The 57,671-nt window shown below is 38.4% G+C and carries 40 protein-coding genes, 2 tRNA genes and 3 rRNA genes (1 of these 45 running past the window's edge); 7 read left to right on the top strand and 38 right to left on the bottom strand.

Annotation, left to right across the window (positions count from 1 at the left end; all coding sequences use genetic code 11):
- The 6 genes from prmA to ODE14_RS00200 all read right to left on the bottom strand — a co-directional run.
- Nucleotides 1–509, bottom strand: partial view of a 50S ribosomal protein L11 methyltransferase gene (gene prmA, locus ODE14_RS00225; protein WP_263602511.1) — the 5' portion only. 319 nt of this gene lie to the left of the window's left edge; the window shows 509 of its 828 coding nt (coding positions 1–509); it begins with the start codon at nucleotides 507–509; its stop codon lies off the left edge, out of view.
- A 332-nt stretch (nucleotides 510–841) separates the two neighbouring features.
- Nucleotides 842–1,555: a 3-ketoacyl-ACP reductase gene (locus ODE14_RS00220; RefSeq protein ID WP_263602510.1), complete on the bottom strand. Its 714-nt coding sequence runs from the start codon at nucleotides 1,553–1,555 to the stop codon at nucleotides 842–844.
- A gap of 219 nt (nucleotides 1,556–1,774) precedes the next feature.
- Nucleotides 1,775–3,358, bottom strand: a complete 1,584-nt coding sequence (locus ODE14_RS00215; RefSeq protein ID WP_263602509.1) for a calcineurin-like phosphoesterase C-terminal domain-containing protein — start codon at nucleotides 3,356–3,358, stop codon at nucleotides 1,775–1,777.
- An 88-nt stretch (nucleotides 3,359–3,446) separates the two neighbouring features.
- Nucleotides 3,447–4,901 (bottom strand): SusD/RagB family nutrient-binding outer membrane lipoprotein, encoded by a 1,455-nt coding sequence (locus ODE14_RS00210; protein WP_263602508.1) that lies wholly within the window; start codon nucleotides 4,899–4,901, stop codon nucleotides 3,447–3,449.
- Between the two features lie 11 nt (nucleotides 4,902–4,912).
- On the bottom strand, nucleotides 4,913–7,888 hold the full coding sequence (locus ODE14_RS00205) for a SusC/RagA family TonB-linked outer membrane protein (RefSeq protein WP_263602507.1): 2,976 nt from the start codon (nucleotides 7,886–7,888) through the stop codon (nucleotides 4,913–4,915).
- A gap of 324 nt (nucleotides 7,889–8,212) precedes the next feature.
- Complete coding sequence (locus ODE14_RS00200) at nucleotides 8,213–8,953, bottom strand: glycerophosphodiester phosphodiesterase family protein (RefSeq protein ID WP_263602506.1); 741 nt, start codon at nucleotides 8,951–8,953, stop codon at nucleotides 8,213–8,215.
- A gap of 187 nt (nucleotides 8,954–9,140) precedes the next feature.
- Here ODE14_RS00200 and ligA point away from each other — a divergent pair, with 187 nt between their 5' ends.
- The 3 genes from ligA (at nucleotide 9,141) to ODE14_RS00185 (ending at nucleotide 14,442) form a co-directional block, all read left to right on the top strand.
- On the top strand, nucleotides 9,141–11,156 hold the full coding sequence (gene ligA / locus ODE14_RS00195; RefSeq protein WP_263602505.1) for an NAD-dependent DNA ligase LigA: 2,016 nt from the start codon (nucleotides 9,141–9,143) through the stop codon (nucleotides 11,154–11,156).
- Between the two features lie 105 nt (nucleotides 11,157–11,261).
- Complete coding sequence (locus tag ODE14_RS00190) at nucleotides 11,262–11,906, top strand: MgtC/SapB family protein (protein WP_263602504.1); 645 nt, start codon at nucleotides 11,262–11,264, stop codon at nucleotides 11,904–11,906.
- Between the two features lie 397 nt (nucleotides 11,907–12,303).
- Nucleotides 12,304–14,442 (top strand): S46 family peptidase, encoded by a 2,139-nt coding sequence (locus ODE14_RS00185; protein ID WP_263602503.1) that lies wholly within the window; start codon nucleotides 12,304–12,306, stop codon nucleotides 14,440–14,442.
- Between the two features lie 179 nt (nucleotides 14,443–14,621).
- On the opposite strand, the gene ODE14_RS00180 is transcribed toward ODE14_RS00185, so the two are convergent.
- From ODE14_RS00180 to ODE14_RS00170, 3 genes are all read right to left on the bottom strand, one after another.
- Nucleotides 14,622–15,188 (bottom strand): REP-associated tyrosine transposase, encoded by a 567-nt coding sequence (locus ODE14_RS00180; RefSeq protein WP_263602502.1) that lies wholly within the window; start codon nucleotides 15,186–15,188, stop codon nucleotides 14,622–14,624.
- A gap of 99 nt (nucleotides 15,189–15,287) precedes the next feature.
- A complete protein-coding gene (locus tag ODE14_RS00175) occupies nucleotides 15,288–18,152 on the bottom strand; it encodes a M16 family metallopeptidase (RefSeq protein ID WP_263602501.1) in 2,865 nt (954 codons plus the stop codon).
- A 207-nt stretch (nucleotides 18,153–18,359) separates the two neighbouring features.
- Nucleotides 18,360–18,560, bottom strand: a complete 201-nt coding sequence (locus ODE14_RS00170; RefSeq protein ID WP_263602500.1) for a hypothetical protein — start codon at nucleotides 18,558–18,560, stop codon at nucleotides 18,360–18,362.
- 129 nt (nucleotides 18,561–18,689) lie between these two features.
- Between ODE14_RS00170 and polA the strand changes: the two genes are divergently transcribed.
- Nucleotides 18,690–21,527, top strand: a complete 2,838-nt coding sequence (gene polA / locus ODE14_RS00165; protein WP_263603813.1) for a DNA polymerase I — start codon at nucleotides 18,690–18,692, stop codon at nucleotides 21,525–21,527.
- A gap of 112 nt (nucleotides 21,528–21,639) precedes the next feature.
- Here the strand turns inward: polA and ODE14_RS00160 are convergent, their stop codons facing one another.
- The 23 genes from ODE14_RS00160 to tssO all read right to left on the bottom strand — a co-directional run bounded on the left by ODE14_RS00160 (nucleotide 21,640) and on the right by tssO (nucleotide 46,973).
- Nucleotides 21,640–22,284 carry a hypothetical protein gene (locus tag ODE14_RS00160; RefSeq protein WP_263602499.1) on the bottom strand — a complete coding sequence of 215 codons (645 nt, stop codon included), beginning with the start codon at nucleotides 22,282–22,284 and terminating at the stop codon, nucleotides 21,640–21,642.
- An 8-nt stretch (nucleotides 22,285–22,292) separates the two neighbouring features.
- Complete coding sequence (locus tag ODE14_RS00155; protein WP_263602498.1) at nucleotides 22,293–22,949, bottom strand: hypothetical protein; 657 nt, start codon at nucleotides 22,947–22,949, stop codon at nucleotides 22,293–22,295.
- A gap of 59 nt (nucleotides 22,950–23,008) precedes the next feature.
- A complete protein-coding gene (locus tag ODE14_RS00150; protein WP_263602497.1) occupies nucleotides 23,009–23,566 on the bottom strand; it encodes a hypothetical protein in 558 nt (185 codons plus the stop codon).
- A gap of 6 nt (nucleotides 23,567–23,572) precedes the next feature.
- Entirely contained in the window at nucleotides 23,573–23,971 is a 399-nt protein-coding gene (locus tag ODE14_RS00145; protein WP_248394479.1) for an immunity 22 family protein, read from the bottom strand.
- 40 nt (nucleotides 23,972–24,011) lie between these two features.
- On the bottom strand, nucleotides 24,012–24,761 hold the full coding sequence (locus ODE14_RS00140) for a DUF6000 family protein (RefSeq protein WP_263602496.1): 750 nt from the start codon (nucleotides 24,759–24,761) through the stop codon (nucleotides 24,012–24,014).
- A gap of 413 nt (nucleotides 24,762–25,174) precedes the next feature.
- Nucleotides 25,175–25,732 (bottom strand): YdeI/OmpD-associated family protein, encoded by a 558-nt coding sequence (locus tag ODE14_RS00135; RefSeq protein WP_263602495.1) that lies wholly within the window; start codon nucleotides 25,730–25,732, stop codon nucleotides 25,175–25,177.
- A 148-nt stretch (nucleotides 25,733–25,880) separates the two neighbouring features.
- Nucleotides 25,881–26,231, bottom strand: a complete 351-nt coding sequence (locus tag ODE14_RS00130; RefSeq protein ID WP_169232548.1) for an immunity 51 family protein — start codon at nucleotides 26,229–26,231, stop codon at nucleotides 25,881–25,883.
- Between the two features lie 181 nt (nucleotides 26,232–26,412).
- On the bottom strand, nucleotides 26,413–26,823 hold the full coding sequence (gene tssD / locus ODE14_RS00125) for a type VI secretion system tube protein TssD (protein WP_248394481.1): 411 nt from the start codon (nucleotides 26,821–26,823) through the stop codon (nucleotides 26,413–26,415).
- A gap of 374 nt (nucleotides 26,824–27,197) precedes the next feature.
- Nucleotides 27,198–28,274: a DUF2931 family protein gene (locus ODE14_RS00120; protein WP_263602494.1), complete on the bottom strand. Its 1,077-nt coding sequence runs from the start codon at nucleotides 28,272–28,274 to the stop codon at nucleotides 27,198–27,200.
- A complete protein-coding gene (locus ODE14_RS00115) occupies nucleotides 28,267–29,901 on the bottom strand; it encodes a T6SS phospholipase effector Tle1-like catalytic domain-containing protein (protein WP_263602493.1) in 1,635 nt (544 codons plus the stop codon). The genes ODE14_RS00120 and ODE14_RS00115 overlap by 8 nt, the downstream gene beginning before the upstream one ends.
- A gap of 2 nt (nucleotides 29,902–29,903) precedes the next feature.
- A complete protein-coding gene (locus tag ODE14_RS00110) occupies nucleotides 29,904–31,841 on the bottom strand; it encodes a type VI secretion system Vgr family protein (RefSeq protein ID WP_263602492.1) in 1,938 nt (645 codons plus the stop codon).
- Nucleotides 31,842–31,883: 42 nt separating this feature from the next.
- Nucleotides 31,884–32,756 (bottom strand): lytic transglycosylase domain-containing protein, encoded by an 873-nt coding sequence (locus tag ODE14_RS00105; RefSeq protein WP_263602491.1) that lies wholly within the window; start codon nucleotides 32,754–32,756, stop codon nucleotides 31,884–31,886.
- A gap of 45 nt (nucleotides 32,757–32,801) precedes the next feature.
- A complete protein-coding gene (locus tag ODE14_RS00100) occupies nucleotides 32,802–35,297 on the bottom strand; it encodes an ATP-dependent Clp protease ATP-binding subunit (RefSeq protein ID WP_263602490.1) in 2,496 nt (831 codons plus the stop codon).
- Between the two features lie 271 nt (nucleotides 35,298–35,568).
- On the bottom strand, nucleotides 35,569–35,973 hold the full coding sequence (gene tssD / locus ODE14_RS00095) for a type VI secretion system tube protein TssD (protein ID WP_029296853.1): 405 nt from the start codon (nucleotides 35,971–35,973) through the stop codon (nucleotides 35,569–35,571).
- Between the two features lie 187 nt (nucleotides 35,974–36,160).
- Nucleotides 36,161–37,123, bottom strand: a complete 963-nt coding sequence (locus ODE14_RS00090; RefSeq protein ID WP_263602489.1) for a hypothetical protein — start codon at nucleotides 37,121–37,123, stop codon at nucleotides 36,161–36,163.
- Between the two features lie 93 nt (nucleotides 37,124–37,216).
- Complete coding sequence (locus tag ODE14_RS00085) at nucleotides 37,217–37,747, bottom strand: hypothetical protein (protein WP_263602488.1); 531 nt, start codon at nucleotides 37,745–37,747, stop codon at nucleotides 37,217–37,219.
- 299 nt (nucleotides 37,748–38,046) lie between these two features.
- The gene (locus ODE14_RS00080) at nucleotides 38,047–38,709 is read right to left on the bottom strand and encodes a hypothetical protein (protein WP_263602487.1); all 663 of its coding nucleotides are present in this window, start codon (nucleotides 38,707–38,709) and stop codon (nucleotides 38,047–38,049) included.
- Between the two features lie 16 nt (nucleotides 38,710–38,725).
- Nucleotides 38,726–41,869 (bottom strand): peptidoglycan DD-metalloendopeptidase family protein, encoded by a 3,144-nt coding sequence (locus tag ODE14_RS00075; protein WP_263602486.1) that lies wholly within the window; start codon nucleotides 41,867–41,869, stop codon nucleotides 38,726–38,728.
- 24 nt (nucleotides 41,870–41,893) lie between these two features.
- Nucleotides 41,894–42,397, bottom strand: coding sequence for a DUF4280 domain-containing protein (locus ODE14_RS00070; RefSeq protein ID WP_248394494.1), 504 nt, complete (start codon nucleotides 42,395–42,397; stop codon nucleotides 41,894–41,896).
- Between the two features lie 95 nt (nucleotides 42,398–42,492).
- Entirely contained in the window at nucleotides 42,493–44,892 is a 2,400-nt protein-coding gene (gene tssR, locus ODE14_RS00065) for a type VI secretion system protein TssR domain-containing protein (protein ID WP_263602485.1), read from the bottom strand.
- A gap of 46 nt (nucleotides 44,893–44,938) precedes the next feature.
- Complete coding sequence (locus ODE14_RS00060; RefSeq protein WP_248394498.1) at nucleotides 44,939–45,844, bottom strand: PKD domain-containing protein; 906 nt, start codon at nucleotides 45,842–45,844, stop codon at nucleotides 44,939–44,941.
- A 53-nt stretch (nucleotides 45,845–45,897) separates the two neighbouring features.
- Nucleotides 45,898–46,425: a type VI secretion system transmembrane protein TssO gene (locus ODE14_RS00055; protein WP_248394500.1), complete on the bottom strand. Its 528-nt coding sequence runs from the start codon at nucleotides 46,423–46,425 to the stop codon at nucleotides 45,898–45,900.
- A gap of 11 nt (nucleotides 46,426–46,436) precedes the next feature.
- The gene (tssO, locus tag ODE14_RS00050; RefSeq protein ID WP_248394501.1) at nucleotides 46,437–46,973 is read right to left on the bottom strand and encodes a type VI secretion system TssO; all 537 of its coding nucleotides are present in this window, start codon (nucleotides 46,971–46,973) and stop codon (nucleotides 46,437–46,439) included.
- A 177-nt stretch (nucleotides 46,974–47,150) separates the two neighbouring features.
- Between tssO and ODE14_RS00045 the strand changes: the two genes are divergently transcribed.
- From ODE14_RS00045 to ODE14_RS00035, 3 genes are all read left to right on the top strand, one after another.
- Entirely contained in the window at nucleotides 47,151–47,822 is a 672-nt protein-coding gene (locus ODE14_RS00045; RefSeq protein WP_248394502.1) for a response regulator transcription factor, read from the top strand.
- Between the two features lie 140 nt (nucleotides 47,823–47,962).
- Nucleotides 47,963–48,253, top strand: a complete 291-nt coding sequence (locus ODE14_RS00040) for an HU family DNA-binding protein (protein ID WP_027388329.1) — start codon at nucleotides 47,963–47,965, stop codon at nucleotides 48,251–48,253.
- Between the two features lie 365 nt (nucleotides 48,254–48,618).
- On the top strand, nucleotides 48,619–50,178 hold the full coding sequence (locus ODE14_RS00035; protein WP_248394503.1) for a ribonuclease E/G: 1,560 nt from the start codon (nucleotides 48,619–48,621) through the stop codon (nucleotides 50,176–50,178).
- 154 nt (nucleotides 50,179–50,332) lie between these two features.
- Here ODE14_RS00035 and ODE14_RS00030 read toward each other — a convergent pair whose 3' ends face one another.
- The 6 genes from ODE14_RS00030 to ODE14_RS00005 form a co-directional block, all read right to left on the bottom strand.
- Nucleotides 50,333–51,418: an IS481 family transposase gene (locus tag ODE14_RS00030; protein ID WP_263602484.1), complete on the bottom strand. Its 1,086-nt coding sequence runs from the start codon at nucleotides 51,416–51,418 to the stop codon at nucleotides 50,333–50,335.
- A 559-nt stretch (nucleotides 51,419–51,977) separates the two neighbouring features.
- Nucleotides 51,978–52,085: ribosomal RNA gene (gene rrf / locus ODE14_RS00025) — 5S ribosomal RNA — on the bottom strand.
- Between the two features lie 198 nt (nucleotides 52,086–52,283).
- Nucleotides 52,284–55,045: ribosomal RNA gene (locus ODE14_RS00020) — 23S ribosomal RNA — on the bottom strand.
- A gap of 158 nt (nucleotides 55,046–55,203) precedes the next feature.
- Nucleotides 55,204–55,277 (bottom strand) — tRNA-Ala (locus ODE14_RS00015).
- Nucleotides 55,278–55,358: 81 nt separating this feature from the next.
- Nucleotides 55,359–55,432, bottom strand: a tRNA-Ile gene (locus ODE14_RS00010).
- Between the two features lie 301 nt (nucleotides 55,433–55,733).
- A 16S ribosomal RNA gene (locus ODE14_RS00005) occupies nucleotides 55,734–57,251 on the bottom strand.
- The 16S, 23S and 5S rRNA genes sit together here with 2 tRNA genes alongside, the layout of an rRNA operon.
- Nucleotides 57,252–57,671 lie beyond the last annotated feature (420 nt).

Below are 57,671 nucleotides of genomic sequence, written 5' to 3'. Positions count from 1 at the left end.
ATAGCTTTTGTATCTCCTGCTCCGATCTGTTTTGCATAAATAGCCAGAACCGAAGTTCCGCATCCCATATCCAGAACTTTCTTATCCTTGAAATCCATATCCATCATCTGCTGAATCATGAGATGTGTTGTTGGATGATGCCCTGTTCCGAAAGACATTTTCGGCTGGATTACAATTTCATGCATTCCCGGGACTGATTCGTGAAATTCTGCACGGATCAGCACTTTATCATCAATATTGATAGGCTCAAAGTTTTTCTCCCATTCTTCATTCCAGTTGATATTCGGCATTTCTTTGAAGGTATACTCGATTTTTACCTCCTCATTCTGAAAAAGCGGAAGCGTTTTTAAATCTTCTTCTTTAAATAAATCTTTTTGAATATATCCCAAAATACCGTCTATTTCTTCTGTGAAGCTGTCGAAACCGATTTCAATAAGCTCTGCCATTAATATTTCGTTCCAAGGCTGAAGCGGAGAAATTTTGAAATTAAATTCTAAATAATTTTGCATGTGAATAATTTGTTGCAAAAATAAAGAATTAACAGTAAAATCTTCGCTGTTAGTATTAGCAATGTCACACTGAGCCTTTCGAAGTGTTTTTAACGCAAAGAGCACAAAGTTTTCTTTAAAATTATTGAACATATTTTTCGTTCGCAAAGACGTTTCACTCAGCAAAGATTGATCATTTGTCATTGCGAGGAGAAGCCATTTTTTTGAGATTGCTTCGTTGTTTCTCTCCTCACAATGACAATTATGCATAAAAAAAGCGAACCTAAGTCCGCTCTTGTTGATTATGTTTCATGTCTAAAAACATTAGACTCTGAACATTAAACTTAAACCGTTTAAGGATTTGTAGAGAAAATTGAGGCATTTGCAATCAATGCTCTTCTGTTCATTTTTAAAATATCTCTTACCCATTCTGCAAAATCTTCCGGCTGAAGCACTTTTTCAGGGTTTCCGTCCGTAAGACCTCCCTGAATCGACATATCCGAAGCAATCGTACTTGGCGTAAGGGTGATTACTCTGATATTCTGTTTTCTCCATTCTGCCATCATGGACTGTGAAAGGGAAACAACCGCTGCTTTTGAAGCTGCATAAGCTGACATATTTGGTCCGCCTTTTAAACCCGCAGTTGATGCGACGTTAATAATATCGCCCTCTCCTTTCAACTTCATAAAAGGATGTACTGCTTTTGCTGCATAATACACTCCGAAAAGATTGGTTTTAATAACCTGTTCCCAGGTTTCGGAAGGCATATCTTCAATGGAACCGAAGTCACCGATTCCTGCATTGTTGATCAGGATATCGATTCCTCCCAACTGTTCTGCCAATGATTCGATACCTGCTTTTACATGAATTTCGTTGTCGATGCTGAAGACAGCATATCCCGCGTTTACTCCAAATTTACGGATTTCATCGACCGTCATTTTCAGGTTTTCTTCGTTTCTTCCTGTAATTCCGATATGTACTCCTTCTGCGGCCAAAGCAAGTGCAACTGCTTTACCCAGACCTCTTCCTCCACCGGTAATGATGGCATTTTTTCCGTTGATATTCATTTTTTTTAGAATTTATTTTATTCGCTGATACAAATTTACGAAAGATGATTTGGAAAGAGAACTATAAAGTCTTATTGTGATCATTGATATAATGAATGTTTCATATTAAATTTTATAAGATATAAACTTTGAAGATTAGATTAAGGTTAAGATTATTTAAAAAAATAAAACCGACCCAAAGCGGGCCGGTTTCTTTGAAAGTATAGTAATAAATGAAAATTAAGGTATAAGAATCTGATTTTGAACTTCAAATTCTTCTGAAGCTGAGAACTGATTTCCATACATATCCTTAGCTCTTACCTCAACTTTATGTTTTCCCAGCGAGAGTTTTTTAGAAAAATCTCCCGTCCAGATATGTTTTGATATTTCAGGGTTTGAAGGCCTTCTTCCCGGGAAAAGATTCTTCGTAGTATCCCATTTGAAAACCGACATCGCAAAACTTGGATCCACCGTTTCGTCGTACTGCATTTCTTCCCACCTTTCTCCGTCTATTCTGTATTCCACTTTATCTTTTTTGCTTCCCATAAAGAAATTGGCCAATACTTTTGCGGATGTTTTTGAAGGAAAAGGAATGACTTTAGGAACATATAAATTGATCTGATAATCTTCCGGCTTACCTGCAGTTTTATATTTAACCTTGTATTCATTATCGTTAAAGCTGATGAAAGAATAGCCTTTCGCCGTTCCGTCTCTCATGGTAGAAGTCGGCAGTCCGAGATCGTCTGATGTACCGGACCACCAGTCGCCGCAGGTAGTTCCTACATTATATTCGTGGAGGTCTTTAGAACCATTCCATCCTGCTTCCTTTCCATAGAAAAGCTGTTGCTGAATATGAGTATGAGCCGATAAAATCAACGCATTTTTAAATGGTGCTAAAAAGTCAAACAATTTCTGACGATCAGAATTCCTGAAGTTATCTTCATTTTTATGTTCTAACGGAATATGGAAAGAAACAACGATAAGTTTGTTTTTATCCACAAGTTTAAGATCATTTTCGATTAATTTCATCTGATCTTCACGGAAGCCACCCCAGTATCCTTTTCCATCTCTAGGATCCGGATACAGGATATCATCCAGGATAATGAAGTGAACATTTCCGTAGTTAAATGAGTAATTCGCCGGTCCGAAATTAGATTCGAAAGTTTCATCAGAAAGCAAATCTTCTTTGGCTTCATAATTCATATCATGGTTCCCCATCACGTTATACCAAGGTAATCCTACCTCCTTCATTACATCGGCATAAGGTTTCTGCAGACTGAGGTTATCTCCTACCAAATCTCCGAGACTGATTCCCAGAACCGCATTCTTCTTGGTATTTTTCACTTCGTTTACAATGGCTCTTTTAAAATAATCCAATTGCTTTTCAGTATAAGGCTGCGGATCTCCGAAAACCAGGATATCAAAATTTTTGCTTTCGTTTTGTTTGTTCAGTGCAAAATTGATCTCTTTCGGAAGTTCTCCTGTTGGCGCAGATCCTTTGTATTTAAAATCTGCAGGTGAACCTTTCGGTTTGTACTGATAATAATATTGGGGTAAGTTATTCCCGTTTACCGGCGTCATATATCCTGAAGGCTTGATTACAAAAACCGACTGCCCTTCCTGGATGGGAAGACTGTATCTTCCGTTTTTATCTGTAAGAATTACCTGGATTCCGTTTGAAACAGCTACTCCTTCAATCCCTTTTTCTCTGTTTTCTTTTTTCTGATTTCTGTTGCTGTCTTCATATACATATCCAGAAACAGAAGCCTGTGAAAAAGCCATTGCTGAAATAAGCAGACACGGCATTAAAAATTTTATATTCATTGTATTGATATTTAATTATGTTTTGGCTGAAGCCAATTTGACTATTTTTCTAGTAAGTAGGCTAAATCCCGATCTTTATTGATAAGTGTTAAGGTTTATTCCACCATACTTTTACGTTGATATTATCACCGCCCATCTGCTGAACTGCCGACTGGTAATTTGTAGTATTCAATATTCTCGGATTTGGCGGGTACATCAACCTTGAAGGCATAACGCCGTTATTAAGCAACCCTCCGTTGTTCGGAAGTACAGGGAAGCCTGTTCTTCTTTTTTCAAACCACTGTTGCTGATCTACAAAGAACAGGGCAACATATTTCTGCAGCATGATTCTTTCTAAAGTCCCATTGTAAGCTACATTTGTATTAGCAAAATAATTGGCAGGCACAGTTGCTCCCCACTGTTCAATCGCTGCTTTTACTCCATTCTCGTAATAGGTTTGTGCATTTCCGGGAATAATTCCTTTAAAAGCCAGTTCGGCAAGAGTAAACTGCAACTCAGCATACGGATATATCAAAATATTCAGCGGTGCTTTCGCGAGATTCTGGTTCATATTGGAAGGCTGATAATCGAAAGCTGTCCCGTAAGCATATCCTGACGGCGCACCTTTATACCCGATGTTTGCATTTCCGGGAATACTTTTAGCCTGTCCGAAAAACATGGCCATTCTGGGGTCATTGTTTGCTTTCAGGGTTTCAACAAAAAATGCTGAAGCTGCTCTACCTGTGGTAAAATCCTGCGGTCTGGTAATTGGAGGAAGAACCGGCGCAACGCCTGTCACATTTATTTTTGCCGTTTCATTATTATTTTGAAAAACGGGATATTTAACAGGATCACTGATAATTTCCTGAATCCTCTCATTGACATTTACCTCACCATTTTTGCTTAAAATCCTTGTTAACAGACGCAATGAAAGAGAATTACAGAATTTCTTCCAGTTTACAATTCCGTTGGCATCGCTTTCCGCCTTGTAGAAAATATCAGGACCGGTAAGCGGTTTTGTGGTAACGAAAAGTGAATTTGCCGTTTTTAGCTCGTCCAGCAGTTTTACATAAATATCTTTCTGCTTATCAAACTTTGGCTGTGAATTGCCCTCATCCTGGTTGGAAGCTTCGGAAAACGGAACATCACCATACGTATCCGTAAGATTAGAATAAATCCAGGCATTAAGAACCATTGCAATGGCAACGTAATTCGGATCATTATCTTTTTCAGCAGCCATTCTCATGTCTTTTACCTGTTTAAGCCATTTATAGCTATTGTTCCAGAAGCCTGCTCCCGTATTTTCGGTAATATTATATCTGCTGAGCGTATTTCCTTCATTCGGAAAGTCCAGGGAGACCTGCATCAGATCGAATGTAAAATCATTAGCTCTCATATAATTAACAGCTGCCATATTATATTCAACAGGAACGAGTAATTTTGAGGCTGCAGGTTCGCTGATCCTGCTGTTGTCTGTGTTTACTTCATCAAGGCTTCTGCTGCACGCTACCGGAACAGAACCGATGGCTGCAATTAATAATGTATTTACAAGTAATTTTTTCATGTTTTCAGATTTTAAAATTTAACATTAAGCTGAACACCTACCGTTCTTGCTGTCGGCAATTGTCCCATTTCTACACCCGGAGTGATCTGATTATCATTCAATGTTGCGGCTTCAGGATCAAACAGTGGGAATTTCGTCCACATCCACAGGTTTCTTCCGAAAACCGCGAGGGTAAGCTCGGTTATTTTGAGCTGATCGGTAACATTTTTAGAGAAGGTGTAAGCAATTCTTGCGTCTCTAAGTTTGATGAAAGAAGTATCGAAAGTATTCGTCTCAACATTGGCTCTTCTGTAATAATCGGCGTAATAAGACGACAATAAAATTGGTTTTGTATTCGGCGAGAATGATCCGTCTGCGTTCTGCACTACACCTTCACCCACAATCATTCCTCCCGGATTTTCCCTTCCGAATAAAGTGTGTTCCAACTTCCCTTGTTCTGTCATTTTGTGGTGCGACTGAGAATAAGCCATTCCTTTATACTGTCCGTCAAATGAGAAACTTACGGTAATTCCTTTATATCTGAATTCATTCTGGATTCCTGCCCTCCATTTCGGATAAGCATTTCCAATTTTCTTCATCTGTGTAGGTTTCGCGGTAAGACCATCCGTTGCATTATAAATAACCTGTCCGTCCGGAGCATACATGAGTCCGTAACCATACATATCTCCCAGTGAGCCGCCTACGAAAGCATTAAAGTAAACTACTCCGCCAACGCTTCCCATGGTATAAGGTTCCCCATTGAACTCTTCAGGCAGCGAAAGAATTTTGTTCCTGTTCATAGACCAGTTGGCATTAATGCTCCATGAGAATTTTTTATTTTTTACAGCAAAAGCATTCAGTGTCATTTCAAGACCTCTGTTTCTCACTTCACCGGCGTTGATTACTTTAGTGCTGTATCCTGTTTCCCATAAAGTAGGAATTCTGATAATCTGGTCTTTAGAATTGTTCTGATACGCTGTAATGGTATAATTAATTCTGTTTTTAAGAATTGTAAAATCCATCCCGCCTTCAATATTGGTGATCATATTCGGTCTCAGGTTTGGATTAGGGTATAAGGACGGAGACTCCACAGATCCTACGAAATCACTGTTGTTGTAGTATTTGATAAGCTGATAAGGATCCGTATCATTACCCACTTTAGACCAGGATGCTCTTAATTTCCAGTAATTAAAATGATCTGAAGACAGATTAAAAATATCTGAAAGAATAAACGATGTTGCGGCCGACGGATAGAAATAAGAACGGTTTTCTTTCGGCAGCGTACTGCTCCAGTCATTTCTCGCGGTAAGATCCAGGAATATTTTATTTTTATAGCTTAATGTTGCTAAAGCATAGGCACTGTTGACCTGCTTATCATTCGGTCTTGCGAATTTTGATATGTTTGAAATACCATTCGGCAGCGTATACACTCCAGGCTTCAGAAGACCTTCCGCGATATAATCATTCATTGTGTATTCCGTATAACGGATATTCCCACCGGCAGATGCACTAAAATCGAATTCACCGAATGAATTTCTGTATGTGAATAAAATATCATTATTCAAATCCATCAATCTTATATGCTGTTCCCTATACATTCCCTGAAGATAGTTGGCAGAACTCCAAGGTCTTTTTTGGGTACGAAGCTCGTTGTTCAGCTCCATTCCCGACCTCACCATTACGTCTAAGTTTTTAGTGATCTTATAGTTAAGATTTACATTTCCGGTAAGGAAATTTTTATCAACCCCATTCAGCATTTCATAAGCGATGAGGTACGGATTATCAATAAATGAGCTGAACGGATGGATCTGGTCAACCTGCTCTTTTCCACTTTTCCATATCGGTCTGTACCACGAAAGATCAACATTTGGATTCTGGAAAATCATGAAATAAGAAATCGACTGATTGCTGTAACCGGTAGCCGGAAGATTGTCACTTTTTGTTTTATTGTAATTTACTTTGATTCCGATTTTTAATTTTTCACTCAGTTTATGGTCCACCGAAAAAGCGGCGTTGAACCTGTCGAAACCGGTGTTCGGCATCATCCATTCATTTTTTAAATAGGTTAAAGATGATCTGAATGATGTATTCTCATTGGATGCTTCTACCGAAATGTTATTTGAAAAGGTAGTTCCTGTTTCCCAAAACCCTTTGATATTATCTTTGTAAGGCTGCCAGAGTTTTCTTTCACTGCTTTGTCCTTCCAGATCAGGATCATACTGGAAGTAATACTGTCCCGCAAACTTTGGCCCGAACGCGCTGCTGGTAGAACCGGTGTTGATTCCGTCTGCAGATGCTCCGTAAGAATAGAAAAAATTTCCCTGCGTATCTTTCTGAAGCGTTCCCTGTCCATATTCGTACTGGTAATCCGGCCATTTAAGCACCGTATCGTAACTAGAATATGAATTTAAACTTACCTGAACTTTTCCTTTTTTGCTTTTCCCGGATTTTGTAGTGATCATGATGGCACCACCGGCACCTCTTGAGCCGTATAAAGCAGATGCTGTAGATCCTTTGAGAACAGTAATAGACTCGATATCATCAGGATTAATGGTATTGATCCCGTTTCCGTAATCAATAGGTAAATCTGCCTTGGCTCCCGCACCGTATGCCGAGAATCCTGTTCCTGTAGTATTATTGTTCAGAGGAACACCGTCTACTACGATCAGGGCATTGTTCTGATCAGGGTTCATAGAAATATCTCCTCTTAATTTGATAATGGAACTTCCCAGCGGTCCGGCTCCGGCTGTCTGTATTTTAAGACCTGCCACTTTACCTTCAAGTGCCTGCGACCAGTTGTTGTTCTGAGTTTTTAATATTTCTTCAGATTTAATGGTCTCCGCAACATATCCTAAAGATCTGTCCTGTCTTTTGATTCCCAATGCTGTTACGACAACTTCATCAATACTTTTAATCGTATCCCTTTTTGCATTTTCCTGGGCCATCACATTTACACTGACCAAACCTAATAATGATAATAGCAGTACTTTTTGTGTCTCTTTACGCATATCCTTTTTGTTTGCGCAAAATTAGTCCTACAATATGGTTAAGGTTTTAACTTCATTTTAACATTTATTAAAGGATTATTAAACTCTATATTAATTTATGTTTAACGAATATCTATACCAGTATGGTTCACAACTGTTTAAATTCATTAAGGATTTTTAATACCTTTTTTAGAAGACATATCCCTACCTTTATTGGCTTTTTCGGTGAAAACAAAACACACCACACACGTACCACAAATAATAAATTATTGCGAAATAGTCCCCTCAGCAGAAAATAAAAAAGTCTGCCTCAGGAGACAGACTTATCATTAAATTTTAAGCTATTTATTTCAGCTGATCCGGAATATTGGTCGTAATAAATCCAATACCTTGTTTTTTCAGTTCGTCTGAAACGGCAATATCATTTACCGTCCAGGCATTGGTTATTAAACCTAATGCTTTTGCTTCGGAGATCCATGTTGGATTTTTCTGGAAAACACTGTAGTGATAGTCCAGCCCGTCTAGTCCTTCTTCTTTGATCTGCTGTGGAGAAAGCTCTCCTTTCAGATACTGAACTTTAAATTTCGGTTCCAGCTTTTTGATTTCTTTGCAGATATTCAGGCTGAAGGAGATAAATTCACACTGTGTATCCAGCTTCATATCTTTGATCATTTTAATAGTCTTTGCCGTGAGCTCATCTTCCTTTTCTTTTGTTTTATCCGGTTTTATTTCAACGATAAGCTTCAAGGCTTTATCTTTTTTTCCCTGCTTCAGATAATCTTTTAATGTAGGAAAAGGCTCACCGTTGGAAAGCTTTACTTTTTTGAGCTCTTTAAAATCCGTTTCAGAAATTTCCATTTTTGCATGATGCTCATCATGATTTACCACCAGCACACCGTCTTTCGTCATGCGTACATCGAATTCGGAACCATAAATTTTTAGGCTCTGTGCATTTTCAAGTGATTTCAGAGAATTTTCCGTGGTTGGCGTCTGTGTCTGCCAATATCCTCTGTGTGCGATAATCCGGGTTTGTGCCTTCATGAAAACGGTGCTTACAACTGCTAACCCTAAGATAACTTTTTTCATAATACAAATAATTATTCTTTATTGAAATTCCGCCAATCCTATCATTCAAAGAAAAAGCGGATAAATGAATGAACAAATTTAGAAAGACATTTGTGATAATGCTTTACATCGAATATAAAATTAATATTAATTCTAATCATCAAAATCTCCCCAATACTTATTATTTTTGCTGGAAAGACAGAATCTCATGCCTGACAATATCGAAACTATACAGCAAAGAATAGAAGATCTTAGAAAAGAACTTCACCAGCACAACGAAAACTATTATCTTCTTGACACGCCTACGATCACAGATTATGATTTCGATATGCTTCTTGAAGAGCTCAGAGATCTGGAAGCAAAATATCCTGAATTCTATGATGAAAACTCTCCTACGATGAGAGTAGGAGGCGGAATTACAAAAGTATTTCCAACCGTTCAGCATAAATACAGAATGTATTCTCTTGATAATTCTTATGATTTCGACGATTTGGAAGACTGGGAAAAAAGGATCATTAAAGCGATAGATGAACCTGTAGAATTTGTAGCCGAACTTAAATATGATGGAGCCTCTATTTCCATTTTGTATGAAAACGGCAAACTTGTTCAGGCTGTAACGCGGGGGGACGGCTTTCAAGGTGATGAGATTACAGCGAATGTCCGTACTATTTCTGATGTTCCGCTGAAACTGAAAGGTGATTTTCCTGCTCATTTTTTTATGCGCGGCGAAATTTATTTAACCCGAAAAAATTTCGATAAAATAAACAAACAGCGTGAAGAAGATGGCCTGGATCCATTCATGAACCCTAGAAATACAGCCAGCGGAAGTCTTAAAATGCAGGACAGCGGCGAGGTAAGAAAACGCGGACTATCATCAGTTTTATATCAATATATTTCCGAAGAAATTCCTGCAGAGTCTCATTGGGAACTTTTAGAAAAAGCAAAATCCTGGGGTTTCAAAACATCTCAACAGGCTAAACTTTGTAAAACACTTGCTGAGGTAAAAGAATTTATTACGTACTGGGACATCGAAAGACACAATCTTCCTTTTGAAATTGACGGAATCGTTTTAAAAGTCAATTCCTTAAAACAACAACGACAGCTTGGCTATACGGCAAAATCTCCACGTTGGGCGATGGCTTATAAATTCAAGGCCGAAAAAGTGGAAACCGAACTCCAGACCGTTACGTATCAGGTGGGAAGAACCGGCGCCATTACTCCCGTTGCCAATCTTAAGCCCGTATTGTTGGCAGGAACCATTGTTAAAAGAGCTTCTCTCCACAATGAAGATATCATTAAAAAGCTGGATCTGCATGAACATGATTTCGTGTATGTAGAAAAAGGAGGTGAAATTATTCCTAAAATCGTAGGCGTAAATAAAGAAAAAAGAACTGCCGAAAGCAAAGAAATAGAATACATCAGACATTGCCCGGAATGCGGAACGGAGCTGGTGAAAATTGAAGATCAGGCCATTCATTTCTGCCCGAATGAACTGCACTGTCCGCCACAGGTGGTAGGAAGAATGATCCATTATGTTTCCAGGAAAGCTTTAAATATTGATAATCTCGGCAGCGAAACCATTGAACAGCTATACAGAGAAAGACTCATTGAAAACCCTGCTGATTTTTATGTTTTGAAAAAAGAACAGCTGCTTCCATTGGAAAGAATGGCGGAAAAATCTGCACAGAATATCATCTCCGGAATCGAAAAATCCAAGGAAATTCCTTTTGAAAAAGTATTGTATGGAATCGGAATAAAACACGTGGGAGAAACGGTTGCCAAGAAGCTGGTTAAGAATTTCCCTTCCATAGAAGAGCTCAAAAATGCCACAGTGGAAGAGCTTTGCCAGGTAGAAGATATCGGAACCAAAATCGCAGTAAGCATTGTAGATTTCTTCGCTAATCCGGAAAATATCCTGATGATTGAAAGACTGAAATCGTATGGTGTTCAGCTTGAAAAAGGAGAAAGTACCAATGAAGTTTTATCGAATGTCCTGGACGGAAAAACCTTCCTTTTCACCGGAAAATTATCCTTATTCACAAGAGAAGCAGCGGAAGAAATGGTGGAAAAACACGGCGGAAAAAATATTTCAGCAGTTTCTAAAAACCTGAATTATCTGGTGGTAGGTGAAAAAGCCGGCAGCAAGCTGAAAAAAGCCCAGGATATCGGAACCATTGAAATTCTTGATGAACAGCAGTTTCTGGATCTTATAGAGAAAAAGTAAATTACCATGGCTGTCTTCGGACAGCTTTTTTTTATAAAATGATTTCATTCATATTCTGTAAAAAATATTTTATCTAATTTTATTCTGGTTATTAAATTATTACGCATGGAATTTCTAAAAGATCACTCTATCCAGAATGAATTGCTGCTGATTTTTATTTCAGTGGTCCTTGGAATAATGATTGGTGCAGAACGTGAATACCGTAATAAATCTGCCGGACTGCGCACTTTCATTCTGATTTGCTTCGGGTCCTGTCTCTTTACCATTCTTTCCATAAAAATCGGGGTGGATGATCCTGACCGTATTGCTGCCAATATCATTACAGGAATCGGCTTCCTGGGAGCCGGGGTTATTTTCAAAGGGGATAATAAAATAGACGGAATTACAACAGCCACTACAATATGGGCAACAGCTTCCATCGGGATGGCCGTTGGATCAGGATACGTTTATCTCGCAGTTTTGGGAACCGTTTTAATACTTCTGATACTCAGTTCGCTCACCAGTTTAGAAAAGCTGATCGACAGAGAACATAAGATCAGGGAATACAAAATTGCCGTCACTAACTATCATGACATACCGTATTGTGAAGAGCTTTTCAGAAAACATAACCTGAAATATTCCGTTTCAAAGCAGCAGTATACACAGGGAAATCTTTCTACCTCATGGATTATTACCGGAAAAAATATTAATCATGAAGCTTTAATGAAAAGCCTGATGGAGGATGATCACATTATCGCCTATCAGTTTTAGCAATAAACTGTTTCAAACTTTTTTATTTAACCACAAAGGAACAATAGCATTTTGACACATTAGATAAAGGATAAAGCCTCACGATTATTTTAGAAGATATTAGTTCTTCAAAATTTTTGACTTTTTATTCTTTCGAAAGCTTTAATTACTTCATGAAACATCTAATAGTATATCTTTTGACTCTTTTGTGGCTAAATTAGACTGCTTAAAAAAGTAGTATATTTTTTTCTCAATTTTAAATTTTTCAGTGAAAATTTTTATCTCAACATCATCAACATTGCACGGAATAGTTATTAGCAAAAATCTACAAATCACTCATTTTCAACAATAAAATAGACAATATACCGCAAAATTTCAAACTCATAATTTCTTCGTAAATTGGAGCAAAATTTTGATTATGACGAAAAAGATACTTTTATCCGTATTTCTTTTGCCGGCTGTAATGACATTTGCACAGCAATACGGAGGAATGTGGATCCCGACAGAGCTGAATGAAAAGGAAATGAAAGATCTGGGAATGAAAATCTCTGCAAAAGACATCTTCAACCCGCAGAAAGCAAGCATTAAAGATGCGGTAGTACAGTTCAACGGCGGGTGTACTGCAGAAATCATTTCTCCAAAAGGCCTTCTGCTTACCAATCATCATTGTGGATACGGACAGATTCAGGCGCATTCAACGGTTCAGAATGATTTATTATCAAACGGGTTCTGGGCTAAAAATACCGAAGGTGAACTTCCGAATCCCGGTGTAACCGTTGATTTTATAGTTGATATTAAAGAAATTACCGGTCAGATTTTACAGGGTACAGACCACCTTACAGAACCTGAACTCTCTAAACAGATTGCCAAAAATATTGAGATTTACAAAAACTCTCAGAAAACTGAGCCTTATCAGTCTATTTCCGTAAAATCAATGTATTACGGAAATAAATTTTATGCCTATACTATTGAAACGTATAAGGATATCCGTTTGGTAGGCGCACCGCCGCAAAGCATAGGGAAATTTGGTTCCGATACTGATAACTGGGTTTGGCCGAGACATACGGGAGATTTCTCAATGTTCAGGATTTATGCTGATAAAAACAATAAACCTGCGGAATATTCCAAAGATAATGTTCCTTATGTTCCCAAACATTACCTTCCGGTTTCCATTAAAGATAAAAATGAAAATGATTTCACTTTTGTTTTCGGATTCCCGGGAAGAACCACGGAGTATCTTCCGGCCATTGCCGTTGAAAAAATCATGAAGGAGATCGACCCGGCAAGAATTGCGGTGAGAGATGTCGCATTGAAAACATTAGATGAAAAAATGCGTACCGATGATGCCACTCGTATTCAGTATGCTTCAAAATATGCATCGGTAGCCAATTACTGGAAAAAATGGATCGGCGAAGTAGAAGGTTTGAAAAAATCGAATGCCGTAGAGAAAAAAATGAAGTATGAGGCTTCGTTGGCTGCTAAAAATCCTGAAATTAAAACAACCCTTGATCAACTCACCAAGCTCTATAACGATCAGGCTCCTTTTGCGTTAAACAATGCTTATTATTCTGAAACCATCAGAAATGCAGAAACGCTGATGCTTGCTAACCTTTATTACAGTTATATCTCTGCCGTGGAAGCAGGAAGAATGGATGAAAAAGGTACCGCAGCTTTAAAAAACAGATTAGCTTCTTTTTATAAGGATTACAATGCCGAACTTGATGCAAAAGTTACAGCAAAACTGCTTGCTTTGTATGCCAATAAAACAGATGCTCAGTTTTTACCTGCCGGATTCGAGAAGTATAAAAATGAAACTCAAAGCATTCAGGTTATTGAAGATGTCTCTAAAAATTCTATCATTACAGGAAGAAGTGATGTGAACGGTGCTTCTTTAAGCAAGGATATTGATAAAGCATTTTCCAATCAGGATAAATTAATCAAAACCCTTAAAAAAGACCCTGTTTTCCAGATTTATTTAGCACTTAGAGACACTTATATGACCAAAGCGGATCCTCAGTTTATGGCACTTCAGACGAAAATTGATGCGCTGCAGAAAACCTATATGGCTCAGCAGATGGCAACGGATAAAGACCGAAAATTCTTCCCGGATGCCAACTCTACCCTTCGGGTAACCTATGGAAAAGTAAAAGGTTCTTCACCAAGAGACGCCGTTTCTTATAATTATCAGACCCACTTAGCCGGCGTAATGGAAAAATATGTTCCGGGAGATTATGAGTTTGATGTGCCTAAAAAACTAATCGATCTTTATGATAAAAAAGATTTTGGACAATATAAAGATAAAACAGGAGATGTTCCCGTAGGATTTACTGCAACCAACCACACAACAGGAGGAAACTCAGGAAGCCCGGCGCTTGATGCCTACGGAAATCTTGTAGGATTAAACTTCGACCGACAGTGGGAAGGAACAATGAGTGATATTAACTATGATCCGCGTTTCAGCAGAAACATCATGGTGGATACGAAATATATTCTTTTCATCATTGATAAATTTGCCGATTCCAAATGGCTGATTAATGAAATGAAAGTTGTAAAATAGTTTTTAATAAAGTAATATCAAAGTCCCGAAAGTTTTTTCGGGATTTTTTGTTTGAAATAAATTATAAACATATATCAAAAATTTTTATATAAATCAAAAAACGTAAAATATTACAACCCTGCACTTTAGTCAAATAACACACCGCTGCCGCGCGATTGTATCGCGCGAAATAAATAAACCTAAATATTAAACATTCTGAAAACAACTATATCCTCCAGAAGCCCTTTCTCGTCGGCATAATCTATAGCACTACTGTATCGGTACTCTTTCGCATTTGTTACAAGTCCTGCTTTTACAGGATTTTTATGGGTATAATTAATCTTTTGCCAGATTACTCTGTTGCTCCATAACTCAATTGGATGATTATCATGTCTCCAAAATTGATACTGATTGACGTTAGATGTTTTTAAACCTTCTTTCAGGAAAAAGTTTAATAAGAATTTGTTTCTGGGCTCTTTTGCGTTTTCTTTTATTGCTGAAACAACGGCCTTGCTGGTAAACCTTTTGAAATCGCCTAATAAAAGCTCCGGTTTTTGGCCATTCACACTTCGGAAAACCAAATGTACATGATTGGGCATAATACACCAGGCATGTATTTCCATTCCTTTATTTTTCTGACAGAATCTTAAACTTTTCAACAGCAGCTCTATATATTCATCTTTTATAAAGACATTCAGCCAGCCGACAACAGCAAAGCTTACGAAATACAGCCCTTCGGGATTATGGAATTTGTAATTTCTACTCATCAATGTATGTTTTGATAAAGATAAAAATTTATAAAAGATAAATAAAAACAAAAAGCCACGCGATGGAATCGCGCGGCAGCTTATGATTATTTTTAAATTTTAATGTCCAAAAATATCCTTCAATGTTACTTCTTTAAAAGTTCCCATCTGAGAAACAGCGTTCATATTCAGGTTTTCTTTTTTCCCGATAATAGCTGTATTAAAATGGACCGATTTAATGTAATTATTATAAAATTCTTTAACATCTTCAAAAGTCAGTTTTTCAATCTGCTGATAAATATCTTTTCTGAAATCATGATAAATATTAAGTTTTTTGAGTCGTAACGTATTAAAGAAAATATTCGTTCTGGTAACTCTCGCGGAAGCAATCTGCTTTAAGGCTGCATTTCTGGCGTTTTCAAACTGTGCCGGAACTTCAGGAAGTTCATCCATCAGTTCGGTAAGAGTATCTACGGCAATCTGCAGTTTATCCGGCTGTGTCCCGATATACGTTGTGATATAATCAGGATGATGGAGTTCCGAATTGGCAGCGTAAGAAACATACGCAGAATAAGCAAGACTTTTACTTTCACGGATCTCCTGGAAAACAATCGAAGATAAACCTCTTCCGAAATATTCATTGAATACATTAATTTTTCCGAAATTTCCTGTATCCACCATTTGTCCTTTTCCGATTCTGCTCATTTCCATCTGTACCATGTCGTAGTTTGTGAAATAAACATTTCCCGTAGTTTCCGGCTCCGGATATTTTTTAGGTTCGGGAATAGCCAGGCTTTCCGTTTCGATATATTTTCCGATATATTCATTAAAACCTTCAAAGTTTCTTCCGTAAAAAAAGATCTGATATGGAAACCTGAATAAATTCTTCATTCTTTCCGTAAAAACTTCAACATTGGTGTTTTCAAGCTCTTCTTTTGAAATAATATCTGTAAACCTTGAAAACGAGCCGAGTTTGGTATAATTCGTTAAAGCCGTCATGATACGGGCTTTGTCTTTTTTTACTGCTGCACGGTTTTCAAGCACTGTTTCTACAAACTGGTTATAAATTTCCTGATCCGGCTGTACTTCTTTCATCCAGTGCTGGAGAAGCTCGATCCCTTTAGGAATATTTTCTTCAAGTCCCGCCAGTGAAATCGTAAGCTGATCATTAGCCGTTTTAAAATCATTGGTAATTCCGATCTTAAAAAATTCCTTCTTAAGATCATCCGGTGAAAATTTTTCCGTACCTAAATATTGAAGAACCTGAGTGGAAATACCAAGATCCCGGTCATGATCGCTCCCAAAAGGAAAAATAAAATGCACCTGGGCAATATCATTGCTTTTATTTTTTACAAAACTCAGTTTTTTATCTTTAATACTATCCGTGAGAATCTCTTTCTGATAATCGATAAACTCAGGTTGAATATCTTCCGTTTTTTCAGCTAAAATCTCCCGGAGGAATTCAGATTGAGCTTCACGGTTGATCTTTACCGGTGTGATTCCGGGATTTTCCACACGAATCAGCTTATCATTGGTTCCTTTTTCTTTTTTAACAATGACGTAGTTGTCTTTGAAAAATTGGTTGGCAAAATTTACTACCTCATCCTTTGTAATTGCTGCATATTCATCCATTTCATTCAGTTCCTGTTCCCAGGTTCTGCCTTTGATGTAGGTATCGTAAAGGTTGGTAGCCAAGCCGTCTGCTGTTTCCAGCCCCTTCATTCTCTGCACTTTAAAATCATTAATGATGGCCTGTAGCGTCCAGTCCGGGAAGTTTCCTTTTTTTACCAGTTCAACCTGTTCCAGCACAAGATTTTTTGCTTCATCCAATGTCTGTGTTTCTTTAGGAACCGCAACAATGGAGAAATATCCGTACTGCTTTAACCCTACTGAAAATGCCTGTCCCCAAAGCAGTTTCTGCGTCTGGTTGATATTCAGGTCTATCAATCCGGCCTCTCCCCTGTTGCTCAAAATATTGGCTACAATATCAGCAAGCATGGCTTCCTTTGTTCCGTAGCTTTCGGTTCTCCAGGCGAGCTGAACTCTTGGTGTGGTAGGACTTTTCACGGTTCTTTCTATAATTTCCGTGATAGGCTTTTCTGTAACAGCAGTTTTTTTAGGCAATTCCCGGTAAGGAATTGTTCCGAAATACTGATCTACAAGTTTAATAGTATCATCAAAATCAAGATCTCCTACCAAAACCATTGCATAGTTATTCGGGACGTAATATTCATCAAAATATTTATGAATCGCTTTCATGGAAGGATTTTTCAGATGCTCCGCCTTTCCCAGGGTGGTTTGCTGCCCGTTGGGATGATTGGGAAAAAGAGCGTCCATCAGTTCGTATTGAACCAGCCTGGAGTCATTATCCTGTGCCCTGTTGAATTCTTCATACACCGATTCAAGCTCAGTATGGAAAAGTCTCAACACCAGCTCCGAAAATCTTTCTTTTTCAATTTTCAGCCACTTTTCCAGTTCATTATTGGGAATATTATTTTTATAAACGGTTTCATCAAACCAGGTGTGGGCATTGGTTCCCGTAGCGCCTAATGAAGAAATTGCCTTGTCATATTCATTTGCAATAGCATATTGGCTTGCTTCCTGAGAAAGTTCATCTATCTTCCGGTAAATGGTTTTCTTCTTTTCCGGATCAGCCGTTGCTTTATGTTCTTCAAACAAATCCGAAATCCGGCTCAGCAACTCATTTTCTTTTTCCCAATCCTGTGTACCGAGTTTTGAAGTCCCTTTGAACATCATATGCTCAAGATAATGGGCAAGCCCGGTATTATCGGCCGGATCATTATTGCTTCCCGTGCGTACCGGAATATAAGTCTGGATTCTCGGAGCGTCAAAATTCTGGGCAATAAATATCTTCAGTCCGTTTTTTAAAGTATAAATTCTTACGTTATTTTCATCATTGGAAACGGTAATATATTCGTAATTTCCATCTTTATGAATCGTTTCACTGTATTTTTTATCTGTCATATCAATCATTTTCATTCTTACATCAGAATGCCATACAAATGTAAGGAATAGAAAATGAACTGTGTATGTTTTGTCACGATTAGCATACCTTACTAAAATTGTAAATTCCTGAATACTGTTTGTTCATTTGATTAAATTAAATGCCTAGGAGATTTAAAATAAAAATAAATTAAGTCTGATCTGAATATTTTTATTTCATCTTCGAGCCTAAAAGACTCCATGATGAGCAAAAAAGCTTGCCCACGAATCTAAAAGACTGAAAAACCAGTCTAAAAGGCTCATCGACGAAGCAAAAAGACTCAACGATGAGCCTAAAAGAGTCAAAAACCAGCCTAAAAGGCTCAATGACGAGGCAAAAACACTCAACGGTGAGCCTAAAAGGTTCAACAACCAGCCTTGGAGGTTCAAAATTGAAACAAAAAGGGTGGTTTTAAAACGATCATTGTTAAAAAATAACCCATAACACCTCCGGTTAATCCTTTCCACATTTCCCTATTAAAAGAACTCTTTTTCTTATATTTGTTTTTTATGGACAATATGGACGCAACACAAGATAAAAGATTATTCCTAATCGATGCTTATGCAATGATTTTCAGAGGATATTATGCTCTGATCAGAAATCCGAGACTCACCAGCAAAGGCCTGGATACTTCAGCCATTTTCGGATTTACCAATTCCCTGATTGAATTGATCAGAAGGGAAAAGCCTACTCATCTTGCGGTGGTTTTTGATGTGGGTGAAGCCAGCATTAGAACGGGAGATTTTTCAGAATATAAAGCCAACAGGAGTGAAACACCGGAAGCCATCCAAAATGCGATTCCATACATCCACAGAATTCTGCAGGCCATGCATATTCCTATCCTGGGTGTTCCCGGTTATGAAGCGGATGATGTGATCGGAACCATTGCATGTAAAGCTGAAAAAGAAGGCTATACAACATTTATGGTAACTCCGGACAAAGATTTTGCACAGCTGGTTACCGATAAAATTAAAATTTACAAACCCGGATTAAAGGGCGGAGATATCGAAATTTTAGGCGTAGACGAAGTGAAAGCCAAATATGAAATTGAAGATCCTAAACAAGTCATAGATTTCCTGGCGATGATGGGAGATTCAGTCGATAATATTCCGGGACTTGATGGTGTGGGTGAAAAAACTGCGATGAAATTCCTGAAAGAGTTCGGAAATATTGAAACTCTTTTAGCCAACACCGACAAATTAAAAGGTAAATTAAAAGAAAAAGTAGAGGCTTCCGCCGAGCGTGGAATTTTGTCTAAAAAACTGGCCACCATTATCTGCGATGCCCCTGTGGAATTCCATCAGGAACAATATGATCTGGAGACTCCGGATTTTGAAAAGGTAAAAGAAGTTTTTGACGAAATAGAATTCAGAAGGCTGTATGAAAATCTTTACCGAGCCTTTTCTCCGGCCGCCACAGGAACTGTTGTGGTTGCAGAAATAGACGTTACCATTGCCGAAACTCCGCAGCAAAAAGTGGCACAGGCAGTGGGACAGCTTGATCTGTTTGCCACGTATGAAGAGCTGGATCAGGCCACATCTACCAAATCTACCATCGAACAGAACGATCATCTGTATCAGTTTATCGATAATCCGAAAGCACAGAAAATCCTTGTCGACAATTTACTAAAACAACGGGTAGTCTGCTTTGATACCGAAACCACTTCTCTTAACGAACTTGAAGCCGAGCTGGTGGGGATGAGTTTCAGCTACAAAAAAGGTTTGGCCTATTATATTCCTCTTTCTGAAGATCAAGGTGAAGTATTGCAGACGCTTGAGATTTTCAGGCCGTTTTTCGAAAAGGAAGATCTGATCAAAGTAGCGCATAATTTAAAATTCGATTATAAAATCCTGAAAAGATATAATATCACCGTGAAGGGCGCAATGTTCGACACGATGATCGCACATTATCTCCTGAATCCTGACGGAAGACACGGAATGGATTATCTTTCTGAAATATACCTGGGGTATAAACCTGTTTCCATTGAAACCATTATCGGTAAAAAGGGAAAAAAACAGGGAAATTTCAGGGATGCAGATCTCAGGACACAGACCGATTATGCGGCAGAAGATGCCGATGTAACTTTCCAGCTGTATGAGCTTTTTGCTCCGCAGCTTAAAAAGGAAAATTTAGAAGATCTTTTTTTCAAGATAGAAATGCCGCTGATGGAGGTTTTGGCTAAAATGGAGCTGGCCGGAATTTCCCTTGATGAAAAATGGCTTGCCCAGGAAAGTGTAGATCTGGAAAACGATCTGAAGCAGCTGGAAGCCAAAATTTTTGAACTTTCAGGAGAAGAATTCAACGTCAACTCTCCGAAACAGCTGGGAGATATCCTTTTCGAAAAGCTGCAGCTGGACCCGAAAGCCAAGAAAACGAAAACCGGACAATATGCGACTTCGGAAGACATCCTGCAGAAGCTTGCGTCCAAACATGAGATTATTCAGCATATCCTTGAATACAGAACGTATCAGAAATTAAAATCAACTTACGTTGATGCATTACCGTCACAGATTGAAAAATCGGACAACCGCGTTCATACGAATTTCTCACAGACTACTGCAGCAACGGGCCGTCTGGCGAGTGTCAATCCGAACCTTCAGAACATTCCGATCAGAACGTTGAGAGGTCAGCAGATCCGTGGTGCTTTTGTGGCGGGAGAAGGTAAAAAAATTATTTCTGCCGATTATTCACAGATCGAGCTTCGTCTCATTGCTGAAATTTCCGGAGAAGATAATATGATTAAGGCTTTCCAGAACGGAGAAGATATTCACGCTTCGACAGCGGCAAGGCTGTTTAATATTCCGCTTGAAGAGGTTTCAAAAATCCAGAGAAGCCAGGCGAAGACCGTCAACTTCGGGATTTTGTACGGACAGGGCGCTTTCGCTCTTGCAGAGCAGACCGGATTGTCCAGAAGTGAGGCGAAACAGATGATCGATGCGTATTATGCTACTTATCCGAAACTGAAAGAGTATATGGCAGAGCAGGTGAAAAGAGCCCGTGAAATAGGTTATGTGGAAACCATTCTGGGAAGAAAGCGTCATTTGAAAGACATCAATTCGAATAATTTTGTGGTTCGCGGACACGCCGAGAGAAATGCCGTAAATGCCCCGATTCAGGGAAGTGCCGCCGATGTGGTGAAAATGGCGATGATTAAAATTCAGAAAGAACTTGAAAAAGAAAAATTAAAAACCAAAATGCTGCTGCAGGTACATGACGAATTGGTTTTTGAAGCTCCGGCCGATGAAATCGAAGTAGCCACCAACATCATTAAAATGGAAATGGAAAATGCGATTGAAACGCAGGTTCCATTGCTGGTGGAGGTAGGTGTTGGGAATAACTGGCTGGAAGCGCATTGATTTAACCATATAGATGCTTCGACAGGTTCAGCATGACAATGCTAATATTAACTAACTGTTTAAACGGTGAATTTTTAGTAATGTTATATTGAGCCAGTCGAAGCATTTTTCATTATCTGTTGTAAGAATGCGGCAGCTTTACTTTTTTTAAATTTTCAATTTCCTTATTCATTTTTTCTTCCCAACCTTTTCCATTTCTTTTATCAAGATAAGGCTTTACCGTTTCTTTATATTTTTGTTGTCCTTCACCATCAATTATATCAACAATACAACCTGTATTGAAATAGCTTATTCCGAATTTTTTCCGGATACTGTCCATCTTATTCTGCGTTTTGGTATCATATTCCGGAATAGAAAGTCCACCTGCAAACCGGTACATAATTTTATCTTTTTTGATATCTTCTTTTGCCTGCTGAATATATTCATTTTCAGATTCTTTAATGGCTTTTCGGGTTGATATGTAAGTAGCTGCATCAAAATATATAACATAGCTTAACAATATACCACAGAATACGGTAAATACTAAAAGAAATTTATTTTTCGGATTTAAATTTTTAATCCTCAAATGACTAATCAGCCAGGCAATCAAAGCAAATATAGCCAAAGCGATCAAAAGATATTGCGGCCTGCTTTCCGATATAATTGTCCGAACATCAGATTTTCCCGGATATATAAGAAGATAGCCACCTAAAGTATGTACTGCAATAAACAACAGTACAACAACAATATTAATTGTGAGCAGCTTTCTGGAAACCATGATTTAATTTATGATAAAGCTAAGGTAAAAAATGCGGCAAACATGATCCCGCTAATCAGCAAAATAAAAATGGCAAACTTCTTAATATCTTCCAGTTCTCTGCCATCTTTCAGAATAAGCTTTCTGAATCCTCCGGAAATGAGCGTCATTAAAGCAGTAAGAAAAAGCAAACCCAGTGCGGTGCAGATTCCAAATCCAAAAGGTCCACCGGATCTTTTCTGCAAGAAAAAAGGCAGAATATCATATAAAAGAAGAATATTCCAAAGGAGAATAAATACCACCGGAAAAAACGGCTTTAATGGAAATCCGCCCTGTCTCTGCTGACGGATGATCTGCTGATCTTTTTCAGTAAGAGGAAAATTGGCTTTCTCCAAAAATCCGGTCTGTTTAATCTGGCTGATCACAAATTCAGGATCTTTCATGGTCCAGAAAATCACGTTCTGATTATAATTTTCTACTCTGTGTAAAATTTTAATTCCCTGTCCGATAAGAGGAATAGCCATATAAGGTTTAATCGAAATAATATCCTGCGGCTGGAAAATAACATTTCCGGCAAGTGAGGCATCTATTTTGAGCGTATTTTCGTCAGCATAAAGGTTGGCAAAAGGATAACTTGCATTTACTCTTCCAATTCTCGCACCGCCTGTAAGTTTAAATTGTTTCATGGTTTAGTTTATTTTGTCATTCTGATAATGGCCAGATCATCGGTAGTTTTAATTCATAACTAATAAGGATAGTTCCATTTGATCCTATCGAGTTCTTTGTCAAGCGCATGTCGCAGAATTTCATTTTTTATCTGCCATTCAGTATAATTTGATAGCGTGAAGCTTTGATATATTTTTAAAAGTTTAATTAAATCTTCCTTAAACAGGCGAAAACCTTCATAGGGACCATCAAGATCATACATTGAATATTCTGAAAATCCGTAAAGCAGATACTGCTCATCTTTCGTAAGTCTTTCTTCATAAGAAATTTCACAGATTATCTTAAGCGCTTTTTTAAATTCCAAAGATTTTGTATTTAACAAATGATAAAGAATTCCGAGTATTGCCCTGCAAACAATTTCTATATCAGCATTTTGAGAATTCCTGTCTAATATGGTAATTAAATCATGAGTAGAATTTGTTGTGGAGATTTCAATAAACTCATATTCGGATCTTTTTTCTGAGGACAGAATTTCATCCGACCAACCTGTTATAAAATCATTTGTAATAATACCGTACTTTCTTAATTCGGCAAAAACTTTTAATAAATTTTTGTAATTTTTTATATTCTCTGCCATGAAATATTATGCACTAAATTCAATGCCGCCAACATACGTCAGAGAGAAAAAATCGTTCTCAACGGAAACGGGCTTCGGAACCTGTCCTTTATTAAGGAAGATGATGGCATTCACTTCAAATTTCAGATTGATCTCATTAAGCCTGTTCACCAATATCGGGAGCCACTGTTCGGCAAAAGAATACGCGGCAAATTTTTCATAGATGGTTTTGTTTCCATCTTCATAGCCGTACTCTACAAAATCATGATCAAGCCACACCACATTCTGTGAAGCGGCAAATTTTGAAATATGGATGTCATCAGATTCTTCAAGGAGATAATAGTTTTCATCTTCTTCCACAAAATCATAAAAATCTTCTTCACTGTTAAAATTTCCTACCCAAAAATCTAATGTATCTGTATGCATTGTTAATTTTCTTGTTTATGGCTTCAAAGTTAGGATATATTTAGTCAAAATAAGGTTTCAATTCCTGTAAAAATTTGATTTGTTCGGTAATGTGCTTAACGCTCAATTCAGGATTTATAATGACCTGATCCAAGCTTTTTAAATATTTTTCAGAACTTCCTTTGCCTTCTTGCTGTTCAATTATTTTAGCAATCTGAATATTTCTTACTTTGGAAATTTCACCTTGTTCAATCAGCATCTTGTTCCATAGTTTCAAGTATTTAGAAAGGTTATTTGTTTTATTGATAATGTCAAGATAAGCTACAGCTTCCAATACAGCTTGCTGATCAAAGTCAAGCTCAGGTTTTTGCAAATAATATTCTAAATATTGATGAAGATATTCTATTGTTTCAGGAGTATTATAATAAGCAAGAACCAGAGCATATAAATCTCCCGCATAGCACACTTCACTTTTGAGTAAATGAACACCAATAATGGGTATTTGACTTTCATAATTTTTCAATACAGACAGATAAGCTCCAACTGTTCTGGTTCTCCAATTAAAATCTCCTAAGAGCGCTAAAGTTACATCTTCGGTCAATTCATTTTTCAATTCCAGAAGATAATCTACCCACGAAAGGTCATGGGTATTTCTTATTTTCATATATAATGGAAGAACCCATTTATCGGTAAACTCTTTACTTAACTGAAAATTATTCTGATGACTTTCCAACTGGTTAAAAACAGAAGCATGCCTTATTATTGCTCCTGCTGAATGTAAATTTAATTCTTCCTGAAACTCGTTATTCATGTTAAAATAATGATTAGTCTTAATACAATTTAAATGATAAAATAAACATACTTAAAAAATAATACAGCATTGAAGCACTGAGAAATAAAGTACAGAATATTACATTAAAGCTAAAATATCCACGTATAATAGGAATATTTCCCAATATGGAATTGATTCCGTAAAGCATTAAAAAATATCCTGGAATTAAAAAATTCATCAATACCAAAAAGAAGCAGTTTTGTAATACTTCATCGTAGAAAAATCCGGAAGTTATTGCAATGATGTACAGACTTGAAATAATTGAAACAGCAAAAATTATGGTTACATATATCTTTAACTTCAATTGCTTATTTTCCCTCCTAAAAAACAGAAAATAATGGAAATTTGATATTCCCAATAAAATTGCTATAAAAATTAAAAATTCCTGCATCTTATAAAATTCTCTTTCCCGATTCACTTTCCTTAATCGTCTTTTCCAGTCTTGACAATCTGGTTTTTTCCTGTTTCGCCCGCATGATCCAGTGCAGCATTACTTTTTTATAAGAAGGCGCCTGATTGTTGAAAAATGCCCAGGCTTTTTTGTTGTCTTTAAATTGTTTTTCAAAGTCCGGACTCAATGCAGCGGTTTCATTTTCGTGAGAGTATATTCCTGATTTCTCCTCTTTTCTAAGCTGAAAAGCCTTTTTTCCAGCCTCTGTCATGAGACCTGCATTTGTAAGTTCTTCCATTTTCCTTATATTAACGGCACTCCAGATGCTTGTCGGTTTTCTCGGTGTAAAACGGATGCTGTAACTTTCTTCATCAACAGATCTCCGCACGCCGTCTATCCATCCGAAACATAAAGCCTGATCTACAGATTCCGGCCAAGTTATGGAAGGTTTCCCGGTTCCGACTTTGTAAAATCCGACCAGCAGTTCTTTTTCTGACTGATGGTTTTCTTCAAGCCATTTTCTGAATTTCTGCGGTGTAGAAAAAAAGGTTGGTTTCATGGTTTCAAACTTTCGTCTAAAATACTTATTTTTCTTTACAAAGGTCTTGAAGGATTTCGGGGGCGGGAGCAAAGCTCCCGCCCCCGAAATCCTCTATCATTTAATTTTTTGTGTATAATACAAAAGACCTCATCGAGGTCTTTGTTTTTTAATCTATTTCTGCTTTCAGGAAAAGATCCTGAATCTGTATTTCATCTTCACAGGTTTTTTTAAAGTCTGTTACAAATTCTTTTAAGCGTTCCGGATTGTTGGAATAGGCACAAAACATGTCGGCTTCCGGATCAAATTTAATTTCATCTGCAAGATCGGGCCTTTTTTCTTCTACAAAAACTTTCGCAAGTGAAGCCCAATCGTATCCATTGCCTTCGAAACCTTCATCTTTGCGCCACTCGAAAATTTCGGGTTTGTAGGTTCCTGCATTTAAACATACTGAAAAAGTCTTTTCTGAGGCTACCCAAAAAAAGGGTTTGATTGCCGTTTCAAAATTGTACGCTTCCATACTTTATTATTTTTAAATGATATTAAAGATAATAAATTTTGAACATGGATGCTATTTTATAACATTTATTAACTTTTGGGACCATTTTTATCTTCTTCAGAAAAGAAAAAACAGAATAGCTACTCCTACGAGCTGAGCTATTCTGTAACCAATTTTATTTTTACTAAGATGATTGTAGGTATTAGTTACCGCTGCTTGGCCAAAGACCCTCGTATTTAGAATTTCCGTAGTCGATTGTTTCGGCACTAACAATGAAACTGATCAGCATACTGTTTTCGTCTACAGCGTCAAAGTCTACTTCGTGCTGAATGACATATCCGTTCTCCCAGTTTAATGTGATAAGGGTACCTTCTTCGTGGGATTTATTAAATGTAATTTCACCTGTTGTAGGTTTGTATTTTCCGTTCAGTAAACTTTCCAGGATATCTGATTTTTCAGTGGCTTCTACTGTAACTTTAATTAATGCGTTTGATGGGTCTGAAGCTACTCTACCAGATACGTCCGTTGATCTTGACACACTGTAATTCAGCTTTAATAATTTTTGACCTTCTCCTCCGTTGAATTTTAAAATTCCTCTTGAATTTGTTGCCATGATTTGTAAATTTTAATCGTTAATAATATTTTGTGATTTGGTTGGTTTCGTTGATTTGTTAATTCAAAGATAGATCACAAATTTTAATTCCGAAAATTTTGTAATATTAATTTTATTTTTTGTCGTAATTCTACGATTTGATGTCGTAATTCTACTACAAATGAAATAAAAATTTACATAATAATCTATAAATCATATATTTAAAATTTAAATAAAATTAATACTTATAAAATATCATTATACAATAAAGGGAAATATTAAGATTTATTTAAGGTGATTTTAAAATTGTTTTAACATATAAAATAAAGATCCGGCAGTGATTAGCCTGCCGGATTTTATATCTTAGTTATTTGAGATTTTGAGCTTTCGAATTATCAATATGATTCTTTAAAAGTAAGATCACTTTGATAAATTCTTGTGCTGTCTACAGGAACCTTCTGTTCGTTGACCATGATTTCCATATTGCTGTTGTCCGGCGCTACTTTAATGTTAAGTTTAAAATCTTTTCCTGCTTTCTCCAGCAACTCGTTTGCGTTTTCCCAGTTTAAAAAAACACGGCCTTCATAAGCCTGTCCTTTCCCGGTTTCCCAAAAGAAAGTGATCTCTTTCGGAACAGCCCTTTCTTTCATTGGTGGTTTCATTACCCACGGACGGAGCATAATTTCTCTTTCTCCATTATAATATTCCGATTGTATTTTAAATAAACGAAACCCTTTATTTTCTGAGGTGATATAAGGAGTCCATAAATATCTTTTCTGATAATTTTTCCATTCTTTGGGTGATGCGTCGGGGATAAACATATTTTTTTTGATCTCTTCCCGGGTCTGCGAAATTTTTGAAAACAGCTTATCTGCGTATTTTTTATCGTCTTTTACCACCTCAGCCTGAAATTCACCCAGCTGCACGGAAACATATCCGAATTTAAGCCAGACAACAACCATCCCTTTCGGAGCAAATCCAAATACAAGTGTTCCGAATTTATAGTAAGCCATTCCTGCTTGATTATATTTTTCGTAATAATCAGATTCCTGTTTAATATTGATAAACTCTTTCATCGGTTCATCTGAAGAGTCTGATTCATTGTTGGCATAAGCGCGATCAACAAGTTCCGTTACCTTATCTTTCGGGAAATCTGCTTTAAGATGATAAAAAGTGTCTTCATATCTGGAAAAGTACACAATATCTGCTCCAACAGGCGTTCCCGACTGCTCTGTAAAGCCTTTCCCCGAATCTCCCCATGTTCCGGATGAGCTTCCGTACGGCAAACCGGCAGGAACCCCTTCCAATGTTATAATCTTGTCTTCCACAGGAGTGATAAGATAGTTGTTCCACGGGTGTGAAATCTGTACGTCATATGTTGGCATAGGCATATCATCTTTTTTCTTCATATCCTGACAGTTCATAAGCTGGAGCATTCCCAGAGCAATAATAAGAGTTTTCCATTTATCCATTTAATATATATCTTTTGCGTTCTGCTGCTGTTTTCGGTCCCGAAAATCTAGGTCCCATACCGAATGAATCTTTATTGGCAGACCAATGTAAATACACATTCCTCAGTTTTTTAATATCTATTCCGGAATTCAGGTAAGAATAACTTCCTGCGCGGCTTATATATTCACCTGCCGAAGGATGTTTTCCTGCATTATATTCTTTCACATACTGATTCCTCAGATTATTACAGGAAGCGATATATTTTGCAGTGAGCTTGTTGCTGACATCTGCGATAAAACCATCTTTAATCTGATGATCCGCCACCAGGCCTTCATTATATTTTACCTCAAACTGTTTTGAGTAGTAAAACATGTTATGCAGTGATACCTTGTCGTATTCATTCGATACTTTTTTTCTTCTTCCCCAAAGCTTATATTTTATGGACGCTGTTCGCGAGGGAACTATGCTCGATTCAATAGTGATCTCTTGCGGATTGTACCATCCTTCCTCAATCAGTATATTCCTGAATCTTTCACATTCTCTGCTGGAATTTATTTCCTCATGCAGCAAAACATCTTCTTTATCATTATTTACATAACCACCGCCGATATCTGAGTGTACTCCCGGCAAAGTAAGCTGCAATCCCCTGATTCCTGCACTGTCTATATTGGTAAGGCTGAAATTGTCACGATACTCGTCTGATGAGGCGAGCTGCAACACAAATGATGCGTTTCTCACTGCATTTAGCCCAAGCTGTTTGGAATCATCATCAATAATGCTGAATCCGAATAATGAAGTACCCTTATGATTAACTCCGAATGAAGCAACGGTGTCATAAAGCCCAACAAAATTAAATCGTACCGTCTTAACCTTAAGTTTCTGCTGAATAAGACAGGCGCCGAAATATCCATATTTAAGCAATGGAAAATCGGGTTCGTTAACAATAACATATTGATTGGGTTTCGGTTCGGCATCCGATTTTTCATAATCTTCGGGCGGATATACAAGGATCTGTTTATCTGAAATCTTCTGTGAATTGACGGCTGTACCGGCGATATGCAAAAAATGACGCGCTGCGGCGGCGCCCCTGCTGAATCCGTAAACATTCACTGTGAGGACATCAATCTTTTTCCCCTGGAATTTTTTCTGAACTGCTTCTGCACCTTTTACGCAGCCTTTTGTCGCCTTGGCTTGTACTCCTCTTGCACTTATTCCCATCCCTGCACCTTTAGCCGGGAACAGCCATAAGGTATCGTTATCAGATTTATTATCTACCGTACCGATTCCTTCAACATAATAGGCAACCTGATTTTGTGCATTCGGATCAATGCAATCATAGCCTCTTGCCACGTTACTGAAGTCATTGGCATAGCTTCCTTTTGGCTTATTCTGTTTTGCGCCGGCCTGTGTATTTGTTTTGTTGTTAAGTGTTCCGTCAAAAAAAAGATTCAACGTTACATCAATGGTATTAACAGGCTTGTCATGAGGATTAATCTTCTGGGCGGGATTGTAGGTTACACCAGTCTGATTTCCTTTCTGTTCCACCGAAACTGCGCTGCTGTGGCTGATGCCTTCTTTAGCGTAGGCTCTGTAATTACCGCCTGTCTGGGTAACTGTTTTGCCTTCTACAAAATATTCGATGCTCATGATTAATAATTTTTAGATTTCTCTCCGCTATTATTCTGAACTTCTTTTTCCGAATGATGTTCTACTTTCCCTTCGCTGCTAACCTGAATACCTTTCATCGAAGTAAGCCTATGTTCTTTCTCTCCATACACTTCCATGTCTCCTTTTACGTAATGGCTCATTTTCCCAACGACATTCGTCATGAAATCGGCACCGGTAGAAAGATATTTCATGGATCCCACACTTTCGGTATGATTCACCATAATCGTATCAGATTTATTCATTCCGACGTTGGTGGTCATATTCATTCCGACATTGATATTCATATTCTTACAGTTCAGGGTCATCGTTTCCGGAGCCGTGATGGTGATATTGCTTCCCGTTGTATCCAGATGAATTTCATTTCCTGATTTATCGGTGATAACAATGCTTTCATCTTCCGTGAAAACAATTCTGTGCCCGCTTCTGGTCTGAATGGATTTTACCCTGTTGTCCGCACCGCCACCAAGTCCGACACCGCCGTGAAACATTCCTCCCATCACGAAAGGTCTGTCAGGATGACTGTGTACAAAGTTCACCATAACCTGATCTCCAACCTCCGGAATAGCCACATAGCCTCTGTTCTGGGTAATTTTATCTGTTCCTCCTGCATCCGGACTCATCATCCGGATAAAATGGGTAGTATCATTAGCCTGCCAATCGAATCTCACCTGCACTCGTCCTTGCCCTTCCGGATCCGCATTTGAAATTACGGTTGCAATCTGTGGCTCTGCTTTTGGAGTTTTAAATTCAGGTTTGGGTAAAAATCCGGTATCAGAAGCAATCCCTTCAAAGCTTCCGGTATAATGTCCTCTTGTATCCACTTCATGAGAAACTTCCGTAACCATGATTCTTGTAAAATAGGCAGATTCATTGGTATCTATTTTACGCATCTGGACATCAACCACACATCCCGGGTGTAAAAAAGGAACGGTTGTATTTCCTGATAAAGAAAATACATTAACCGCCTGACTTCCGGATGTGCTTTTCTGTGAATACTCCACATCAAGATGTGTTGCTGCTTTAATAGGAGCAACCTGGAGAGCAGGAGTTTTATATATTTTTTCATTATGGGCATACGCTGTTTTAGCTAAATCTCCTAAGTGCTGAACAGGCGTATCCCCGGATTTCAGCTTTTCATTCTTACTGCTGTTATAGCCGTAAAACTGAGGTTTTGTATGAACTGCTTTTAATTCAACGCGAATGTCATTGGCGCTGCTCCCATATGTTAATTTGATCGGTTTATTCTGAGGCGGCAGTTTGCCGAAATGAAGTACTTCGCCGTCATAATAAAACTGTTCGCCGTAGGCTTCAGCCATTCTCGCCAGATAATTGTAATGCGTTTCGTCGTACTGGCTGCTGTAAATAATCTGGGAATAGTCGTTGGTATCAACTCTCACATCAAAACGGCTGGAATCAATTCCCTGTTTGATGACCTCATTCGCAATAATTCCCATATTCACTGGAGACGCTCCTCCAAAACTTTGAACATGCGGTGCACCGTCCAATAAAATCGTCGGACTGTAACCTGTTAAAACAATATTTCCAAGGCTCATTCTTTCCTGGCTAAAGCCGACACCGGTAATAACTCCTACAAATGTTCTTTCGGGGCTTTTATCAATGTCTTTGTAAGAAATAACGACGGTAAGCCTTTTACCCAGAAATTTATTGGCTTCTTCAAGCGTATGTGTCTGTCGGTCGCCGAGTGCGTCATGAGCAAGCGTAAGACTGAACTCATGGTGCCTTTTCGTACTTTGTGTAAGTTTAAAATGTTTGTAATATTTAATAACTTTTCCTTCAATAACAAGAGAAAGTTTCACCAGCCTGTTGATCCCTGCATGATGATTCTCCGAAATTCCGTCGGCATTCTGAGATGGCCGGAACGAAGGGCTTTTAAGTATATTTTCAGATTCTGTTTTCATAGTACCTGTTATTTGTAAGGTTAAACATTATCGTGTGTGTTCTTACTGTTTGGTGTGGGGTGTATAAGTTTCTTTTATTGATCTCGAGAGAATTTTAGTTTTCTTTAATAAAAAATCCGGCATGATATCTTTCGGCAGATAAAGAGTTCCTTCTCCTTTATTCTGAAGATCTTCGGAAATCCCGGGATTCCAGGTGAGAAGCCTGTTAACGTCCAGATCAAGTTCATCTGCTATAACATTTAAATTAAATCCGGCATTAATATCTGTCTCTGCCAGCTGCTCATTATTTTTTCTGCTTCCGCCATTCACAAAAAATATCGTATTCATTCTGGAAGAATTATAATTACTCAATACACTTTGTAGTTCGCCGGTAGCGTAGCACGCATTGAGGTATTTTTTTACGTGGTTGATGGTTTCTTCCGGTAAAAATTTATAAAATACATGATATTGTGATGAGTTGGCTGCAGTCATCGCTTTTGCAATATTTCCCTCACCACAATTATATGCAGCAACTACCGTTATCCAGTTGTTGTATTTTTTATATAGGTTGGTAAGAGAAACGACTGCGGTTTTCGTGCTTTTGTAAAGGTCATTCCTGTTTTGCTGGGTAAGACCATATTGGTTGGCATGAGAAGTCATAAACTGCCATACGCCTACCGCCCCTGCTCCGGAGGTAATATTCCTGTTGAAATGGGATTCAATTAAAGCAAGATTCCTGAGGTGTTTCGGGAGACCTTTCTGAACAAGAGAATATTCTATAAATTCAACGATTTCCTTATTGGAACTGATAATACTCTTATATTTTCTCACGCTGCTCTCAGAGGTATCTGAAGCAGCAAGAAACTGTGCATTCATGATGTTTGAACACAACAGTAGTATTCCTGTGAGGATAATATTTTTGAGATTTGGTTTCATATACTTATTTAACGTAAATAAGGAATTTAACGTATATTTTTTTGTTTAATCTACTTTCCAGGTTAATTTTTCCTCTTCTGTATTCCAGTCTACGTGAATTGTCTGCCCCGCTTTTACTTCTTCCCGAACGATCATTTTAGAAATAGGCCTTGCAAGCTGAGATCTTATAACTCCCGAGATTTGCCTTGCTCCATATTTGCTGCTGAATCCGCCTAATGCAAGATTTTTCACGGCTTCATCTGAAATTTTCAAGGTCATTCCCAATCTTGTTAATGATGCATGAAGTGATTTTAATTGAATATTAAAAATTCGTTCAGCAATCGATTCGGTAATTGGTGCAAAAGGAATAATTTCTGTAATTCTTGCCAGAAACTCCGGTCTGAAACGTCCCGAATTAGACATAATCTGCATTAGAGAAGATGATTCCGGAACTTTGCCTTCTTCAAACTGCTTTACAATTTCTTCACTTCCGATATTTGATGTAAATAATATCAAAGCATTGCTAAAATCCCCCTCTTTTCCAAGCTTATCATGCACTTTTCCTTCATCCATAATTTGTAAAAACACATCAAATACCGAATGATGCGCTTTTTCAATTTCATCAAACAAAACCACGGTGTAAGGCTGTTGTCTGATTTTATTAACCAACATACCGCCTTCTTCGTAGCCCACATATCCCGGAGGCGCACCGTAAAGAAGCGCTGCAGAATGTTCTTCTTTAAATTCTGACATATCGAAGCGAACCATCGCTTTTTCATCATTGAAAAGCAATTCGGCCATGGATTTTGCCAGCTCTGTCTTTCCGGTTCCGGTAGGTCCGAGAAGGAAGAAAGATCCAATCGGTTGTCCCGGTTTATTCAATCCGCTTCGGTTTTCCACAATAGCATCAGAAAGGATTTTCAGTGCATGATCCTGTCCCACAACCCTGTTCATCAGCAACGATTCCATATTCAGAAGCTTTTCTTTTTCCTGTGCCTGAATTTTTCCGATCGGAATATTGGTTTTCGCTGCCATTACTGCTGCAAGCTCAAGACGATCTACTTTTTCTCGTTTCCTGGCGGCGTGCTGCAAGAGTTCCGCATAGGTATCTTCAATGGTTTTCCGGATCTGCTCTACCGGCATTGAGTTGTCTATCTGCGGCTGTTCGCTGAGCGATCCCCATAAAATCGGGCTGATTTTATCCCTCAGCAAATTATAGGTCCAGATCAGCTCATCAGCTTTATCTTTTTCATCGAAATATTCTTCTTTTAGAATTTCATCATAGCTGTTTTTCCAGCTTTCCAGTTCTTTTTCAGAAAGTTCGTCCAGCATTTTGATCGCGGCCATTGTCCTGTCTAACAAATCAATAGCAGCATCCGGTAATTTTTTACCTTTAGCATAACGTTTAGCAAGGCGCACACATTCGGGCAGAGCCGTTTTTTCCACCTCTATACCATGATGTTTTTTATAACCTTCGAGAAGAACGTCGATCATTTTAACACAGGTTTTCTCGTCCGGTTCATGTACAGTAAGTACTTCGAACCTTCTGTTAAAAGCCTGTTCAGGTTCTATAATTTTCCTGTATTCTTCCTGTGTCGTCGCTCCGATTACGGTGATTTCACCTATTGCGAGTTCCGGTTTCAGTAAATTGGCTACATTTCCGATACTGCCTTTAGGATCAAGAAGTGTATGAATTTCATCGATGAAAAGAATGGCTTTCTCTATCTTTTTGCATTCATTGATTACTTTTTTAAGGCGGTCTTCAATTTCGCCTTTGTATGAAGTCCCTGCTAATAAAGCCCCGGTATCCAGTTCAAGCAAAGTTCCATTTTTAAGCATTTCCGGAACATTTCCTTTTGTAATTTCGATGGCAAATCCTTCTACCAGTGCGGTTTTTCCTACTCCGGGTTCACCAATGATGATAACATTCGGCTTGCTTCTCCTGCAGAGAATTTCCACCAGCATTCTAAGTTCCTTATCTCTTCCGATGATATTTTCAATTTCTCCTTTTCTGGCCTGCGCTGTGCGGTCGACACAATAATTTTTAATAGAAGGAAATGAATTATCGGAATAATCTGATCCGTTTGAAAACAAAGAAGAGAATTCCTGATTTCCTGAATTTTCATATGGCGTATCTTTCCTGTACAGGCTGAAAATTTCGTGCTCCCGGAGCGGCAGTGATTTCAGTTGCTGCAGTGAAAAAGCCACCTGCGGTTTTACAATTGCTGTCAGAATGCAAATCGGAGTGATCTCATCCAAACCAAGCTTTAAACGGATATCATCAGCTTCTTCTACGATTGTATCTACTGATTCATCTTCTTTTACCTCATCCGGAAGATGAGTTGTCTTGGGATAATCTTCGATTCGTACATCTGCCCATTCATAGAAATATCCGGGATCTTTATCGATGCTTTTCAAAAAATCCGAAATGCCGATGTCTTTATGCATTAATGCCTGAAGAATATGCGGTCCGCCGAACGTTCCGTTATAATTCTCTTTCGCGATAGACTGTGCGATATGAAATAGCTGTTTTACTGTATCATTGGTTACTAGTACTCCCATTGCGATTTTTTTCTCAGATTAATATTTTTTGTGGTGTGGTAATTTTCACCGGTCATATTTCGCTAAACAGCAGCAAAAATTAATCCATAACCTCCTGAAAATTTTACCTTTCTACTAATATATCAGTTTTTTTTGAGAGTAGAAAACATATGTTTTTTTTGAAACAGCAGCAGTAATAATTTAAATATAATAAACAGCTGCTGATAATGGTAAAAAAAGACCGCCTCGTGATGACAGTCTTTCCCTTATGAATATTAAATTACGTCTGGTTTTAGCTTGAAGGCCAAAGTCCTTCATACTTAGAATTTCCGTAATCAATTGTTTCTGCACTGATGATAAAGCTGATCAGCATGCTGTTTTCGTCTACGGCATCAAAATCTACTTCGTGCTGGATTACATATCCGTTTTCCCAGTTTAATGTGATCAATGTGCCTTCTTCGTGGGATTTATTAAATGTAATTTCACCTGTTGTAGGCTTGTATTTTCCGTTGAGTAAACTTTCCAGAATATCTGATTTTTCAGTTGCTTCTACAGTTACTTTGATGATTGCGTTGGAAGGATCTGAAGCTACTCTGCCCGATACATCTGTTGATCTTGACACACTGTAGTTCAGCTTTAACAGTTTTTGACCTTCTCCTCCATTGAATTTAAGAATTCCTCTTGAATTTGCTGCCATGATGGTAAATTTTAATCGTTAATAATATTTTGTGATTCGGTGATTGTGTAACAAAGATAGGAGGGCAAAATTTCTTAGAAAAGTTTTTTCACAACTATCTGATATTTTGTAGTAATACTACGATTTGATGTCGTAATTCTACGACAAATGATTTAACATACATTTAACATATCCCTGTTTATGAGGCTTAAGACAATTCTGACACAGTAAAGAAACTCGAGTTTTTAAACCCAAATTGAAAGACAGTATAATGGAGGTCTATATTTTTAATCAATCCTGTTTTTGTATACAATGTATATTTTCCGGAAAATTCTATGTCACTTTCGGAGTATTGAGGATTCTGAAGTATTACAATTTCATTATCGTATTCCGGATTTTCAATTTTCTGCTGAAGCGTAATGTCCGTATTCTCTTCCCCCACAGACTGCTGAAAAAAAGATTTTCCATTTGCAAACGGATTTCTTAATGATGCAAAATAGTTTTTAATGAAGACATCATTTTTCATTCTTGAATTAAAAATACTCCTGTTCCGAACAGCTCTTTCAAATTCATAGAGATAAATTTCCGCGTATTTATCCGGGAAAAGATCTGACAAACGTTTCATAATTTTTTCAAAATGATCCATCGTCTGCTGGGTAAGCTGTATGCTCACCAGATTTCCTTTGAGATCTGTTTTAATTTCCAGTGGATTAAGCGAGCGGATGGATTCTGAAGCCAGATCTGTCATTATATTTCCCTGTCCGTCTGAAAAATTATTTTTAAAAAGATGAAAAATATGAAAGCCGTTTTCGTTTCGCATCCATTTTAAAGAAACCGTATAGGTAAGAACAGCATGTCGTTTTTCAAGCTCATTTTCATATAGTTCTTTATTAACCACAGCATATATTCTGCTGAAATTTTCCGGACTGAAGGGAATTTCAGGGTTGAGTTTGGGATTTTTAAAGGGGGCATCATTAAGGCTGTTGTATTCTCGTACTTTATTTATGCCGGGAATAATCAGCTTTTTTCCGGGAATGAGTGTATTCTGTATAAAATCTTCCCTTGCACAATGGGTATTGTGAAATTCTTTCAGGTATTTCGGATTTTCAAGATGAATTTCTTCAGATATGCTTTCCAGCGTTTCCCCGGAAAGTATAAAATGAACGATCATATATTCTGTTTTTGGCTTACCACAATTTAGTGTAAAATTTTTATTTTACAAATATTTTTTTTGAGGTGATTGCTGTAATAAGAATAATGGAAGTTATTTCATCCTGTTGAATTCAAGATATTTGTCGCCACACTGCGTAAAATGATCAAATTCATTCATAGAGTTGCCATAGTTCTGGATAATAATCTTATCGCCCTGATAAAGACCACCTATTTCGCCCATTTCAAGATTGGTTATTTCTCCCGTTTTTTCATCGGTTTCCGCCGATACATTTCCTGCTGCAATGATTTTCTTTTTATCAAATATTTTGAAGGTGGATTGTCCGCCTGTATTTTTAAATTCTATTGAAAATCTTCCGCCGTCACAGTTACTGGCTACGAAAGTTCCATCTACAGTTTTTTTAGACACCGCTATTGTTGCATCGTCCTTATGCTCATCTTCTCCTGCAGAAGAATCTGTCTTTTCCGTTTTCTGATCCTGAACCGGCTTTTGATCTTCTTTCATCACCTCGGAAACAACTGAAGAATCTTTAGTGTTCTTTGTGTGCCGGTTCTCATTTTTATTACATGAAACCAAAGAAAACCCAGCAACAAGACATATAACGGAAAAGTTTTTACTGATCATAAAAGTTTTATTTTATGTGATTGATAAATCAAAAATACATATTTTTCTGTATGAAAATATTTTATTTGAATTTGAACGCAAATTTCTTTAATTAATCCTGATCAGCATCATTATAACAATCTGAATAAAGCTTTTTAATTACAATTATTCGAACATTAGATTATATAAGATTTAAAATCATTAAGTAAAATATCAGGATATTTTGTAATAGGTAACACTTAATTTATTCTTCAAAGCTTTCCAAAACAAAAAAAGGCCTTACATAATGCAGACCTCTTTTACTTTCTTTAATATAAAAATTATTTAATTTTTTTGTCTAAACATAAATAACTTCCTTCTGTTCTTAAATTCGGCAATGCCTTGGAATATCCTGCAATTTTATCTTTTTTAAATTTCAGCACAAGATCTTTATCTTTCAGTGCAACGTTGATAAAATCTTTCATATCCGTATTTTCTGAATTGGCCCTCGGCTCTTTTACATAAAATTTGTCTACGAGATCTTCACCATCCAGAACTACTACATAATACCATGCTGTACCGATATCTGCCTGCCCTTCAATGATAATAACCTCCATATTTTTATTGGCTGAAGACTCGTAAGAATAGATGGTGTAACCCGGTCCTTCGTAATTAATATCTGAAAAGTCTACATCCGTAATCGCAAAATCTTTTTTTGTAAGCATAAAGCTGTTGTCAGTTTTATGGATAAGCCTTGTAGCTCCATGAACGTAACAGTTTTCATAATCATCTTTCCTGAAGGGATCTACAATATCGAAAGAAATTTCGCGATCTGCATTTTCCTGTACTTTTTTGCTGCTTTCCGCAACATTGAGATTAGCAGCCTGAACAACAGATGTTGCTGCTACCTGTTTCTGCTCTGCTGTGGTTTGTCTGTTTTCTTTACAGCTGAACAGGGTAAACCCGAACAGTAAAAGTGATATTTTAAAAAGCGATTTGTACATACATTTTTTCTTTACATTAAGATCTTGCTTCCTTTACAGTCTGTTGCGCCGGCTGATCGATTGCTGTAAGCCTTACAAAATAAGCAGGGTTGTACCGGTTCTGAAGGCCTGTTCCGTTCCCGGTAGCATTCATGGCAACTTCAAAGTGCAGATGCGGATTCGGAACCCCGCTTGCATTCCCGGAATCACCTGAATAACAGATAGTTTCACCAGCCGTTACTTCTCCGCTTGTTTTAACTGCCGATTTTAAATGGGCATAACGAAGATAAAATTTATCAGCATTAATATCAAAACCTGATCCACTTTCTACCTCTGCAGTAAATTCGTGCGTATAATTTCTTTTGGCTTTTCTTAAATCTTCCCCGCTGACTTCCAGAACGAGCACATTTCCATAGCCTGCACTTCCTTCATTCATGTAGCTCACAATGGTTCCGTCCAGACAGGCTTTGCACGGCGTATCTATATCTGCAAAGATGTCAAGCCCCTGATGATTTTTCGGAACAGCCTGTCCGTTCACTATTTTTGTTCTCACCGGTCCGAAAGCTCCGTTTTGCTCTTTATGGGCACCGCTGGAATTATAATACGTCCTCTGCGGATTGTCTATCGGGTCATGCCATGCAGAATCACCTCCTTCAACAGGAGAACATGAATTTACTTTAAATACATTGATTCCTTTGTCGAAATATGATTTGGCATCTCCTAATCCTGCCAATCCCGGATTAACAAGTTTTCTCACCTTCTTCACATTATCCAGCGTAGAAACTTTTACGGTGTCTGCCGTTTTCCAAATTTCGTGTTTTTCCCAGAAAGCAATTGCCGTTAAAACTGCATACTTGGCTTCTTTTACCTTATCAGGATCTGCTTCAAGGTCTGTGTATTCATCAGGAAAAATTTCCTTGATATAGTTGGCTGCACTTCTGTAATTTCCACGGCCTGTAAGCTGTTTTAGTCCTCTACCTCTGAACAGGTAACCGTCGCCACTGGCTTCGTTTCCGTTTCCGTTTCCAAAGCCGTTTTCTGCAGCATACATATAATTCATCAGTCTTTTCTGCGGATTTTCGCTGCAATAGGTTTCCAGAAGGCCTGCGGCGTTGAGGTTGGCTGCTCTTTGCCCGAAAATACTTAAACTTCTTGATTTAGAATAACGGAATTTATCTGTTTCTACCATCCAGTCCGGGTTAATTCCTAATGTTTCAGCACCTACCTGCGCAAAGAAATGAGCTTTTCTGAGACAGGTATTGATATGAATTTCTTTGCCTGAATCAAAAATATATTTGTTCAGATTATCTACCACTTCCTGTCTGAAAGCTTTATGCGCCGGTAAAGCGCCATACAGCTCTTCAATTTGCTCAATGGTAATTTTCTCCGTACATCTCGGGCATTTTTTGCCGATCTCGAAATAGGCTCCGTCTTTTTTCAGAAATTCACCTTCATGTTTCTGTAAATTTCCTGTGCATTCGGCTTTTAGCCACAAATATTCGGTCACGTTTTTATAAACATCAAAAGTAATTTGCTCGTCTTTATTGTAAACTTCTTTGGTAAGTGCCTGTTCAATAGCCTCACTCTTAGCAAATTTTTTCTGTTCTGCCAGTTCGGCTTTTATTTTGTTAATAATAATTCCTGCAATTTTTTTCTTTTGCTGTGCCGTTGCTGTAGCATTGCCGTTCCCCCCGAATGTATAGCTGTGGGTTCCGTCTTTTATTCCCGTTAATTTTTCCTTCCATTCTTTCAGCGTATCATCGGATTTTGGGCGGAGTTTTATTTTAACTTTAGCAATTCCGTTTTGTGCAACCGCTTTAAGAGTTGTTATTTCGGCACCGTTCTCTTTGGCTTCCAATACGGGAAGACTGGCGTCCTTTTCGATTAATACAGGTTCTTTTTCTTTAATATTTATGCTTACTTCCTTACCGTCAAGAAGCATGGTAGTTGCCACTACATATACTTCTTCTTCCAGCGGTGCATTATTTATTTTTACAAATACAGGACCCAGTTTATGTAAAGCAAAAGAAATAGTTTCCCCTTTCGCATAAGAAGTTTTTGTGAGGGAGTTCTTTATAGTCTCAAATTTCGCGTATTTTTTATCCTTTTTTATGGCAGGGTCTACTTTGCCTTTAATAATCTGCGCAACAGTATCTTTATTGATATTATTGTTGTTTGATGCAAATGTGTAAGTGTAATTGCCATCTGTTTCATCGGTTTCCTTTGTAAATTCTTCCTTTGCAAAATAGGCATCGAGCAGACTTTCAGCTTTGGGTTCCTGTACAACACTTGTCGTTTTTCCTTCCGGTTGTTGAGGAGTTGGCTGCTGTTCCGGCTCTATGGTTCCATTGGTTTGATTGGAGGCGTCAGGTTGGGTTGGCTGATCTGCTTCTTCACTTTGTTGTGTTTTTGAAACCGGCTGTTGCTGAGAAGGCTGCGGATTTCCGGAATTTTGCTGCGGCGAACCCGATTGCTGCGTCTGCTGTGCAGGTTCTTTATATTCCGGATTCTGAACCGCAACATTATTGGTAGCATGTTTTCTGTTGCTGTAATATTCTACGGTAACATAAAATTCAAGTTTCTGTGGATCTGTTTCACCCTGAGCTGCTTTCTGCATTAAAGCTTTTGTTAAAACAAATTCAGCAGCGGCAGTTCCGGTTCTGTCTACAATGGCTTCGCGGCTGTCTACAAAGAGATTTGCGGAATTATGGCCGTTTCCTGCTGCATCATCTTCCCAAAGCGTAAATACCAGTTTTTTCCCCGTAAGATTTACGCAAAGCGCTTTAGCAATAAGTTTGTCGGTATAGCTGAAAACAGTTCCCGGCGTATCATCGGCGTACCGGAGCTCTACTTTGGTAATTTCCGGCGTTCCTGCAGGCTGTGGAGTAATATCGATGGTTGTTGGGCCGCTGCCTTCCGGTTCATGGAGATAAGCTTCCAGACGATAGGTATTTTTTGCCGCAACTTCGCCAAACGTAAAGCTTCCGTCTCCCTTTTTCTTGATATTGGTTGAAGTAAAACTTCCGTTAGCTCTTTTTTTAAAAAGCTCCCAGGTTATTGCGGCAGGATTTCTTTCCCCGGCGGGTGTTGAAGGATACCAGTCTGTAACGATATAGGTGGTTTTTTCCCCAATGGTCGGCGTTGGATTTCCTGAAATTTTTGAAACTCCTTTTTTAGACATAGAAAATGTTTTTGTAAGGATGAATTAATAAGCGTCAATTTCACTTTCCAGGACCGTTTCTTTATAGTCCTGCATATTTACAAGCGGATTAATATGCTGTACCGTTTTATTATCGGCATTCTTTACATTCTTTTTGCTCATCTGCCCTCTCTGGCCATGATCTTTAATGGTGATTTTTCCTCCCACTACACATTGCAGTTCCGATACTTCCGTAACGATTTTTTTATCCATAATCTTTACTTTGCCATAGGTTTTCTGCCATTTTCCGGCCGGAGCATAAGAACAAGGCAGATTTCCACCGGAGCTGGGCTTCAGCTTGCATTTTCCAAAACTTGGACCGGAAGGATTAAACTGGAGATCATCTTCTGTAACGGCCAGAAAATCATTATTACCATCAGAGTCATTCCAGAAATGTTTCTGATGAGAAGTTACTTTATGCTGTGGAAACTGATCACCCTGATTGCACTGGGCTTTACCTTTCTGAATGACGAAATGCTTTCCGTCATGAGGAGATGATTGCTGTGACATAATATTTATGATTTGGGTAGCATCAAAGATAAAAAAATTTACATTAAAAAAATAAAAAAGCAGAATTAAATTCCGCTTTTTAATATTATAAGTTATTAATGTTTAGTATATTCAGGCTGTTCGGTGGGCTGCATGGTCGGCATAAAATATTCATTAAGCCAATAAAAAGTCTGTCCGTTTTGCTGGATCTTCACAGCCGGGTCGTTTCTGTGCGAAAGCATTCTTTCTGCCAGATCTTTATAGTGGCGGAAATAGTTTCGGGCCGTTTCGTTGGTGACAATTTTAGATTTTTTCCAGCCTTTCAGCATGTATTTTGTCATTAACTCTTCCTCGGAATTATCAAAACCTGTATTTACCCCTACAGAATATGACATAGGCTGCTTGTAAAGATCGCCTTTATCAAGGAATTTTGATGTAGGATTATACTTTTTTAACAGTTTTATATATTCCCTTACGGCTCTTGCCTGACTGAAATCCGCTCTCTCTGCTCCTGTTTTCTGATATACTTCGGTATAAAATGATTTTAAATTATCATATTCGGCTTCAGAAATAAGAATTCCCTTTTCAAGGCCGGGCTTAAAATCTTTAAGTTCTTTCGGAATATATCCTTTTACCAGGAACGGGTTTCCGTAATTGATAAGCTGTGCTGCAATACCTGCAGGAACCGGATTTGTAAGTCCCGGATAGAGATATTTATATTTCAGATCTACATCTGTTCTTCCTGCGCCAACTGATGAATGAAAATAATCATTTAAAGATTTATCCAACGTTGTATTATCCAAAGTAACCTGAGCAATAAGGCTGTCTACGGATTTTTTCAGATATCCCGGCGTTGCGATGTCTCCTTTTTTAGGAAAGATCACAAATCCCTGAGCCATACTTTGTTTAGGATAATCTAAAGAAAAGAAACCCTCATCTCCTTCTACCAGATTAAAATTATTTTTTGTTAAAACATCATTCTGATTAATAATTTTCTGCTTCTTCAGTTCCGCAATATTTTTGGCTGTATTCGTGACTACATTCTCTGACATTAAAACAAAATCATTGTACGTATCTGATGATCGTGCGCTTGTCTGGAACATGATCAGTCTTGCCTGGGCCTGCGTAAGAGAATTAATCACTCCGTACATGTTTCCGCTTTGCGCGGCTGAGGTTCCTACGGTAACAACAATATTGGTTTCGTCCGGGAAATTTGAAAGAAGATCTCCCGCTGCCATTAATCCTTCATTTACCGGCTGGTATCCGCTGTTGCTGATACAGTTCATTTCATTGCTTTTCTGATCAATGAATGTTGTAATCTTACTGTAATTCGTGTTTAATGGAGACACTGCTACATTATCTCCGCAAGAATTATTTTTATACAAAACCACACCATAACGCACCTGATTAAAATAAGAAGGTTTTTCAAATCTCAACTGTAAATCCTGTAAAAGAGATTTTACAATCGGAGCATATGGCGCGTTCGGAGCACTGATATCAAGGGTAAATACAATATTTATTTTTTTATTTTTCTCGGTGATTTCTCTATATCGGTCGAAATAAATGGGTTCTCCTAATACATTGAATACATAATTTTTGCTGTAATCCAGAATATTCGTAAAATATTTAGTTTTGGAATCCGGAGCCGGCGGTTCATTAAGCGGTAAAGTTACCGGAAAAATATTCTCAAGAGGCGTTCTTTTATTAACATCGGTCAGCAGAACAGCCACTCTGTTTTCCGAATCATTTCCTCCAGGAGATCCTTCATGAATCCCTAAGGTAGTCTCTGTAATTCCGGTTGTATTTTTCATTTTAACGGCAGAGCGCTCACCCCAGCTGGAAATAACGTTTGAACTTACCCATCCGTAGAGACTTTTCCCAATACTGTCGATATCAATACTCGGCTTTTTTCCAACCAGAAATCGCTTATTATTTTCTGCCTGTTTGTAGACATATACCATCTGTCCATTTGGAATTTTCACATTTGCCTGCTCAATAAGGCTTGGCGAACTGAACACCATGATGGAGTCATTTTTATAATATCTTTCAGAGTTTTTGATAACTTCAGTGTTATTGGGTACCACTGCAACCTTTACCGGAAAACCTGTTTTTTCGCTTTTCAGCGAACTGTTCCATAAAAGAAGATCAGATTCCGGAATCCAGCCATAGGTTTTTACTTGTTTGGATGATACTTTTTTCATTAAAGCATCAGGAATATATTCTGCTACTTTTACCATACCATCCCTATGTTTAAGCACCATTAGAGGTTCCAGGAACTTAACTTCTTTATATGATTTTTCATCATTTTTGTCCAGATATGCCGTGTTTCTGGAGCGGTCTGAAATAGCAATCCACGGAACGGCCTTTTTAGAAAAACCGTTAATTACCGTAGCGTTATCTATCTGCCCGTATTGTGAAGGTTCAGGTGTTCTTTTTGACGGTAGTTTTACCTGACAGGCTGTCAGCAATACCGATAATCCGATATAATATGCTGCTAGAGGAAGTTTATTTTTCATCCTTTTATATATTTTACGATTGGTGTGATGTCCCGGAAGGACGTGGTTATTTGCTTTGGTTAATATCTACTTTCGTAACGCAGTTCTGTGCATCGTCAAAATTTACTTTAACGGTCTGTATGATATTATTTTTATCAAACTGAAGCCCTGCACAATACATATAGAAATTATTGACTTTGCTGTCATTTACCTTTACTACTGTATTTTCATTGTTACACAGGTAGGTTCTCAACAGATAATTATAATGCATGTTGAAACTGTTTCCGTACGCTATCTGCTGAAGATGGTATTTAAAATCGTTATCAATTTTAGCATAGCTGTCTTCCACGCTTACTTCTTCTTCTAAGGCATCGTAAGCAGGTAAAATTTTAATCTGGTGAAGCACGGGCTCTACTGTTTCATCTGTGATCAGGCTTACCACATAATTGCCCGGTTTTTGATAAGAATAGATCGCCAATTTATCTTTAGAATCAATTCTTCCGGTTTCTCCGAATTTCCAGGTAAATTGTTTTCCGTCTGAAATAGCACGAAACTGCACATTTTCAAACTGCATGGCCTGCGACGGTGCATCAATGAGCGTTACCGTTTTTACACTGTCTTTTTTAGGTACTGTCCTTGCAGAGACGATGATGGGAAAAGATTTGGAATATTTATTATCGACAATCAAGGTCACCTGATAATACCCCGGTTTGTTGTAAAAGTGGATCCCTTTATTTTTATCGCTGGTAGTTCCATCTCCGAAATTCCATATTTTGTTTTTGGCAAACTGCGTTTTGTCTTCGAATGAAAGTGTATCTCCTACTTTTAAGGTAGACGGATATACAACCCCGACAATATCGTCTGAGGAGTGTATCACTTTCTTCTGCAGCCATAATGCAACCAGCGCAGCTATTAACAATGTTGCTATAACACCGATAATAATGTTTTTCTTGTTTTTCTGAAAGTAATTCATAGTTAATGATTGTGATGTGTATTGTGCTTTAGTGTAATTTTGGATGTGTGGGTTTACTGGGATCTCGACTGTAAAGCGGTCTCACGTTGGAAGAGCTGGCTTTTCTTTTCTTTAAACCCGATAGAGCATTCATCAAACTGCTTTTCAAAGTTTTTGATATTTTCCGTTTTACTGGAAATTATTTTTTTATCGTTGAAATACATTTTGTAAAATTTTGCGATCTGCGGATATGCTTCTTTTCTGATATCGTTGATATTGTCTCCGTTCTGATAATATCCGGCCACATCGTTGATTCCGTACATGATATTATTTTCCACAAAAGGCTGTGGAGCTTCGTCCGTAAGTTTATTGATCATAGAAAAGGTACTGTCCATCACTTTGAAAGATGACTTCTGCTTCTGATCGAATTTGGCCTTTTCTTCAAGCATCTGTATGGAAACTATATCGTTATCCGAAAACGGAGACTGAAAAGCCCGTAAGAAAATGATTCCCATAAAAATAAGCGCTGCAAAAAGCATTAAGATTAAATATAAAAACTGATAATGCCTTTCTTTTTTTGATAATGTGATTTGTCCTTGCATAGTTTTCGTTTTTATCTTCTTCTTCTCATTCCTGAAAATTTTCTGGTAGGGTCTACTTTCAGTTCACTGTTGATTATTCCGATCTTTCCTTTACATTCGTTGAGATTCCTTAAAGCCACCTGTTCTTTGTAGGAAACATCAATGATCTGTTTTTTTAAGGCCAGCATAGGTTCGATCTGCTTCATAAGAATGGAATAATGCTTAAAATTATCAGCACTGTCCTTATCCATTGCATTTCTTGCATTTCTCACATCTTCCATGATTGCGTTTCTGAGGAAAATATCATTTTGTACCCGGTTAATATCCAGTTGATCCATCCGGTAAAATATACTGTCTACATGATCTTTCAGAAGATTGCTTCTGGTAAGAAGATAGCGGTAGTCGTCCGCTTCTTTTTTGACACCCTGCCTTTGGATGTCATAACTTTTAAAAAAGAAAAATATGCAGGTGAAGGATACACCTGATAGAACGATAAACGATAGAATAAATTTCCAAATGCCTATCCTGACGTCTGCTTTGTTTAATTTTTGCTCCCGGTTCGAAGACATATGTTTGTGATTTGTTTGGTTTCGTGAAATTATAAAAAAATAATTTATTCACAAAATTTACTAATTTTAATGAAATAATAATTTAATTTCAATTAAATTAAGTTTAATTTTAACTTTCAGCTAATTTTCATAATTTAGTGATCTGATTATATCATCATTCACCAAATCGATATTAACGTGAGCAAATTATTGACCAAAACTGTGCGGTTTTCCATAGCAGACAGTGATTTTTATTTTAAAAAGATCCTGATTAAAATGCTTGCCGAAAATCCGTTCTATATACTTCTTAATGACTGCAACAATGGCCATGAATTGATCAGCAGGAATTACAGAAGGCAGGAAGACGTATTTATTGTAGAGCTTTTTATGCCGGTATTAAGCGGTCTTGAAGCGATAAAATATATCCGCAAAAGCAATACAGAAACACCTATCATCACTTATTCCGGAACGTACCAGGAAGATATGGCCGAGATTCTTTCTAAAATTCCCAATGTATATTACTGTCAGAAAAAAAGCAATGTCATTAAAGATATTATCAAGGGGAAGATAGCAGGCGACACCTTTGATTACGAAATATATAGCCAACAATGGGAACAGCAGCCGTTGGCCGTAATGGAATATATGGAACGACAGAAAAAAAGCCAGGAAGAACTCTCACCAACGGAAATCCAGCTTATGAAATTCTGCTATGAAGGCTTCAGTAATAAAGAAATTGCTGAAAAGCTGAACCTCAGTACCAGAACAATTGATACTTACATCAACCGCCTTACAGAAAAACTGGGACTGAAGACAAAACTTCACCTTATCCGCTTCTGTGTGGAGAACGGATACTATAATTCCAGTATGTAATGGTGATTTATAAGTGTATTCATAATAAGTAAACAGTCAGTTTTCAATCGCTTACCGAAAAATATTTTGCCACTAATTTGCTAATATTCAATTTTTTTAACTAAATTTGCACACCTAAAATTTAAAATTAAAATAAGGAAATGACAAAGGCAGAATTGGTAAACACCATCTCAAATAAGTTGGGAACCGAAAAGAATGAAACACAGAAAGTTGTAGAAGCTTTTATGCAAGAAATCAGAACTTCTATGTATAATGGAGATAATGTTTATTTGAGAGGTTTTGGATCTTTTATCATTAAAACAAGAGCAGCTAAAACGGGAAGAAACATCTCCAAGAATACTGCGATTGAAATCCCTGCACACAACATTCCTGCTTTCAAGCCATCAAAATCTTTTGTGGAGAAAGTAAAAACGAAAGTTACCGTAAAATAAAGAATTAACTGAATATTAACTAGTTACTAAAAAATTATAATTATGCCAAGCGGAAAGAAAAGAAAAAGACACAAGGTTGCAACTCACAAAAGAAAAAAGAGAAGAAGAGCAAACAGACATAAGAAAAAATAATCTCATTTCCTGAGATTTAAAATATATAATATAGTTGGTGATTTTAAATTTTTAAAGGTTCACCGACTATATTTTGTTTTTGCAACTATTAAGATGCCGATAAAACAGGAATAGATATTTTATTAAAAAAAAATAACGATCATTCAATACTAATTCTTAATTTAAGGATAAATTTATATGATGAAATATACACCTGTTTTCTACCTTCTTAACAATTTTTATTTTATAATAAAATGAAGAAAGAACTAATCGTTTCGCATGAAGATGATCTAACGAAGATTGCACTGCTGGAAGACGGAAGACTATGTGAACTTCATGAGCAAGAGGACAAAAGTGACTTTATAGTTGGAGATTTGTTTATCGGGAAAGTAAAAAAGCTGGCTCCCAACCTGAACGCTGCCTTTGTAAATATCGGCTATGAAAAGGATGCTTTTCTTCATTACCAGGATTTGGGCCCGCAATATCTTACTTACAGAAAATTTCTAAGGGATACCGTTTCCAAAAAACAAAGCACATCAAGCTTAAAAAATTTCGAGATACAACCCGAAATAGATAAAAACGGAACCGTAGACAAAGTCATAGCCAAAGATGACGTTGTTTTGCTTCAGATTACCAAAGAGCCCATTTCTACAAAGGGACCGAGAATATCCACCCAGATTTCGCTTACAGGCCGCTTTCTGGTACTTATTCCTTTCGATAATAAAGTATCTATTTCAAAAAAAGTTAAAAGCTCTGAAGAAAAAGAAAGGCTGAGAACTCTGATCGAAAGTATTAAACCTGAAGGATTTGGGGTAATCATCAGAACCGTTGCCGAAGGGAAAAAAGTTGCTGATCTGCATAATGATATGAATCAGCTGATCCAGAAATGGGAAACTGCTTTTAAAAATATCCAGAAAAACAAAGTTCCGTCAAGAGTCCTGAGCGAAGATGATAAAGCTTCAGCAATATTAAGAGACAATTTTAACCAGGATTTTGTAAGCATCACCTGTGATGACGAACAAATGGTGGGTGAAATGAAAAACTATCTCGAAGTTATAGCTCCTGAAAGAAAAAACATTGTCCATTTCTATGATTCTCATATTCCTCTTCTGGAATATTACAACGTAGAAAAACAGCTCAAGCAAAGTTTTGGAAAACACGTTAACATTCCAAGCTCAAAAGGTGCCTATCTCGTCATAGAACACACAGAAGCGCTTCATGTGGTTGATGTAAACTCCGGAAACAATATTACCACCGGAACAGCCGTCAACAAAGAACATGCGCTGAAAGTCAACAAAATGGCTGCCACCGAAATTGCACGGCAGCTCCGTCTTCGTGATATGGGAGGAATCATCGTAATCGATTTCATCGACATGACAAACCCTGAACACAGAAGAGATCTTTATGAACATCTCAAGGAAGAAATGAAGCGTGATAAAGCACGACACAAAATACTTCCACCAAGCAAATTCGGACTGATCCAGATTACCCGACAAAGAAACCGTCCGGAAAAACAGATCGAGACCAAAGAAGAAAACCCCAATAAAGACGGAGAAATCGTTGCTCCGATCGTTATTGTTGAACGAATGGGCGAAACCCTCAGAACCATAATGCAAAAGGAAAAAGGCAAGCTCTATTTGCATGTACACCCTTTCGTTGAAGCATATCTTACTAAAGGCTTCAACAGCATTCAAATGAAATGGTTTATGAAGTACAAAAAGTGGGTAATCGTCGTTCCAAGAGACTCTTTTAAATATTTAGAATACAGGATTTACAATTCAAAAAAAGAAGAATTGATAGGATATTCTAATTAACAAAACTACATTCTCCGGCCTTATGCCGGAGTTTTTTATTTGCATTAAGGTATCAATTATAAGTCCATAAAAACTTCAAAATATAAGCCTCTAATACATAAATTGTAATAGCCACGACTTTATCTGACAGTTAGGGTTTAAAAATAATTGTCAGTTATCCAATATTTTCCTTACTTCCAAAAGTAAGGATTTTTTGTTCCTCTGCAAGAGTTTCCAATAATTTCTCTTTTGCCATAGGTTTACTGTCCAAAAACGTCTGCATCGGTGTTTTACCGTAACAATGTTTTCCTGTATGCGTTCTTTCTTGGTTGTAATACGATAGCCAGCTGTTTAGGTCTAATTGCAGTTCCTCAATGCTTCTGTAAATTTTCTTTCTAAAAGCTATGGCATAAAATTCTTCCTGAATTGTCCTGTGAAAACGTTCACAGATACCGTTGGTTTGAGGGCTTTTAGCCTTGGTCTTCGTGTGATCAATGTCTTCAATGGGCAAATAGAGCTGGTATTCATGCTGCTCTCTTATTCGACAATATTCAGTTCCTCGGTCTGTTAAAATTCTAAGTAAACGAAGTTCTTGCTGCTCAAAGAAAGGAACCACTTGGTCATTGAGCATATCAGCAGCAATAAGGCCATTTTTACGGTCATATAGCTTTGCAAATACTACTTTGGAATATGTATCAATAAAAGTTTGCTGATAAATATGTCCAACTCCTTTTATATTGCCTACATAATAAGTGTCTTGAGCACCTAAATATCCAGGATGATAAGTTTCAATTTCTCCATGAGCTTTTTTCTCCTCCCTGGCTTTCTCTAATGCTGAAAGCTGAGATTCGGTAAGAACTATACCATCTTGGGCAGATTTTGCTTCCAGAGCTTTTAATCTTAGTTTAAATGTATGTAGATCGTGTCTTAACCAGATACTTCTAACTCCGCCTGGAGATACAATCAAGCCTTTCTTTTTAAGCTCATTACTTACTCTAAGCTGTCCTAAAGCAGGATTCTCAATGGCTATTTCAACAACGGCCTTTTCTATGGCTTCATCTACACGATTCTTTAACACCGGCTTTCTTCTGGAGATTTCCTGTAACGCCAATTCGCCTCCTTGCTCATAGAGTTCTTTGAATCGATAGAAACTGTCTCGGGAATACCCCATCACCTTGCAGGCTTGGGATACGTTTCCTAAATGTTGTGCTAATTCAAGTACACCTAACTTGTTTTTGATGATCTTTTGTTGTGTTGTCATAATACTTAATCTGTTTTAAAGTTATTCAATTTGATTGTAACTGTCAGATTAAGTATTGACTAATTCACATAAATAAACACTTTCTAATGATCAGGCGTACATTGACGGTAAAACAAAATATTTTCAGGAGCTATCTCTCGCTATCCGCTCTTACTCCTCGCTCCAGAGCTTTCCGGGCGTAAGGCCCTTCTTTCCATCCCGCTGTGGGGTAGCCGCTGCTATCGAGGCTAGGGCAGTTGCCTGTCTTTATATGAGTAATGAGTAATGAGCAATTGGTAATGAGTAATGAGTAATGAGTAATGAGTAATGAGTAATAAGAGCATGGATAAAATTCATGATTGGTATTTTAAGTACGGCTTAAGCTTGATACCTGAATCTTAACTTAAACCTTAACAAATCCTAAACTTTAAACTTTAAATTCTAAACGCTGAACATTAAACCCTGAACACATCTTACATCTCACTTCTTACATCTTACTTCTTACTGTCCACTTCTCACTCATTCCTTATGATATAAAAACAAAAAAACCTCACACATTGCTGTATGAGGTTTGTAAAAAAACTGGCGGCGACCTACTCTCCCGCTTTCGCAGTACCATCGGCGCTGGTGGGCTTAACTTCTGTGTTCGGAATGGGAACAGGTGAGCCCCACCGCTAAAACCACCCTAAAGGTTGTATATAGGTGTAAGGTTTTTTTTTGCTTAATGTTCAAAGTTTTTAACCTTGAATCTTAAACATTGAACCTTGAACCGTTTTTATCGGTAAATTTCATCACAAAGGCAAAACCAGTATTGCACTTATAAATACTTAAGCTAAGTTATGATAAGCATGATTGCTCATTACCTATTACTCATTACTTATGAATAGGCTATAAATCTACGGGTAATTAGTACTACTCGGCTATGCTGTTACCAACTTTACACCTGTAGCCTATCAACGTGGTCATCTCCCACGACCCTTAAAAGATGTCTCATCTTGAGGCGAGTTTCACACTTATATGCTTTCAGTGTTTATCTCTTCCAAACATAGCTACTCAGCGGTGCACCTGGCGGTACAACTGATACACCAGAGGTTTGTTCAATTCGGTCCTCTCGTACTAGAATCAAGCCCTCTCAAACATCTAACGCCCGCAATAGATAGAGACCGAACTGTCTCACGACGTTCTGAACCCAGCTCGCGTGCCACTTTAATGGGCGAACAGCCCAACCCTTGGGACCTTCTCCAGCCCCAGGATGTGACGAGCCGACATCGAGGTGCCGAACCTCCCCGTCGATGTGAGCTCTTGGGGGAGACTAGCCTGTTATCCCCGGAGTACCTTTTATCCTATGAGCGATGGCCCTTCCATACGGAACCACCGGATCACTATGTCCTGCTTTCGCACCTGATCGACTTGTTGGTCTCACAGTCAAGCACCCTTATGCCATTACACTCTACGCACGGTTACCAAGCGTGCTGAGGGTACCTTTGAAAGCCTCCGTTACTCTTTTGGAGGCGACCACCCCAGTCAAACTACCCACCACGCAATGTCCTTCTTTAAAGAAGTTAGGCTCCAAGTAAGTAAAGGGTGGTATTTCAACGTTGGCTCCACAAACACTAGCGTGCCTGCTTCAAAGCCTCCCACCTATCCTACACATTACTTACTCAAAGTCAATACGAAGTTATAGTAAAGGTTCACAGGGTCTTTTCGTCCCATTGCGGGTAATCGGCATCTTCACCGATACTACAATTTCACCGAGCTCGTGGCTGAGACAGTGCCCAGATCGTTACACCATTCGTGCAGGTCGGAACTTACCCGACAAGGAATTTCGCTACCTTAGGACCGTTATAGTTACGGCCGCCGTTTACTGGGGCTTCAGTCAAACGCTTCGCTTACGCTAACGCCCTTCCTTAACCTTCCAGCACCGGGCAGGTGTCAGACCCTATACAGCATCTTTCGATTTAGCAGAGTCCTGTGTTTTTGATAAACAGTCGCCTGGGCCTCTTCACTGCGGCCACCATTGCTGATGGCGTCTCTTCTTCCGAAGTTACGAGACTATTTTGCCTAGTTCCTTAGCCACGACTCACTCGAGCACCTTAGGATTCTCTCCTCGACCACCTGTGTCGGTTTTGGTACGGGTTGCTTCACTTCGGCTTTTCTTGGATCCGATTACACTACAGCGACTTCGCCCGAAGGCTAGGCCTTGACACTTCCGTCCGTCTTTAGTAGCTACATCGAACCGTCCCCTTTTTAGTGTGAGCAAGTATGGGAATATTAACCCATTGTCCATCCACTACCCCTTTCGGGTTCGCGTTAGGTCCCGACTAACCCTCAGCTGATTAGCATGGCTGAGGAAACCTTAGTCTTTCGGTGAGGGGGTTTCTCGCCCCCTTTATCGTTACTTATGCCTACATTTTCTTTTCTGTCCGCTCCACAATACCTCACGATACTGCTTCGGCGCAAACAGAATGCTCTCCTACCAGATATAATAAATTATAAATCCATAGCTTCGGTAATATGTTTATGCCCGATTATTATCCATGCCGGACCGCTCGACTAGTGAGCTGTTACGCACTCTTTAAATGAATGGCTGCTTCCAAGCCAACATCCTAGCTGTCAATGCAGTCCAACCGCGTTGCTTCAACTTAACATATATTTGGGGACCTTAGCTGTTGGTCTGGGTTCTTTCCCTCTCGGACATGGACCTTAGCACCCATGCCCTCACTGCCGTAGAACATTTATTAGCATTCGGAGTTTGTCAGGAATTGGTAGGCGATGAAACCCCCGCATCCAATCAGTAGCTCTACCTCTAATAAACTTATATACGACGCTGCACCTAAATGCATTTCGGAGAGTACGAGCTATCTCCCAGTTTGATTGGCCTTTCACCCCTACCCACAGGTCATCCGAAGACTTTTCAACGTCAACCGGTTCGGTCCTCCACTTTGTGTTACCAAAGCTTCAACCTGCCCATGGGTAGATCACAAGGTTTCGCGTCTAATCCTACTAACTATGCGCCCTATTCAGACTCGCTTTCGCTCCGGCTCCGGACCTTAAGTCCTTAACCTCGCTAGTAAAATTAACTCGTAGGCTCATTATGCAAAAGGCACGCCGTCACAGAATTAATCTGCTCCGACCGCTTGTAGGCGTACGGTTTCAGGTTCTATTTCACCCTTCTATTCGAAGTGCTTTTCACCTTTCCTTCACAGTACTTGTTCACTATCGGTCTTTCAGGAGTATTTAGCCTTGGAGGATGGTCCCCCCATATTCAGACAGGATTTCACGTGTCCCGCCCTACTCATTTATCATCTTAATATACCTTTCGAATACCGGGCTATCACCGTCTATGGCCGCACTTTCCAGTACGTTCTTCTAAATATATAAAGACTTTTGGGCTAATCCGCTTTCGCTCGCCACTACTTACGGAATCTCTTCGATTTCTTTTCCTCCGGGTACTTAGATGTTTCAGTTCTCCGGGTTTGCTCTCTAAATAAATTTAGAGTAATACATCTTCAATGTATTGGGTTGCCCCATTCGGACATCTCGGGATCTATTCGTGTGTGCCAATCCCCCGAGCTTTTCGCAGCTTACCACGTCCTTCTTCGCCTCTGAAAGCCTAGGCATCCGCCATACGCCCTTAACGATTTCTTTCCTATTTTTAGGTTACTCAAGCACTTATAAGTGCTCGGTTTTCTCTTTGTGATGTCTTTACCGTTAATGTCAATGATCTTAATGTCTTCTTTTCCGACTGATGAACAGATGTTGTTTTTGGCTCCATCCGTAACTTTTAAATCAATCTTCCAAAACTGTGGAGAATAAGGGAGTCGAACCCTTGACCTCCTGCGTGCAAGGCAGGCGCTCTAGCCAGCTGAGCTAATTCCCCTCTAGGTGTTCCGGGTTTTATGTTTTTTGTTCCGGGTTTTAAACCCTGAACTTTAAACTCTAAACCTTAAACTTTAATTAGTAGTCTCGGGCAGGCTCGAACTGCCGACCTCTACATTATCAGTGTAGCGCTCTAACCAGCTGAGCTACGAGACTCTGTTATGAGTAATAAGTGATCAGTAATAAGTAATATTTTCATACTGCATTACCTTCATTCATTTCTCAATCTCTTTCCCGTTACTAATTTCTAGTGGGTTTGTATTTTTAATATATTTATAAGTAATAAGTAATCGGTAATGAGTAATTTTTATATTCCCTGATTTTACACTTGGATCTTTTTACTTTTAACTTTTTACCTTCCTTATAAATCAACCAATAAAAAAACTAAAGCTTTACTTTGAAGTAAGTACATGTACCTTACGGTACTAATTTTGTTTATCGTCTTTAAGACGCTCTAAAATGAGATGTTCCAGCCGCACCTTCCGGTACGGCTACCTTGTTACGACTTAGCCCTAGTTACCTGTTTTACCCTAGGCAGCTCCTTTTACGGTCACCGACTTCAGGTACCCCAGACTTCCATGGCTTGACGGGCGGTGTGTACAAGGCCCGGGAACGTATTCACCGCGCCATGGCTGATGCGCGATTACTAGCGATTCCAGCTTCATAGAGTCGAGTTGCAGACTCCAATCCGAACTGAGACCGGCTTTCGAGATTTGCATCACATCGCTGTGTAGCTGCCCTCTGTACCGGCCATTGTATTACGTGTGTGGCCCAAGGCGTAAGGGCCGTGATGATTTGACGTCATCCCCACCTTCCTCTCTACTTGCGTAGGCAGTCTTACTAGAGTCCTCAACTTAATGGTAGCAACTAGTAACAGGGGTTGCGCTCGTTGCAGGACTTAACCTAACACCTCACGGCACGAGCTGACGACAACCATGCAGCACCTTGAAAATTGCCCGAAGGAAGGTCTATTTCTAAACCGATCAATTCCCATTTAAGCCTTGGTAAGGTTCCTCGCGTATCATCGAATTAAACCACATAATCCACCGCTTGTGCGGGCCCCCGTCAATTCCTTTGAGTTTCAAACTTGCGTTCGTACTCCCCAGGTGGCTAACTTATCACTTTCGCTTAGTCTCTGAATCCGAAAACCCAAAAACGAGTTAGCATCGTTTACAGCGTGGACTACCAGGGTATCTAATCCTGTTCGCTCCCCACGCTTTCGTCCATCAGCGTCAGTTAAGACATAGTGACCTGCCTTCGCAATTGGTGTTCTAAGTAATATCTATGCATTTCACCGCTACACTACTTATTCCAGCCACTTCTACCTTACTCAAGACCTGCAGTATCAATGGCAGTTTCACAGTTAAGCTGTGAGATTTCACCACTGACTTACAGATCCGCCTACGGACCCTTTAAACCCAATAAATCCGGATAACGCTTGCACCCTCCGTATTACCGCGGTACGCTGGCACGGAGTTAGCCGGTGCTTATTCGTACAGTACCTTCAGCTATTTACACGTAAATAGGTTTATCCCTGTACAAAAGAAGTTTACAACCCATAGGGCCGTCGTCCTTCACGCGGGATGGCTGGATCAGGCGCTAACCCATTGTCCAATATTCCTCACTGTCGCCTCCCGTAGGAGTCTGGTCCGTGTCTCAGTACCAGTGTGGGGGATCACCCTCTCAGGCCCCCTAAAGATCATCGACTTGGTGAGCCGTTACCTCACCAACTATCTAATCTTGCGCGTGCCCATCTTTATCCACCTCAGTTTTCAATATAAAGTGATGCCACTCTATATATTATGGGGTATTAATCTTCCTTTCGAAAGGCTATCCCCCTGATAAAGGCAGGTTGCACACGTGTTCCGCACCCGTACGCCGCTCTCAAGTCTCCGAAGAAACTCTACCGCTCAGCTTGCATGTGTTAGGCCTCCCGCTAGCGTTCATCCTGAGCCAGGATCAAACTCTCCATTGTATGTTTGTCTTGACTCACTCAAAGTTTTTTAACGCTTTAGTTTTTCCTTACTTGGTTGTTATATTGTATGTCAATGATCTTCATTTCTTTCGCTTCCTACAAACTACTTCTTCTGTCAGTTTTCGTTTCGTATTTGCGAGTGCAAAAGTAAAAAATATTTCTGAATTGACCAAATGTTTTTGAAGAAAATTTTAAAGTTTTTTTAGTAACCTTAAGCCTCCTTAAACAATCCCTCAACTCAACTCCTGCTCCCCGTTTTACCGGATTGCAAAGATACAAATCTTTTTTATTCCTACAAGATTTTTTTAATTAAATTTTGTAAAAGTTTTTTTTGTATCCCCTTTTCAGAGCTTCTATTTTTTTAAACCCCGAAAGGCATCTCCTGCGCTACCTACTTCCTTCCGTTTTCAGTGGGGCAAA

Origin of the sequence: Chryseobacterium sp. PET-29 (assembly GCF_025736815.1) — a bacterium.
Taxonomy (GTDB): Bacteria; Bacteroidota; Bacteroidia; order Flavobacteriales; family Weeksellaceae; genus Chryseobacterium; species Chryseobacterium nepalense.
This window is presented reverse-complemented; position numbering and strand designations above follow the sequence as displayed.

What these genes read in the sequence shown, in the direction of transcription:
- ODE14_RS00220 (WP_263602510.1), bottom strand. Translation starts at nt 1,555, where the DNA reads ATGAATATCAACGGAAAAAATGCCATCATTACCGGTGGAGGAAGAGGT.
- ODE14_RS00215 (WP_263602509.1), bottom strand. Translation starts at nt 3,358, where the DNA reads ATGAATATAAAATTTTTAATGCCGTGTCTGCTTATTTCAGCAATGGCT.
- ODE14_RS00210 (WP_263602508.1), bottom strand. Translation starts at nt 4,901, where the DNA reads ATGAAAAAATTACTTGTAAATACATTATTAATTGCAGCCATCGGTTCT.
- ODE14_RS00205 (WP_263602507.1), bottom strand. Translation starts at nt 7,888, where the DNA reads ATGCGTAAAGAGACACAAAAAGTACTGCTATTATCATTATTAGGTTTG.
- ODE14_RS00200 (WP_263602506.1), bottom strand. Translation starts at nt 8,953, where the DNA reads ATGAAAAAAGTTATCTTAGGGTTAGCAGTTGTAAGCACCGTTTTCATG.
- ligA (WP_263602505.1), top strand. Translation starts at nt 9,141, where the DNA reads ATGCCTGACAATATCGAAACTATACAGCAAAGAATAGAAGATCTTAGA.
- ODE14_RS00190 (WP_263602504.1), top strand. Translation starts at nt 11,262, where the DNA reads ATGGAATTTCTAAAAGATCACTCTATCCAGAATGAATTGCTGCTGATT.
- ODE14_RS00185 (WP_263602503.1), top strand. Translation starts at nt 12,304, where the DNA reads ATGACGAAAAAGATACTTTTATCCGTATTTCTTTTGCCGGCTGTAATG.
- ODE14_RS00180 (WP_263602502.1), bottom strand. Translation starts at nt 15,188, where the DNA reads ATGAGTAGAAATTACAAATTCCATAATCCCGAAGGGCTGTATTTCGTA.
- ODE14_RS00175 (WP_263602501.1), bottom strand. Translation starts at nt 18,152, where the DNA reads ATGACAGATAAAAAATACAGTGAAACGATTCATAAAGATGGAAATTAC.
- polA (WP_263603813.1), top strand. Translation starts at nt 18,690, where the DNA reads ATGGACGCAACACAAGATAAAAGATTATTCCTAATCGATGCTTATGCA.
- ODE14_RS00160 (WP_263602499.1), bottom strand. Translation starts at nt 22,284, where the DNA reads ATGGTTTCCAGAAAGCTGCTCACAATTAATATTGTTGTTGTACTGTTG.
- ODE14_RS00155 (WP_263602498.1), bottom strand. Translation starts at nt 22,949, where the DNA reads ATGAAACAATTTAAACTTACAGGCGGTGCGAGAATTGGAAGAGTAAAT.
- ODE14_RS00150 (WP_263602497.1), bottom strand. Translation starts at nt 23,566, where the DNA reads ATGGCAGAGAATATAAAAAATTACAAAAATTTATTAAAAGTTTTTGCC.
- ODE14_RS00145 (WP_248394479.1), bottom strand. Translation starts at nt 23,971, where the DNA reads ATGCATACAGATACATTAGATTTTTGGGTAGGAAATTTTAACAGTGAA.
- ODE14_RS00140 (WP_263602496.1), bottom strand. Translation starts at nt 24,761, where the DNA reads ATGAATAACGAGTTTCAGGAAGAATTAAATTTACATTCAGCAGGAGCA.
- ODE14_RS00135 (WP_263602495.1), bottom strand. Translation starts at nt 25,732, where the DNA reads ATGAAACCAACCTTTTTTTCTACACCGCAGAAATTCAGAAAATGGCTT.
- ODE14_RS00130 (WP_169232548.1), bottom strand. Translation starts at nt 26,231, where the DNA reads ATGGAAGCGTACAATTTTGAAACGGCAATCAAACCCTTTTTTTGGGTA.
- tssD (WP_248394481.1), bottom strand. Translation starts at nt 26,823, where the DNA reads ATGGCAACAAATTCAAGAGGAATTTTAAAATTCAACGGAGGAGAAGGT.
- ODE14_RS00120 (WP_263602494.1), bottom strand. Translation starts at nt 28,274, where the DNA reads ATGGATAAATGGAAAACTCTTATTATTGCTCTGGGAATGCTCCAGCTT.
- ODE14_RS00115 (WP_263602493.1), bottom strand. Translation starts at nt 29,901, where the DNA reads ATGAGCATCGAATATTTTGTAGAAGGCAAAACAGTTACCCAGACAGGC.
- ODE14_RS00110 (WP_263602492.1), bottom strand. Translation starts at nt 31,841, where the DNA reads ATGAAAACAGAATCTGAAAATATACTTAAAAGCCCTTCGTTCCGGCCA.
- ODE14_RS00105 (WP_263602491.1), bottom strand. Translation starts at nt 32,756, where the DNA reads ATGAAACCAAATCTCAAAAATATTATCCTCACAGGAATACTACTGTTG.
- ODE14_RS00100 (WP_263602490.1), bottom strand. Translation starts at nt 35,297, where the DNA reads ATGGGAGTACTAGTAACCAATGATACAGTAAAACAGCTATTTCATATC.
- tssD (WP_029296853.1), bottom strand. Translation starts at nt 35,973, where the DNA reads ATGGCAGCAAATTCAAGAGGAATTCTTAAATTCAATGGAGGAGAAGGT.
- ODE14_RS00090 (WP_263602489.1), bottom strand. Translation starts at nt 37,123, where the DNA reads ATGATCGTTCATTTTATACTTTCCGGGGAAACGCTGGAAAGCATATCT.
- ODE14_RS00085 (WP_263602488.1), bottom strand. Translation starts at nt 37,747, where the DNA reads ATGATCAGTAAAAACTTTTCCGTTATATGTCTTGTTGCTGGGTTTTCT.
- ODE14_RS00080 (WP_263602487.1), bottom strand. Translation starts at nt 38,709, where the DNA reads ATGTACAAATCGCTTTTTAAAATATCACTTTTACTGTTCGGGTTTACC.
- ODE14_RS00075 (WP_263602486.1), bottom strand. Translation starts at nt 41,869, where the DNA reads ATGTCTAAAAAAGGAGTTTCAAAAATTTCAGGAAATCCAACGCCGACC.
- ODE14_RS00070 (WP_248394494.1), bottom strand. Translation starts at nt 42,397, where the DNA reads ATGTCACAGCAATCATCTCCTCATGACGGAAAGCATTTCGTCATTCAG.
- tssR (WP_263602485.1), bottom strand. Translation starts at nt 44,892, where the DNA reads ATGAAAAATAAACTTCCTCTAGCAGCATATTATATCGGATTATCGGTA.
- ODE14_RS00060 (WP_248394498.1), bottom strand. Translation starts at nt 45,844, where the DNA reads ATGAATTACTTTCAGAAAAACAAGAAAAACATTATTATCGGTGTTATA.
- ODE14_RS00055 (WP_248394500.1), bottom strand. Translation starts at nt 46,425, where the DNA reads ATGCAAGGACAAATCACATTATCAAAAAAAGAAAGGCATTATCAGTTT.
- tssO (WP_248394501.1), bottom strand. Translation starts at nt 46,973, where the DNA reads ATGTCTTCGAACCGGGAGCAAAAATTAAACAAAGCAGACGTCAGGATA.
- ODE14_RS00040 (WP_027388329.1), top strand. Translation starts at nt 47,963, where the DNA reads ATGACAAAGGCAGAATTGGTAAACACCATCTCAAATAAGTTGGGAACC.
- ODE14_RS00035 (WP_248394503.1), top strand. Translation starts at nt 48,619, where the DNA reads ATGAAGAAAGAACTAATCGTTTCGCATGAAGATGATCTAACGAAGATT.
- ODE14_RS00030 (WP_263602484.1), bottom strand. Translation starts at nt 51,418, where the DNA reads ATGACAACACAACAAAAGATCATCAAAAACAAGTTAGGTGTACTTGAA.